Annotated in this window: 49 protein-coding genes (1 of these 49 only partly in view); 30 read left to right on the forward strand and 19 right to left on the reverse strand. The window is 65.1% G+C overall.

From position 1 onward, the window contains the following. The 4 genes from hisF to VMI09_01595 form a co-directional block, all read right to left on the reverse strand. Window positions 1-722, reverse strand: a 722-nt coding sequence (gene hisF, locus VMI09_01580) for an imidazole glycerol phosphate synthase subunit HisF (GenBank protein ID HTQ23354.1), incomplete at its 3' end; no start/stop codon positions are given. 4 nt (window positions 723-726) lie between these two features. Further along, the gene (gene hisH / locus VMI09_01585) at window positions 727-1,347 is read right to left on the reverse strand and encodes an imidazole glycerol phosphate synthase subunit HisH (protein ID HTQ23355.1); all 621 of its coding nucleotides are present in this window, start codon (window positions 1,345-1,347) and stop codon (window positions 727-729) included. 105 nt (window positions 1,348-1,452) lie between these two features. Further along, window positions 1,453-2,949, reverse strand: a complete 1,497-nt coding sequence (locus tag VMI09_01590) for a D-aminoacylase (GenBank protein HTQ23356.1) — start codon at window positions 2,947-2,949, stop codon at window positions 1,453-1,455. 2 nt (window positions 2,950-2,951) lie between these two features. After that, complete coding sequence (locus tag VMI09_01595; protein ID HTQ23357.1) at window positions 2,952-4,088, reverse strand: FAD-binding oxidoreductase; 1,137 nt, start codon at window positions 4,086-4,088, stop codon at window positions 2,952-2,954. 196 nt (window positions 4,089-4,284) lie between these two features. Here VMI09_01595 and xth point away from each other — a divergent pair, with 196 nt between their 5' ends. After that, complete coding sequence (gene xth / locus VMI09_01600; GenBank protein ID HTQ23358.1) at window positions 4,285-5,070, forward strand: exodeoxyribonuclease III; 786 nt, start codon at window positions 4,285-4,287, stop codon at window positions 5,068-5,070. Window positions 5,071-5,115: 45 nt separating this feature from the next. Beyond that, complete coding sequence (locus VMI09_01605; protein HTQ23359.1) at window positions 5,116-6,060, forward strand: LLM class flavin-dependent oxidoreductase; 945 nt, start codon at window positions 5,116-5,118, stop codon at window positions 6,058-6,060. Window positions 6,061-6,125: 65 nt separating this feature from the next. Here the strand turns inward: VMI09_01605 and VMI09_01610 are convergent, their stop codons facing one another. Beyond that, the gene (locus tag VMI09_01610) at window positions 6,126-6,881 is read right to left on the reverse strand and encodes a DUF1499 domain-containing protein (protein ID HTQ23360.1); all 756 of its coding nucleotides are present in this window, start codon (window positions 6,879-6,881) and stop codon (window positions 6,126-6,128) included. A 177-nt stretch (window positions 6,882-7,058) separates the two neighbouring features. Between VMI09_01610 and metH the strand changes: the two genes are divergently transcribed. From metH to VMI09_01690, 16 genes are all read left to right on the forward strand, one after another. Next, complete coding sequence (metH, locus tag VMI09_01615) at window positions 7,059-10,598, forward strand: methionine synthase (protein ID HTQ23361.1); 3,540 nt, start codon at window positions 7,059-7,061, stop codon at window positions 10,596-10,598. Between the two features lie 294 nt (window positions 10,599-10,892). Further along, window positions 10,893-11,309, forward strand: a complete 417-nt coding sequence (locus tag VMI09_01620) for a rubrerythrin family protein (GenBank protein HTQ23362.1) — start codon at window positions 10,893-10,895, stop codon at window positions 11,307-11,309. Window positions 11,310-11,510: 201 nt separating this feature from the next. Beyond that, window positions 11,511-12,857, forward strand: coding sequence for a heterodisulfide reductase-related iron-sulfur binding cluster (locus VMI09_01625; GenBank protein ID HTQ23363.1), 1,347 nt, complete (start codon window positions 11,511-11,513; stop codon window positions 12,855-12,857). Between the two features lie 15 nt (window positions 12,858-12,872). Further along, window positions 12,873-13,457, forward strand: a complete 585-nt coding sequence (locus tag VMI09_01630; protein HTQ23364.1) for a DUF3501 family protein — start codon at window positions 12,873-12,875, stop codon at window positions 13,455-13,457. Window positions 13,458-13,759: 302 nt separating this feature from the next. Continuing rightward, window positions 13,760-14,494, forward strand: coding sequence for a hypothetical protein (locus VMI09_01635; GenBank protein HTQ23365.1), 735 nt, complete (start codon window positions 13,760-13,762; stop codon window positions 14,492-14,494). Next, window positions 14,488-14,694: a hypothetical protein gene (locus VMI09_01640; protein HTQ23366.1), complete on the forward strand. Its 207-nt coding sequence runs from the start codon at window positions 14,488-14,490 to the stop codon at window positions 14,692-14,694. The genes VMI09_01635 and VMI09_01640 overlap by 7 nt, the downstream gene beginning before the upstream one ends. Window positions 14,695-14,900: 206 nt before the next feature. Further along, window positions 14,901-15,242 (forward strand): cupin domain-containing protein, encoded by a 342-nt coding sequence (locus tag VMI09_01645; GenBank protein ID HTQ23367.1) that lies wholly within the window; start codon window positions 14,901-14,903, stop codon window positions 15,240-15,242. A gap of 29 nt (window positions 15,243-15,271) precedes the next feature. After that, window positions 15,272-16,288, forward strand: coding sequence for a GDP-mannose 4,6-dehydratase (gene gmd, locus VMI09_01650; protein HTQ23368.1), 1,017 nt, complete (start codon window positions 15,272-15,274; stop codon window positions 16,286-16,288). Window positions 16,289-16,416: 128 nt separating this feature from the next. Continuing rightward, window positions 16,417-16,995 (forward strand): NADH-quinone oxidoreductase subunit NuoB, encoded by a 579-nt coding sequence (gene nuoB / locus VMI09_01655; protein ID HTQ23369.1) that lies wholly within the window; start codon window positions 16,417-16,419, stop codon window positions 16,993-16,995. Beyond that, window positions 16,970-18,637 carry a 2Fe-2S iron-sulfur cluster-binding protein gene (locus VMI09_01660; GenBank protein ID HTQ23370.1) on the forward strand — a complete coding sequence of 556 codons (1,668 nt, stop codon included), beginning with the start codon at window positions 16,970-16,972 and terminating at the stop codon, window positions 18,635-18,637. The genes nuoB and VMI09_01660 overlap by 26 nt, the downstream gene beginning before the upstream one ends. An 89-nt stretch (window positions 18,638-18,726) precedes the next feature. Continuing rightward, window positions 18,727-20,124 (forward strand): MFS transporter, encoded by a 1,398-nt coding sequence (locus VMI09_01665; GenBank protein HTQ23371.1) that lies wholly within the window; start codon window positions 18,727-18,729, stop codon window positions 20,122-20,124. An 86-nt stretch (window positions 20,125-20,210) separates the two neighbouring features. Then, entirely contained in the window at window positions 20,211-20,744 is a 534-nt protein-coding gene (locus VMI09_01670) for an NADH-quinone oxidoreductase subunit I (protein HTQ23372.1), read from the forward strand. A 6-nt stretch (window positions 20,745-20,750) separates the two neighbouring features. Next, complete coding sequence (locus tag VMI09_01675) at window positions 20,751-21,407, forward strand: NADH-quinone oxidoreductase subunit C (protein HTQ23373.1); 657 nt, start codon at window positions 20,751-20,753, stop codon at window positions 21,405-21,407. Further along, on the forward strand, window positions 21,367-22,605 hold the full coding sequence (locus tag VMI09_01680) for an NADH-quinone oxidoreductase subunit D (protein HTQ23374.1): 1,239 nt from the start codon (window positions 21,367-21,369) through the stop codon (window positions 22,603-22,605). The genes VMI09_01675 and VMI09_01680 overlap by 41 nt, the downstream gene beginning before the upstream one ends. Before the next feature lie 37 nt (window positions 22,606-22,642). After that, entirely contained in the window at window positions 22,643-24,433 is a 1,791-nt protein-coding gene (gene nuoF, locus VMI09_01685) for an NADH-quinone oxidoreductase subunit NuoF (protein HTQ23375.1), read from the forward strand. Next, entirely contained in the window at window positions 24,430-24,846 is a 417-nt protein-coding gene (locus tag VMI09_01690; GenBank protein ID HTQ23376.1) for a hypothetical protein, read from the forward strand. The genes nuoF and VMI09_01690 overlap by 4 nt, the downstream gene beginning before the upstream one ends. A 56-nt stretch (window positions 24,847-24,902) precedes the next feature. Here VMI09_01690 and VMI09_01695 read toward each other — a convergent pair whose 3' ends face one another. From VMI09_01695 to VMI09_01720, 6 genes are all read right to left on the reverse strand, one after another. Further along, window positions 24,903-25,811: a hypothetical protein gene (locus tag VMI09_01695; protein HTQ23377.1), complete on the reverse strand. Its 909-nt coding sequence runs from the start codon at window positions 25,809-25,811 to the stop codon at window positions 24,903-24,905. A 38-nt stretch (window positions 25,812-25,849) separates the two neighbouring features. Beyond that, window positions 25,850-26,785, reverse strand: coding sequence for an alpha/beta hydrolase (locus VMI09_01700; protein HTQ23378.1), 936 nt, complete (start codon window positions 26,783-26,785; stop codon window positions 25,850-25,852). A 25-nt stretch (window positions 26,786-26,810) separates the two neighbouring features. Beyond that, entirely contained in the window at window positions 26,811-27,749 is a 939-nt protein-coding gene (locus VMI09_01705) for an alpha/beta hydrolase (GenBank protein HTQ23379.1), read from the reverse strand. 139 nt (window positions 27,750-27,888) lie between these two features. Further along, complete coding sequence (locus VMI09_01710) at window positions 27,889-29,409, reverse strand: mercuric reductase (GenBank protein ID HTQ23380.1); 1,521 nt, start codon at window positions 29,407-29,409, stop codon at window positions 27,889-27,891. A 6-nt stretch (window positions 29,410-29,415) separates the two neighbouring features. Beyond that, on the reverse strand, window positions 29,416-29,754 hold the full coding sequence (locus VMI09_01715; GenBank protein ID HTQ23381.1) for an antibiotic biosynthesis monooxygenase: 339 nt from the start codon (window positions 29,752-29,754) through the stop codon (window positions 29,416-29,418). Between the two features lie 39 nt (window positions 29,755-29,793). After that, window positions 29,794-30,951 (reverse strand): acyl-CoA dehydrogenase family protein, encoded by a 1,158-nt coding sequence (locus tag VMI09_01720; GenBank protein ID HTQ23382.1) that lies wholly within the window; start codon window positions 30,949-30,951, stop codon window positions 29,794-29,796. Window positions 30,952-31,115: 164 nt separating this feature from the next. On the opposite strand from VMI09_01720, the gene VMI09_01725 reads away from it, so the two are divergent. The 4 genes from VMI09_01725 to VMI09_01740 all read left to right on the forward strand — a co-directional run bounded on the left by VMI09_01725 (window position 31,116) and on the right by VMI09_01740 (window position 36,036). Continuing rightward, a complete protein-coding gene (locus VMI09_01725; protein HTQ23383.1) occupies window positions 31,116-31,721 on the forward strand; it encodes a glutathione S-transferase family protein in 606 nt (201 codons plus the stop codon). Window positions 31,722-31,743: 22 nt separating this feature from the next. Next, complete coding sequence (locus tag VMI09_01730) at window positions 31,744-32,124, forward strand: nuclear transport factor 2 family protein (GenBank protein HTQ23384.1); 381 nt, start codon at window positions 31,744-31,746, stop codon at window positions 32,122-32,124. Between the two features lie 79 nt (window positions 32,125-32,203). Further along, window positions 32,204-34,744: a magnesium-translocating P-type ATPase gene (mgtA, locus tag VMI09_01735; protein ID HTQ23385.1), complete on the forward strand. Its 2,541-nt coding sequence runs from the start codon at window positions 32,204-32,206 to the stop codon at window positions 34,742-34,744. Between the two features lie 113 nt (window positions 34,745-34,857). Next, complete coding sequence (locus VMI09_01740) at window positions 34,858-36,036, forward strand: CaiB/BaiF CoA-transferase family protein (protein ID HTQ23386.1); 1,179 nt, start codon at window positions 34,858-34,860, stop codon at window positions 36,034-36,036. A gap of 31 nt (window positions 36,037-36,067) precedes the next feature. On the opposite strand, the gene VMI09_01745 is transcribed toward VMI09_01740, so the two are convergent. Beyond that, complete coding sequence (locus tag VMI09_01745) at window positions 36,068-36,754, reverse strand: HAD family hydrolase (protein HTQ23387.1); 687 nt, start codon at window positions 36,752-36,754, stop codon at window positions 36,068-36,070. 170 nt (window positions 36,755-36,924) lie between these two features. Here VMI09_01745 and VMI09_01750 point away from each other — a divergent pair, with 170 nt between their 5' ends. After that, window positions 36,925-38,502 (forward strand): 4-hydroxyphenylacetate 3-hydroxylase N-terminal domain-containing protein, encoded by a 1,578-nt coding sequence (locus tag VMI09_01750; GenBank protein ID HTQ23388.1) that lies wholly within the window; start codon window positions 36,925-36,927, stop codon window positions 38,500-38,502. Window positions 38,503-38,529: 27 nt separating this feature from the next. Then, window positions 38,530-39,444, forward strand: a complete 915-nt coding sequence (locus VMI09_01755; GenBank protein HTQ23389.1) for a pyridoxamine 5'-phosphate oxidase family protein — start codon at window positions 38,530-38,532, stop codon at window positions 39,442-39,444. A gap of 85 nt (window positions 39,445-39,529) precedes the next feature. Here VMI09_01755 and VMI09_01760 read toward each other — a convergent pair whose 3' ends face one another. Further along, window positions 39,530-40,381 (reverse strand): MBL fold metallo-hydrolase, encoded by an 852-nt coding sequence (locus VMI09_01760; protein HTQ23390.1) that lies wholly within the window; start codon window positions 40,379-40,381, stop codon window positions 39,530-39,532. 104 nt (window positions 40,382-40,485) lie between these two features. Beyond that, the gene (locus tag VMI09_01765; protein HTQ23391.1) at window positions 40,486-43,944 is read right to left on the reverse strand and encodes a carboxyl transferase domain-containing protein; all 3,459 of its coding nucleotides are present in this window, start codon (window positions 43,942-43,944) and stop codon (window positions 40,486-40,488) included. A gap of 149 nt (window positions 43,945-44,093) precedes the next feature. Between VMI09_01765 and VMI09_01770 the strand changes: the two genes are divergently transcribed. Both VMI09_01770 and VMI09_01775 read left to right on the forward strand, forming a co-directional pair. Further along, entirely contained in the window at window positions 44,094-44,609 is a 516-nt protein-coding gene (locus VMI09_01770) for a VOC family protein (protein ID HTQ23392.1), read from the forward strand. 25 nt (window positions 44,610-44,634) lie between these two features. Next, on the forward strand, window positions 44,635-45,984 hold the full coding sequence (locus VMI09_01775; GenBank protein HTQ23393.1) for an amidase: 1,350 nt from the start codon (window positions 44,635-44,637) through the stop codon (window positions 45,982-45,984). Between the two features lie 82 nt (window positions 45,985-46,066). Here the strand turns inward: VMI09_01775 and VMI09_01780 are convergent, their stop codons facing one another. Both VMI09_01780 and VMI09_01785 read right to left on the reverse strand, forming a co-directional pair. Beyond that, the gene (locus tag VMI09_01780) at window positions 46,067-47,833 is read right to left on the reverse strand and encodes a hypothetical protein (GenBank protein ID HTQ23394.1); all 1,767 of its coding nucleotides are present in this window, start codon (window positions 47,831-47,833) and stop codon (window positions 46,067-46,069) included. A 270-nt stretch (window positions 47,834-48,103) separates the two neighbouring features. Continuing rightward, on the reverse strand, window positions 48,104-49,786 hold the full coding sequence (locus VMI09_01785) for a L,D-transpeptidase family protein (protein HTQ23395.1): 1,683 nt from the start codon (window positions 49,784-49,786) through the stop codon (window positions 48,104-48,106). A 571-nt stretch (window positions 49,787-50,357) separates the two neighbouring features. Here VMI09_01785 and VMI09_01790 point away from each other — a divergent pair. Continuing rightward, window positions 50,358-51,887, forward strand: coding sequence for a sigma-54 dependent transcriptional regulator (locus tag VMI09_01790; GenBank protein HTQ23396.1), 1,530 nt, complete (start codon window positions 50,358-50,360; stop codon window positions 51,885-51,887). Between the two features lie 146 nt (window positions 51,888-52,033). On the opposite strand, the gene VMI09_01795 is transcribed toward VMI09_01790, so the two are convergent. Both VMI09_01795 and VMI09_01800 read right to left on the reverse strand, forming a co-directional pair. Then, on the reverse strand, window positions 52,034-52,945 hold the full coding sequence (locus tag VMI09_01795) for a pilus assembly protein TadG-related protein (protein HTQ23397.1): 912 nt from the start codon (window positions 52,943-52,945) through the stop codon (window positions 52,034-52,036). Window positions 52,946-53,006: 61 nt separating this feature from the next. Continuing rightward, entirely contained in the window at window positions 53,007-53,507 is a 501-nt protein-coding gene (locus VMI09_01800; protein HTQ23398.1) for a hypothetical protein, read from the reverse strand. Window positions 53,508-53,521: 14 nt separating this feature from the next. Here VMI09_01800 and VMI09_01805 point away from each other — a divergent pair, with 14 nt between their 5' ends. After that, the gene (locus VMI09_01805) at window positions 53,522-53,656 is read left to right on the forward strand and encodes a hypothetical protein (protein ID HTQ23399.1); all 135 of its coding nucleotides are present in this window, start codon (window positions 53,522-53,524) and stop codon (window positions 53,654-53,656) included. Between the two features lie 812 nt (window positions 53,657-54,468). Here the strand turns inward: VMI09_01805 and VMI09_01810 are convergent. After that, entirely contained in the window at window positions 54,469-55,656 is a 1,188-nt protein-coding gene (locus VMI09_01810) for an acyl-CoA dehydrogenase family protein (GenBank protein HTQ23400.1), read from the reverse strand. Between the two features lie 167 nt (window positions 55,657-55,823). On the opposite strand from VMI09_01810, the gene VMI09_01815 reads away from it, so the two are divergent. Further along, the gene (locus tag VMI09_01815; protein ID HTQ23401.1) at window positions 55,824-56,639 is read left to right on the forward strand and encodes an SDR family NAD(P)-dependent oxidoreductase; all 816 of its coding nucleotides are present in this window, start codon (window positions 55,824-55,826) and stop codon (window positions 56,637-56,639) included. A 3-nt stretch (window positions 56,640-56,642) separates the two neighbouring features. Further along, window positions 56,643-57,393 carry the 5' portion of an enoyl-CoA hydratase-related protein gene (locus VMI09_01820; GenBank protein ID HTQ23402.1) on the forward strand. 2 nt of this gene lie beyond the right edge of the window, so 751 of the gene's 753 nt are visible here — the first part of the coding sequence; its start codon is at window positions 56,643-56,645; only part of the stop codon is in view: it crosses the right edge, with 1 base visible at window position 57,393.

Raw genomic sequence — 57,393 nt, forward strand, 5'->3', positions numbered from 1 at the left:
GGAATCGTACACTCGCCGTAATGGACGATCGAGGCGACGATGGCGGCGTCGGCGCCGCCATCGGTAAAGGCCTCGAGCAGATGGCGCGGCTCGCCCGCGCCGCCCGAGGCAATCACCGGAATTCCCACCCCGTCCGCGATCATCCGGGTTATTTCCAGATCGTAGCCGGCCTTGGTGCCGTCGGCGTCGATCGAGTTGATGCAAAGCTCTCCGGCCCCCAGGCGTTCGCCCTCGCGCGCCCACGCGAAGGCGTCGCGCCCGGTCGGCGTGCGGCCGCCGTCGATTATGACCTCGTGGCCCGAAGGCAATCCGGCCTTGCCGGTGCGTTTGACCTGCATCGAGAGCACGATGCACTGGCTGCCGAACGCGCGCGCACCCTGGGCGATCAGGTTCGGATCGCGGACCGCGCCCGAATCGATCGATACCTTCTCCGCGCCCGCCAGCAGCACCGCGCGCATGTCGTCGAGCGTGCGGAGGCCGCCGCCGACGCTGAACGGGATGAAGATTTCACGCGCGACCGCGCGCACCACGTCAATCATGATCCCGCGCTGTTCGTTGGAAGCCGTTATGTCATAGAAGACCAGCTCGTCGGCGCCCTGCTCGTAGTAGTAGCGCGCCATCGCGACCGGATCGCCGACGTCGGCGTTTTCGAGGAAGCGGATGCCCTTGGTGACCTTGCCCGCGCGCACGTCGAGGCAGGGGATGATGCGTTTGGCGATCACGGCGTCAGATCTTCAGGCGGCAGAAGTTGTCGAGCAGACGCAACCCGGCGGCGCCGCTCTTTTCGAGGTGGAACTGGGTGGCGATGACGTTGTCGCGCGCGATCGCCGCGCAAAACGGGACCCCGTGATCGCTGGTCGCGATCACCACTGCCGGATCGCCGGGAACCGGGTAGTAGGAGTTGACGAAATAGAAGTGGGTGTTGTCGGGGACGCCGCCGAAAACCGGATGCGGGCGCGTCTGGCGCACGCGGTTCCATCCGATCTGCGGCACCTTGAGCGGACGGCCGTCCACCGCCGCGGGAAATCGCACCACGCGGCCCGCAACGATGCCGAGACAGTGCGCGTCGTCCTCCTCGGAGCGGTCGAGCAGCACCTGGATTCCGATGCAGATGCCGAGGAACGGCTTGCCCGCGCGAACGATATCGTCGCGGAGCACCTGATCGAGTCCGAGCGCGCGCAGGTTGTCCATCGTGGCGCCCGCGGCGCCGACGCCGGGCAGGATCGCGCGGTCGGCAGCGCGCACGCGCTCGGGGCGGTCGGTAACCTCGCACGGATGGCCGAGATGCTCGAGCGCCCGCGCGACGCTGGTGAGGTTTCCGGCCTTGTAGTCAACTATCGCGATCATCGCGGCTCTATCGGCGATGGGCTGCGGCGCCCGAACCAGCATCTTAGCCGGAGCGGCCGGCCCGCGCGACACCGTTTTTTCGCGATTGGCGCTCTCCGATCCGCGCTAGGAGCGGCGCAGCGCGCGGCCGGGGCGGGCACCGGTATGGCGGCCGTTTGCGACCACCGCGACGCCGTTGACGAAGACCTGCGCGATGCCGTCCGGATAGCGCTTGGGATCGCTGAAACTCCCGGTGTCGATTACCGTCGCCGGATCGAAGATCACAAGATCGGCAAAGGCGCCGGCGCGCAGCACGCCACGGCCGGCGAGGCCGAATTTCCGCGCCGGCATCCCGGTCATCCGGTACACCGCATCTTCCACCGTGAGCAATCCCAGCTCGCGCGCGTAACGGCCGAGCACGCGCGCAAACGTCCCGTACAGGCGCGGATGAGGCTTGCCGCCCAGCGGAATCCCGTCGGATCCGATCATGGTCGTCGGATGTCGCATCACGGTCCGCACGTCGCCCTCGTCCATCATGTCGAGGATCGCGATCGCGTTATGCCGCTCGTCGGCATCGACCTTGCGCGCGGCATCTTCGGGCGCGAGACCGAGCTGCGCAGCGATTTCCGCGATCGTGCGGCCCTCGTATTCCGGATGCAGCGGCGCGGAGGCGATCAGCACGCATTCCGGCTCAATCCGCGGGATTCCCCCGCCATCGCCCTGCGCGCTGAAGACGTTGTTGTGCAGCACCGCCGCGAGCAGCGTGCTGCCCGAAGTGTAAGGATACTGGTCCGCGGTCACGTCGAGGCCTTCGGCGCGCGCGTGCTCGATAAGTTCGATCGACTCGCGCACGCGGCCCCAGTTTCTTTTTCCCGCGGCCTTGTGATGCGAGATCTGGACGCGCGCGCCGGATTCGCGGCCGATCCGAATCGCTTCGCGCACAGCGTCGGGGAGGCCCGAGGCCTCGTTGCGCATGTGCGTCGCGTAAACTCCGCCAGCCGCGGCGACCTCGCGCGCGAGCTCGATAACTTCTTCCGTCGCCGAGTGCCGACCCGGCTCATAGATGAGCCCGGTGGAAAAGCCGACGGCGCCCGCTTCGAGTCCTTCGCGCACCATTTCGCGCATCGCGCGCCGCTCGTCGCGCGTCGGCGCGCGCCGCGCCATCCCCATCGCAGCGGCGCGGATCGTGTTGTGCCCGACGAGCACCGCGACGTTGAGGCTTGGCGGCGCGTCTTCGACCATTTTGAGATAGCCGCGATAGCCCTCCCATCCGGATATCGTCGCGGCGCCAAAAAAGATACCAAAGTGCTCGCGCACTGCCGGGTACGGAGCCGCACCCATCCCGCAGTTGCCGACCACTTCCGTGGTGACGCCCTGCATCAGCTTGAAGTCCATCGCGGGCGTGGCCAGCACCGCGAAGTCGTCGTGGCTGTGAACGTCGATGAAGCCTGGCGCGAGCGCAAGGCCGCGCGCGTCGATCTCGAGCGCCGCCGCGCTCTCGATTTCACCTACCGCCGCGATTCGATCGCCGCACACCGCGAGACTGCCATGAAACGGCGGGGCGCCCGTGCCCTCGAAGATCCGCGCGCCGCGGATGACGATGTCCCAGCGATCGGTGCTCATATCTAAAGCTGCTCGCGCGTGATTCGCGTCGGCGATAGAACGGCTTCGGTCACACCCTGCGCGGCAAGATCGGAGGGAACGCCGTGGCCAAGCGCGAGGCTCGCGCAAAGCCGCCCCATCGACGGCGAGGTCTCGATTCCATACCCGCCCTGGCCGGCCAGCCAGAAGAATCCCGCGACCCGCGGGTCATAACCGACGACCGGGCATCCGTCGGCGACGAACGAGCGCAGGCCTGCCCATTTGCGGTTGATATGTGTTACCGGAATTCGCGCCGCGCGCTGAATCCGGTCCACCGCGACCGCGACGTCGAAGTCGTCGGGCTGCGCATCGCACGGTTCCATCGGCGTCTGATCGGCCGGCGAGCCGAGGAATTTGCCCGCGTCGGGCTTGAAATAGAATTCTTCGCCGACGTCGATCACCGAGGGCCATTTGGCGATCTGCGCGCCGGGCGGCGGATCGAAAATAAATGCCGTGCGCCGCTTGGGCACGAGACCGATCGGCGCCGCGCCGGCCATCGCGCCGACCACGTCGCACCATGCACCGGCCGCATTGACCACGACCGGCGCGGCGAAATCGCCGGCTGCGGTCCGCACGCTCCACTTGTCGCCCTCGCGTGAGAGACCAGTCAGCTCGGCGCCGGTTATGAGTCGGCCGCCGCGCGCCCGCATCCCCCCGATGAATCCCCAGTGGATCGCGTGCACGTCCATGTCCATCGCTTCGGGATCGAGCACGGCGCCGGCGAGGTAGTCTTCTCTCAGCAGCGGCACGAGGCTGCAGGCGCCCTTCGCGTCGAGTCGGCGCACGCCGGCGATGTGCCGCGAGGACTGCGCAAAACTCTTTTCGAGCAAATCGGACTGGTCGCCGCGCCCGATCAGCAGCATCCCGCGCTCGGTCAGCAATGGATGTTCCGTGAATCCGGCGGGCGGGTTGAGAAAGAAGTTTTTCGCGCCGCGGCTCAGCGCGCGAATCACCGCGGGACCGTGGGTCTGGACGAAGAGCGCCGCGGAGCGGCCGGTCGTATGGTAGCCGGGCTGGCTTTCGCGCTCGAGCACCAGGACTCGCGCATGCGCCGCCAGTTCATATCCGGCCGATGCGCCCGCGATACCGCAGCCCACGACTATGAAATCGAAACTCTCCATCTTAAAAGCTCAAGCGGACCAATCGGCCGGCTTATCGGCAATCGTCCGTTCTCTTATCGCGCCGGGCGGCGAGAGCGGTCAAGCCGGTTGCGCAGCCACCGGCGTTCCGGCTAACGATCGCGGGCGGCGAGCGGCGGGGAGCTTTGCGATCGTAGCTGTCGCAGACGAGGATAATTGTAGAAGGAAAGACGGACTATTGAAGATCGCCTCTTTCAACGTGAACGGCATTACCGCGCGCCTGCCGAACCTTCTGCGCTGGCTCGCCGAAGCCAGGCCCGACGTCGCGTGCCTTCAGGAACTCAAGATCCCGCACGACCGGTTTCCCGAGGCCGCGATTCGCGAGGCGGGCTACGGCGTCATCTGGCACGGCCAGAAGAGCTTCAATGGCGTCGCGATCCTTGCGCGCGGCGCCGATCCGGTGGAGGTTCGCCGCGTCTTGCCGGGCGATCCGGATGATCTGCATAGCCGCTATATCGAGGGAAGAATCCAGGGACAGACCGGGGGCGTGCTCGTCGGATGCCTTTATCTCCCCAATGGCAATCCCGCGCCCGGGCCGAAGTTCGATTACAAGCTCGGATGGCTCCGCCGGCTCGAGGACCACGCCGAGACGCTCCTCGCCCAGAATTCCCCGGTTGTTCTGGCCGGCGACTACAATGTGATTCCCACCGAGCTCGACGTCTTCGCGCCGGAACGCTGGGTCGATGACGCTTTGTTCCGGCCCGAGTCGCGTGAGGCCTTCGCCCGGCTGCTCGCGCGCGGCTGGACCGACGCGCTGCGCAAGATGCATCCCGAGGAGCGCATATATACCTTCTGGGATTACTTTCGAAATCATTTCGGGAACGATCGCGGGCTGCGCATCGATCATCTTCTGCTCAGTCCCTCCCTTGCGCCGCGGCTCGTCGCTGCAGGTGTCGATCGCGAGGTTCGCGGCTGGGAGAAAGCGAGCGATCACGCCCCGACCTGGGCGCAACTCGCCGACTGACTTTAGCTTTGAGTATGTTGAATCATCTGAATTGAGGCCGACAAGATGCAGAAAACCAGGGTCGCTCTTGCCTTTTCAATAATGCCCGACAGTCCGCTCGAGAAGGTCATCGAGTGGACGCGCGAGGCCGAAGATATGGGCTATACCGCGGTCTTCATGACCGAGGCGAATAACGACTCGCTCGCCTGTTCGCTCGCGCTGGGAATGCAGACGCGGCGCATCGGGCTCGGCACCGCGATCACCAACATCTACCTGCGCCATCCGGCGCTGCTCGCCAACGAGGCCGCAACCGTCCATCAGCTTACCGGCGGACGCTTCATCCTGGGCCTCGGCACCGGCCACGGCGAGGGCAACTCGCGCCTCGGGATCGAAATGGGGCAGCCGATGGCGAAGATGCGCGAGACGGTGGTGACGCTGCGCAAGATGCTCGAGGGCGGCGGCACCGGGCCGAAGATCAGCGGCAAGCTGCCTCTCTATCTTGCCGGCGTTTCGCGCCCGATGGTGCGGATGGCGGGCGAGATCGCCGACGGCGTGATTTTCAATTTCTTTCCGCCCGCGCGGGTGCGCGAGGCGCTCGGCGAAGTCGCGGAAGGGGCGCGCGCGGCCGGCCGCGAGCCGGCCGCGGTCGAGCCGGTGCTGTTCGCGACCGCGTTCATCGCCGACGACCTCGAAGCGGCGCGCCGACCGGCGCGCACGCTGCTGTCGCGCTACGGAGCTCTGCGGTTTTACGGCAACATGATGGCGAAGGCCGGTTTCGAGCGCGAGATTGCGGTGATACGCGCGGCGCGCGGCGACGCCGCCGCCGCACTCGCCGCGGTGAGCGACCCGATGATCGACGCGACGCTGCTGGTCGGATCGGAGGGGCGGGTGCGCGAGCGGCTGGCCGAGCTGAGCGCGCCGGGCATCGGCACGGCGATCGTGTTCGTCAACCCGGTCAACGAGGCGCGCGAGGCCGCGGTGCGCCGCCTGATGCGGGCGCTACGTCCGTAGGAGCGCAGCACCCGCATCGGGCAGGTCGGCGGCCGCACGACGGCCACGCGGCAGCGGCGATCGCACTACGACGGCGACGCCGGCGCGGCCTCGCCGCCGCCCGGCTTCAGCATCGCGAAGAACCCGCGGATCCGGTTGTAGTTGACGCCGAAGTCGCCCTTCCCGTCGCGCGAGCGCGAGCGCATCTCAACCAAGCTGCTGTCGGGATTGGAGCCCGGGCGCACCTGGATCACGAAATCGTCGCGAAAGCGGAAGAGATACGAGGTCTCGACGCCTTCGATCGTATGCGTAGCCGGATCGACGAAGACGATTACCCATCCCGGATACGTGTTGGCCGCGGCTTTCACCTTGGCGAACGCGTCTTCGGGCTTCTCGTCGAGCCGCAGCGGATCGAGCTTCGGGTATTCGTTGCTCTGCACGGGCTGGAACTTGGCGCGGTCGTACTTCATCGAGTCCGCCGCCATATCCGGCGGTTTAACGAACTCCGGCGGGTTGTCGTAGTCGGTGGTGATGTCGTTGATCTCGGGATACGGCATCGACATCCAGCGCCACATCGTCAAGCCAACCGGGACGGCGACCAGCAGACCGAGCACGAAACCGCCTACGGCCTTGGGCCGCCCGGGCCTGCGCGCGGGCGCGGCGGTGCGCGCGATACCGATGAGGCCGAAGAGCATCGCCAGCACCCCGACGGCAAAGCTCAGCAGAAAAGCGAGAAAGCCGGTCATCGGCGGAACCAGCCCTAGATGGGCGGCTACGACGCCGATTCCCAGGAGCAGTACGGCAAGTATCGCGTCCAAGATCGAAAGCCAGGCCGTGATCATCGTCGTCTCTCCTTGTCTCAGTGCGGCATCGTCCGAACAAACGGGGCAGCAAACCGATCCGTTACAGCAGTCAAGGGCTAAATACAAAACGATCGCGCATCGTTCCGGTCGAAATTGCCCGTCACGCTTCGCTCGGATAGGCTGACGACAGAGGCCATCGAGCCTCTTCCCCCATCCATGAGAAGCACCGCAAACCGAATCAGGCTTTTGCGCGACTTGATGGCCGCGCAGATCGTCATTATCGACGGCGCCGCCGGCACCTCCATCCAGAACATGCATCTGTCGGCCGCCGACTTCGGCGGCCCGCAGCTCGAGGGCTGCAACGAAAACCTCGTACGCACGGTTCCCGACAAGATCCGCGAACTGCACGAGAGTTTCCTCGACGCCGGCGCCGACATTATCGAGACCAACACCTTCGGCGCGACCTCGGTCGTGCTGGCCGAGTACGGACTCGCCGGGCAAGCGCGCGAAATCAATCGCCTGGCCGCTTCGGTCGCGCGCGCCGCGGCCGACGCCGCCAGCACGCCCAGGCGGCCGCGCTTCGTAGCGGGCTCGATGGGACCGACGACCAAGGCGATCTCGGTCACGGGCGGAATCACTTTCGAGCAGCTGGCGGACACCTACCAGGAACAGGCCGAGGGTCTGATCGAAGGCGGCGTCGATCTGCTGCTGCTCGAGACGGTGCAGGACACGCTCAACTGCAAGGCCGGGCTTATCGGAATCGAGCGCGCGTTGGCAAATGCCGGTGTCGAGGTTGCGCTTGCGGTCTCGGGCACGATCGAGACGATGGGCACGCTGCTGGCGGGGCAGGACATCGAGGCCTTTTACACCTCGCTCGCCAATCGCGCGCTCATCTGGATGGGCCTCAACTGCGCAACCGGCCCCGATTTCATGACCGACCATCTGCGCACCCTCTCGGAAATCTGCCGCTTCGACGTCGCCTGCGTACCCAATGCGGGCCTGCCCGACGAGGAGGGCCGCTACAACGAGTCGCCCGACTCCCTCGCGCACAAGCTCGAGCGCTTCGTCGAGGCCGGATGGGTCAATCTGATCGGTGGATGCTGCGGGACCACGCCCGAGCATATCCGCGCGCTCGCGCGGATGGCCGAGGGCAAGCGGCCGCGCAAGCCGTCGAGCCTCCGCCGTTCCGCAGTCTCGGGAATCGAGGCGCTTGTGATCGACGAGAACACGCGCCCGGTGATCGTGGGCGAGCGCACGAACGTGCTGGGGAGCCGCAAGTTCAAGCGGCTGATCGCGGGGGGCAAGTTCGAGGAGGCGGCCGAGGTCGGCCGCCTGCAGGTGCGCCGCGGCGCCCACGTGCTCGACGTCTGCTTGCAGGACCCGGACCGCAACGAGATCGCGGACTTGACCGGGTTTCTCGAAATTGAAGTCAAGAAAGTCAAAGTTCCGCTGATGATCGATACGACCGACCCGGCCGCGCTCGAAGAGGCGCTCAAGCGCGCCCCGGGCAAGTCGATCATCAATTCGGTCAACCTCGAGGACGGCGAGGACCGGTTTCAGCGCGTGGTGCCGATCGCGCGACGCTACGGCGCGGCGCTGGTCGTCGGCTGCATCGACGAGGACAAGCAGCAGGCGCAGGCGATCACGCGCGCACGCAAACTCGCGATCGCCGAACGCTCGTTCCGGCTCCTGACCGAACGCTACGGCGTCGAACCCGAGGATATCATTTTCGATCCGCTGGTGTTCCCCGTCGGCACCGGCGACCGGAACTATATCGGCTCCGCCGTCGAGACCATCGAGGGCATCGCGCTCATCAAGGCTGCGCTCCCGCGCTGCAAGACCGTGCTCGGCATCTCCAACGTCTCCTTCGGCTTGCCCGAGGCGGGACGCGAGGTGCTTAACTCGGTGATGCTCTATCACTGCGTGCAGGCCGGGCTGGACCTCGCGATCGTCAACTCCGAGAAGCTCGAGCGTTACCATGCGGTGCCCGAAGAGGAGCGGCGCCTCGCCGAGGACTTGATCTGGTGGCGCGGCGAAGACCCGATCGCGGCCTTCGCGGGCTACTTCCGCGCGCGCAAGGCCAAGGCCAACGTCGAGCAGAGGCGCGCGCTGCCACTGGATGAGCGGCTCGGACTCTACATCCTCGAAGGCTCCAAGGAAGGGCTCTTCGAGGACCTCGACGAGGCGCTCGGCTCGCGCTCGGCGCTCGAGATCATCAACGGCCCGCTGATGCAGGGGATGGACGAGGTCGGGCGGCTGTTCAACGCCAACCAGATGATCGTGGCCGAGGTGCTGCAGTCGGCCGAGGCGATGAAGGCCGCGGTGGCCCATCTCGAGCCGCACATGGAGAAGGCCGAAAGCGCGAGGCGCGGGACGATCGTGCTGGCAACCGTCAAGGGCGACGTCCATGACATCGGCAAGAACCTCGTCGACATCATTCTCAGCAACAACGGCTACCGGGTCGTCAATCTCGGCATCAAGGTGCCGCCCGAGGAGCTGATCAAAGCCTGTAACGAGCATCGCCCCGACGTCATCGGGCTCTCCGGGCTTCTGGTGAAGTCGGCGCAGATGATGGTGGCGACGGCGCAGGACTTGAAGAGCGCGGGCATCCGGTGCCCGATGCTGGTCGGCGGGGCCGCGCTATCGGCGCGCTTCACGCGGATGAAGATCGCGCCCGAGTACGAAGGACTGGTCGCCTACGCCAACGACGCGATGGAAGGGCTCGACCTGGCCAATCAACTGATGGATGAAGAACGGTGCGCCGCGCTGCGCAAAAGCCTGGAGGCCGAAACGCAAAGGCTGCTCGCGAGCGCGGGCAAACCCGCGGCGCCTGCGCCGCGCGCCGGCCCCCGCGCCTCGAGCGTGCGCCAGGACGTCGAAATTCCGCTGCCGCCCGATTTGAAGCCCCACGTTCTCCGCGGCTACGACCTCGCCGAGATCTTCCGCTACATCAACCCGGTGATGCTCTATACACGCCACCTGGGGCTGCGCAACTACGAAGCCGCGCTCGCCGCGGGCGAGGCGCGGGCGCAGGAATTGAGCGCGGCGGTCGCCGCGGTCGAAGAGGTGATGCTCGCGCGCGCGGACATCGGGGCCAGCGCGATCTATCGATTCTTCCCCGCACGCTCGGACGGCGACCGCACCGTGATGGTATATTCGTCCGACGGCAAGACGGTGCTCGAGAGCCTGACCTTCGGCCGCCAGAGCGACGAGCCGGGACTCTCCCTTGCCGACTACATCTCTCCGCGCTCATCGGGCAAGACCGACTACGTCTGCATGTTCGTAACCACGATCGGCACGGGCGTGCGCGCTCTCGCCGAGGAATGGAAGGAGCGCGGTGAATACCTGCGCTCGCACATCCTGCAAATCCTCGCTCTCGAAGGGGCGGAGGCTTTCGCCGAGCTGCTGCATCAGAAGATCCGGCAGATGTGGGGATTCGGCGATCCGCCGGGAATCACGATGAAGGAGCTGCATCAGGCGCACTATCACGGCAAGCGCTTCTCATTCGGATACCCGGCCTGCCCGCGCCTTGAAGATCAGGAAAAGCTCTTCCGCCTGCTCGAAGTCGACAAACACGCGATCGGCCTCAAGCTCACCGAGGGCTTCATGATGGACCCCGAGAGCTCGGTGAGCGCGATGGTGTTTCATCATCCGGAAGCGCGCTACTTCAGTCTGTCCGCCGCCGATAGCGAGGCGCTCGAGCGCGAGTTGAGTCCCGCGCCGGCGGGCCCGCCGCGTGCGATAGCGTCGCGATAGAGACTGGCCCTCGCCACAATTTTGGCGACTGCCGCGCAGGCCGCTGCGGCGGATCTCGCGTTCGCGCGCGCTACGCGATCGGATACGCGGTAATGTCGGGCGCGCCCGCGCCACTTTTGCTTCTTGCCGCCATGGCGCCGGTCCGGTTCGCGGCTTGACGCTCGCTCGAACCGGATGATAATAATTATCATCCGGTAGGGCGGACAAATTCGTGTCGATTCAAGCCGCGGCGGCGACGCGCGCGCCAATCGCGCCGCCCGCCATTAACAACACACGCGTTCAGGAGATATCAGCATGAAGAATCTTAAGGGCACCAAGACGCACACCAACCTTAAGGAAGCCTTTGCCGGCGAAAGTCAGGCCAATCGGCGCTACCTGTACTTCGCCAAGGTTGCCGACGTCGAAGGCCAGCCGGAAATCGCGGGGCTCTTCCGTGACACTGCCGAGGGCGAGACCGGGCACGCTCATGGACACCTCGACTATCTCAAGCAGGTGGGCGATCCCGCCACCGACCAGCCGATCGGCGACACCATGGCCAATCTGAAGTCGGCCGTTCACGGCGAGACCTACGAATACACCAACATGTATCCGGGAATGGCGAAGACCGCTCGCGAAGAGGGCTTTGAAGAGGTCGCGGACTGGTTCGAGACCCTCGCCAAGGCCGAGAAATCTCACGCCGGCCGCTTCCAGAAGGCCACGAGCACGCTGTAGCAGCGCCGGAGCCATGCGAGGGTGCGGCGCGTACGGGCACGCCGGCGACCCGCCGCATGCTATCGTGATTGCCGTGATCCCGGCCCGCCGGACGCCGACCAGCATCCGGCGGGCCGCTGTTCGTCGGGTGCAAACCGCCGCGGGTCTGAAAGACGTTGACGCCGCGACCTCGATCTACCGTCTGGGAAGCGTTTAATCCAAATGCAACGGATCAAGTCCCAACCGACCGACGCACTTTCATATAATCCGAACGAGGCCAGGTACTGGGAGCGCGCGAAACTCGACCAGGAAATCGAGCGCGTCTTCGACATCTGCGCGGGTTGCAGGCTGTGTTTCAATCTGTGTCCCTCGTTCCCGCAGTTGTTTGACGCGCTCGACGCCACGGACGGCGACGTGCGGAGCCTGGGCGTGGCGCAAACGCGCCGGGTCGTCGATCTGTGCTACGGCTGCAAGCTGTGCGAGGTGCGATGCCCCTACACGCCGCATGACGGCCACGAGTTCCAGCTCGACTTTCCGCGCCTGATGCTGCGCGCGCGCGCGGTCGAGGGCCGGGAGAAGGGCGTCGGCAGGCGCGAGAAGATGCTGGGTAATCCGGATCGGCTGGGCAAGCTCGGCAGCATCGTTCCGAAGCTCGCCAACTGGGCCTGCCGCAGTCCCTTTCAGCGTGCGATGATGGAGAAGCTGCTTGGCATCTCGCGCGCCAAGCAATTGCCCGAGTTCGCCGAGGAGACCTTCGAGGCGTGGCTCAAGCGCACAGGCCTTCCGCCTGCGCCGCCCGAGCCCGCGGCCAAGGTCGCGATCTTCCACACTTGCTTCGTCAACTATTACAATCCCGCGCCCGGACGGGCGCTGGTCTCGGTGCTTGGGCGCAATCGATGCGCGATCGCGTCGCCCGGGCAGAACTGCTGCGGGATGCCGGCGCTCGACGGCGGCGAGGTCGCCTTTGCGCAGAAGCTCGCGCGCGCCAACGTGGACTCGATGCTGCCGCTGGTGCGCCAGGGCTACCGCGTCGCCGCGATCAATCCGACCTGCTCGCTGATGATGCGCAGTGAATACCCGCACTTGCTCGACAGCGCCGAAGCGCGTGAATTCGCCGCCGCCGTCGCCGATCCGCACGAACTGCTCTATGCGCTACGGCGCGAGGGAAAATTCGATCGCGATTTTCGCACCACGCCGGGCAAGGTCGCGTATCACGTGCCCTGTCATCTCAAAGCCCAGAACATCGGCCTGCGCTCGCGCGATCTCGTGCGCTCGATCCCGGGCGCCGAGGTCGTGACCGTTGACGCGTGCACGGCGCACGACGGCACCTGGGCGATGAAGAAGGAGTACTTCGAGCTCTCGATGAAGTGGGGCACAAAGGCGTTCGACGGAATGAAGAACGCCGAGGCCGAAGTGCTGGCCACGGACTGTCCGCTCGCCGCGATCCAGATCGAACAGGCGATCGGCGTGCGCCCGCTCAATCCGGTCGAAATCCTCGCGCGCGCTTACGAGGCCGACGGCTTCACGAGGCTCGTGCCGCCGCCGGAGCCGCCCGCCGCCCAAGAGTGAAGCAGGAGTCAAGCCGTGAAGCCGATAACTCCGCACGAAATTCTGCCGCTTACGACGTATGACCGTGTGCGCGCCCTACTCCGCCCGCTCTGTATCGCCGAGAAGGCGCGACGGCGCCTCGCGGTCGGCCCGCATCTCACGCTACTGTTCGAAAACCGCCAGACGATCTGGTATCAAATCCAGGAGATTTTGCGCACCGAGCGCATCTTCGAGGACGCCGCGATTAACGCCGAGGTCGAAAACTACAACGAACTCCTCCCGCGTCCCGGCGAACTCTCCGCCACCCTGCTCATCGAGTATGCCGACCCGGCCGAACGCGACGTCGAGCTTCCGCGCCTGCTCGGACTCGAACGCCATATTTGGATCGTTCTTGACGGACAGCGCATCGGCGCGCGCTTCGATGAACGACAAATGTCGCCGGATCAGATAAGCGCGGTCCAGTTCATCGCCTTCCCGCTCGGCGCGGATGCGACTCGGTTTGGCGATCTGGCGGCCGCGGGCAAGGTCGCGGTCGAAGCGGACCATCCGCATCTCGCTGTGCGCGCCCTCGTCCAAGCCCCACTGGCAGAAGCGCTGACTGACGATCTGCGCCCGGATTAGGGCATCCCTTCCCGTTCTCCCAGGACGCCTCTCGCGCGGCCTCTTGCCGGCCGAAGAGCGCTCGATGAAAGAGCGGCGGTTCGGCTCGCCTACGGGCTGCATTGCATCATATAATAGTTTGAGTTATATTGAAGCCTCTTATATGCGCCTAAAATGCGCAGCAACACATCGATGCGAAGTCCTCTTCTTGCGATAGAGCGCACGTTTATGCGGAGTATGGGTGCGTTGAGCGACTTTGTCCATTCTGCAAAACTGCTCTTTTTCTCGCTGAATCGAGCATCGTGATCGGCTGAATTGGACCGATGACCGCCACCGAGAAGCTCGCCATTTGTGCCGCGTCGGCGTTCGCGCTGGTCGTTGCGTTGACGCCTGCGGCTAAGGCGCTTGCGCTGCGCTTCAACCTCATAGCTTCGCCCTGCGAGGAATCCGGCCAACCGGAGCCGACGCCGGTGCTGGGCGGTGTGGCTATTGTGCTCGCGGTGATTGCAGCGCTCGGCCTTGTGGGCGAGTTGCCGTACTGGCTGACGGCCGGGATGGTGGCGTTACTGACGGTCGGCGTCCTGGACGATGCGGTCGCGCTCACACCCTCGCGCAAACTGCTCGCGCAGCTGATGGTGGTCGCGTTTTTCCTCTGGGCCGCGCCGGCTGCGCCCGAGGTCACGCGATGGCCGTTGGTTAACCTTGCCCTCGCGGGCTTTTTCATGGTCGCGGTGATCAACGCCTTCAACCTGATTGACGGGCTCGACGGATTGGCCGCCGGGGTCGGAATTGCCGCGACGGGTGCAATAGGGGTTGTCGCATGGTGGTCCCGTGACCTCGGGCTGGCTTGTGCGGCGCTCGCGGCGGGGGGGGACGCTCGGCGGCTTCCTGTTCTTCAACTTCTACATCTTCAGCGGCAAGGATCGCAGGATGCGGTTGGTCGGCTTCGTCGACGACGACGCGTTCAAGGAAGGCAAGCTGGTCCATGGCCACCAGGTGCTCGGCGCTTGACGATCTGTCGCGAATCTACCTGGCGACCGGGTTTCACTGGATGCTGATCGCCGCCGACGGCATTAGCGAAGACCGGCTGGCGATAGTCAAGGCCTTTGCCGATGCCCATCATTTGCCGCTCCAGCGCTTCTCTATCGGGGTCAATGAATTCGTTCCTGGCCTGGCCAATGCCAGCGACAACGGCGCCGGAAAGGGAGTGGTCGCAGAGTCTGCGGCGCCCGCCGTCGCGCGGCCCTCGGCCGCATAAGAGAATTGTCCGGTACTGAAACATCACCTTGCCGACAGGCTGTGGTTCGGCCCAAGCAGACCCGGGGACGGTAGTGCGTCTTGTCATCTTCTGGCATTGTAGAAGGGGCGGGGCTGCCCGCTACCGTGTTTAGGCGTATGGCAGGGGCGCGCGGGATCAGCGCTGAAAAGGGATTGGGAAAGGTTATGAACCGTGCGCGGAAACCAGTGAAGATCGTGCCCAAGGGCTGGGGACGCGAAGTCTGGATCGTGAACGGCGATCTTTACTGCGGCAAGATCCTCGAAATTCAAAAGGGCAAGCGCTGCTCGCTGCACTTTCACAAGATTAAAAACGAGTCCTTCTACCTGCGCACGGGCCGGCTGAAAATCCGGGTCAAGGAATCGCCCGAGGCCGAGACCCTCGAAGAGTTCGAGCTCGTCGCCGGCGAGTGCATGGACGTTCCGCAGGGACTGGTGCATCAGATGGAAGCGCTGGAGGACGCCGAATTGTTCGAATTTTCCACCCAGCACTTCGACAGCGATTCTCATCGCCTCGTTCGCGGCGACTGAACGGAATCGGACCGGAACACAGGGAAGCCATGGCCAAAGTTGCACTGATAACCGGGGTTACCGGGCAGGACGGCTCTTACCTCGCGGAATTTCTGGTCAAGCAGGGTTACGAAGTGCACGGCGTCGTGCGCCGGACCTCGAGCTTCGCCACCGGGCGTATCGACCACATGCGCAAGGGTTTCGGCCACGGCCCTTCGCCCCTCCAGCTGCACTACGGCGATCTGGGCGACGGCACGGGGCTGCGCGCGATCATCGAGCAGGTCCGGCCCGACGAAGTTTACAATCTGGCCGCCCAATCTCACGTGCGCATCTCTTTCGACCAGCCTGAATACACCGCCGACGTGGTCGGCTTGGGCGCGCTCCGGCTGCTGGAGGCGCTGCGCGATCACAACAAGCGCCACGGGCGCGCGGCGCGCTACTACCAGGCGGGTTCGTCGGAGATGTTCGGGCGGGTGGCCGAAGTACCGCAGCGCGAGACGACGCCATTTCATCCGCGGAGCCCATACGCCTGCGCCAAGGTTTACGCGCACTGGCAGACGATCAATTACCGCGAGGCGTACGGGCTGTTCGCCGCCAATGGTATCCTGTTCAACCACGAATCGCCCCGGCGCGGCGAGAATTTCGTCACCCGCAAGATCACCCGCAGCGCCACCCGCATCAAGCTGGGCCTGCAGGACAGCCTCGCGCTCGGCAACCTCGACGCGCGCCGCGACTGGGGCTTTGCCGGCGACTACGTCGAGGCGATGTGGATGATGCTGCAGCGGGAACAGCCCGACGACTACGTGGTCGCCACCGGCGAAACCCATTCGGTGCAGGAGTTCCTCGAGCGCGTGTTCGATCGGCTGAAGCTCGATTGGCACAAGTACGTACAGACCGACCCCCGGTATCTGCGGCCGGCCGAGGTTGACCTGCTGCAGGGCGACGCGTCCAAGGCGCGGCGCGTGCTGGGATGGAAGCCGCGGGTGAATTTCCAGCAACTGGTCGAGATGATGGTCGACTTCGACCTCGAGTTGGCCGAGCGCGAAAAACGCAGCCGCGGCCAGTAGCGCGCGGCGCCGTCCGATCGGCGCGCCGGCCGTTTTCGATTCATTCTCCGATCGCAACCGGTCCGGCCTTGCCCTCGACCGCCGTTTCGCGAAAGTATGGTTTGAGGCGGGGGGCAAGAATCTTCGACATGGCTGACCGGCGACGCAGATTTTCGGCCTTCATGGTGCGCGGCGCGATCGCGCGGCACTCGCTCAACGACGAGAGCGCGGCCTTCCCCGAAAGCTTCGCGCTGACGCGCCTGCACGACGCCGTGCAGTGGGCCCGCAAATATTCCTTTTTCACCTACCCTTTCGTCACTGCGTGCTGCGGAATGGAATATTTTTCGGTCGCGGGTCCGCGCTACGACATCGACCGCTTCGGCGCCGCGCTGCCGCGCTTCACTCCGCGTCAGGCCGATCTGCTGTTCGTCGTCGGCACCATCACCCAGCGCCAGGCTCCGATTCTGCGCCGCGTGTGGGAGCAGATGGCGGAGCCGAAATGGGTGGTTTCGTTCGGCGCCTGCACCAGTTCGGGCGGCCCCTACGACAACTATGCCGTGCTCCAGGGTATCGACCGCATAATCCCCGTGGACCTCTACATTCCCGGATGCCCGCCGCGTCCCGAGGCCGTGCTCGACGGACTGATCAAACTGCAGTACCGCGTCCAGAACGAACGCCAGCCGCAACTCTGGTCCACGCTCCATGGCAGCGGACGCAAGCTCGATTAACCCGGCGAAGGCCGCCGCCGCCGCCCCCAAAACCGTGAAGCTCACGGTCGACGGCCGCCCGCTCGAGGCGCCCGAGGGCACGCCGCTTTTGCAGGCGATGCTCGATGCGGGAATGGATCTTCCGCACTATTGCTACCATCCCAAGCTCAGCATCGACGGCAGTTGCCGGCTATGTCAGGTCAAGATCGAGGGGATGCCGAAGCTGCAGATCTCGTGCAACTCCCAGGTGCGCGACGGGATGGTGGTGAACACCGCGGATCCGGAAGTCGCGCTGGCGCGCCGCGGTGTGCTCGAACTCCTGCTCGTAAACCATCCGCTGGACTGCCCGATCTGCGACAAGGCCGGCGAGTGCTGGCTGCAGAATTACGCGATGCGCTTTGGGAGCCGTCATGCGCGGACGCTCGATCCGCGCCGCAAGCATCAGAAACGCATCGATATCGGCGAGCGCATGCTGCTCGACCAGGAGCGATGCATCCTGTGCCGGCGTTGCGTGCGCTTTTGCCGCGAGATCAGCAAGACCGGCGAGCTCGCGGTCTTCAACCTCGGCGACCGCTCGGTCCTCGACATCCACGATCGCCGCCTCGACAACAACTACTCGATCTGCACCGCCGACATCTGCCCGGTCGGCGCGCTCGAAAGCAAGGACTTCCATCATCGCATCCGCGTCTGGTTTCTCCAGGAAACCGCCAGCATATGTCCCGGCTGCTCCAACGGCTGCAACATCATGATCTCGGAGCATCGCAACCGCATCTGGCGGCTGACTCCGCGGCGCAACGACGCGGTCAACGACACCTGGATGTGCGACCCCGGGCGCCTGGAATACAAGCCGGTCGATGCCCCTGAGCGCCTGCGCTCGCCGATGGTCGCCGAGAACGGAGCGCTGGCGCAAGCCACCTGGCAGGGCGCGATCGCAACCGCAGCGGCCGCGATCGCCGCGCTCAAGGCACGCCATGGAGATGGCGCGCTCGGGGCGGTCGTGTCGCCCCATTTGACGCTCGAGGAGAATTTCCGCTTCGGGGAGCTGCTGCGCGCCGCCGGTGCGGGCAAGGCCGCGATGGCCGTGCGCAAGCGCGCGGCCGACGATTTTTTGATCAAGACCGAAAAAGCGCCCAACGCGCGCGGCGTGCGCGAGCTGGGCCTGGTGAGCGGCGAGGACGACGGGCTCGGCGAGCTCACGCGAGCTCTGGAAGCCGGCGAGATCAAAGGGCTGTATCTTTGCGGCGAGGATTTGCTCGACACGCTTGCGCCCGAACGTCTCGCGGCGACCGTAGCGATCCTGGGGCGGCTCGAACTGCTGATCGTGCAAAGCTTGAGGCTCGACCCCCGCCTTGCGGCGGCGGCGGCGGTGGTATTACCCGCCACCACCTTCGCCGAGAAGGACGGCTCGTTCATCAATCACGCCGGGCGCGTGCAGCGCATCTACCAGGCGATCGAGACGGCGCCGGGATGGCTCGGCGACGGCGAGATTTTTACCCGTCTGCTCAACGCGATCGACGGCGGCGAGCGCCGTTTCGATCCCGACGCGATGTGGGCGCCAATGCGACGGGCGGATCCGCGGTTCGCCGGGTTTTCGCTGGAGACCTTGGGGGCCAGCGGCGCGCTCTTGAATGGCGCCGGTGCGCAGAGTTCCAGCGTGCGCTGAAGCGCTTGCCGTCGGACGATCAATTGACGCACTCTGTGCTTGCCGACCGGCGCCGCGCGCCGGCGCAAGCCGCAGGGGGAGCAAAGGCTATGGCGAGCGCAGCCGTTTCCGAAGCGGGAAGCCTCAAGGGCTACGTCGCGACCCATCGCACGCTCGAGACCTATCCGGTCGGCGCGCATCGCTGGGCGATGCTGCTGCTTACCGTGCTCGCGACGATCGTCTCGTTTTACGAATTCCAGTTCGCGCCGCTGCTGCCGCTGTGGATTCCGACGCTGCACTTCAGCCTGGAAGACTTTACCGGCTTTTTATTTTTCGCGGTGCTGCTGTCGGGCGCGTCGGCGATGATCGGCGGACCGCTCGCGGATCGTCACGGCCGCATTATCGTCATCGACGTGTGCCTCGCGATCATCATCGTACTGACCTTTGCCAACCTGCTGATGACCGGGTTCTGGTCGTTCGTGATAGTCCGCGGCGCGATGAATCTTACCGCCGGGCTGATGTGGGGCGCCCTCGGAGGCCTTACCCGCGACATGTCGCCGCGCGTCAGCCGCGGCGCCGCCTTCGGCCTGCTTACGGTGGGCGCCGTAGGATGCATCTTCCTGTGGAATTTCATCAGCGGCGTGACGCTGCCGATCTTCGGCACCTGGCAATCGCAGATCTGGATCATGGGGCTGTTGTCGATCCTGATGTACGTCCCGGTCCTGCTGTGGCTCAAGGATCTGCACCCGAACCTGCGCCTGACGATCGTCGAGAGCGAAGCGGCGGTCGCGGCCGATCCCGCCGAGCACCTGCGCGAAGTGAGGATGGAGGTTCCGGCCAGCGGAAGCGCCGCTTTCAGACAGCTGCTGAGCCATTGGGAAGTGTGGGTCCTGGTCGTCGGCTCGGTGGCCTTTCTGACCCTGTCGATCACCAGCCAGACATTCTTCCCGGTGATGTTCAACCGGGCGTTCCATTACACTCCGGCCGCAGCGGCCAAGATGGCGTCCTACTTCTGGCTGCTCAACCTGTTCATGCTGGTGCCGGCCGGATGGCTCTCGGACAAGCTGCGGATGCGCAAGCCCCTGGTGCTCGTCGGCACGGTCGCCTCGATGGTGGTGCTGATCTGGTGGATTGAAACGTTCGCCAATCCGCTGCCGCCGTTCCAGTTGGGCGCGGTCATGTTTCTGCTCGGCGGGCTGGTCGCCTTCGCCTTCATCCCGTGGTGCGCGCAATATTCGGAGCTGCTCGAGGATATCGCGCCTGCTCTGCAGGCGAGCGGATGGTCGTTCTTCCAGTTGATCTATCGCGGCTGGATCGCGATCTCGGGCCCGCTGGTCGCATATGTTTCAAGCCATTACGGATGGGCCGCGTGGATGTGGGTGGCCGTCGCCGGCATGGCGACGCTGATTCCCGCGATGCTTGCGATCCGCGGCGGATGGGCGCCGACCAGAGCTGGACAGGGAGCGGGCGAGCACGCGGCGAGCGCAACGCGCCCATCGCCCGCCTGAGCCGATTCTGTAAGACTGATAGTGCGGTTGAAACTCCGGCGGTTTAAACTTCCGGGTTGACATCTGGGATAATTGACGCGAGCGAAATGGCGGTTCGAGTCGTAAAGGTCGCACGTCCGGCGTCAGGCCTGGTCGGGGCGCTGTCGCTGAGGGCGGTGCTGGTGGGGCTGTGGGTCGCGATGGCCCATCTGTTGCGCAATCTCTTCGGCTTCATGCGCGGCCGCCAGGACTTCACCGTATTTTTTCCCGAGCAGCGCTTCGTGCACGCGCCCGCGATGCGCGGGATGCCGGTGCTGGTGCAGATGGAGAACGGCAAGGAACGATGCGTCGCGTGCGGGCTCTGCGAGTGGGCCTGTCCCACTACCTGCATCACGATCTTCCCCGCCGAGACCGCCGACGAAGTCGAGCGTTATCCGGAAGTCTTCGACATCGACATGTCGCGCTGCATGTTCTGCGGACTGTGCGAAGAAGCCTGTCCGGAGGAGGCGATCGTGATGAGCCGCGAGGTCGAGATCGCAACCTACTCGCGCCGTGGCTCGCTCTGGCACAAGGCCGACCTGCTCGTGCCGCAGGAGCGGCTTAAGACCCGAACCGATTTTCTGCGCCGCCACTATGAATAAAAACCCATGAGCGCCGCCGAAGAACCGAAAACGCCTGCGCCGCCCCCGCAGCCGTCGCCGCTGCTGCTGAAGGTTGCCGAGCGGCTCGGCCCGCTGGTCGAGGACCATCAGAGTTTTCGCGGCGACGACTGTATCCATGTCGCGCGCGCGAACCTTCTCAAGGCGGCGCGCGCGCTGCGCAACTCGCCGGACCTCGACTTCGACATGCTTCTCGACGTCACTTGCGTCGATTATTTCGGCCAGCCCGACGGCTTTTATAACTCCCCGGAAACCTGGGATCGCAATCACAACCTGGTACGCAAGCGCGCCCCGTGGCGCCATCGAGTGAACCTGCCCGCGCGCGGCGACGCTCCGCGCTTTGCGATGGTCTATCACCTGGTCTCCACCCGCCTGCTCCATCGCCTGCGCGTCAAGTGCCGCGTGCCCGAGGACGATCCGACGATCGCGAGCCTGACCGAGCTGTGGGCGGGCGCCAACTGGCTGGAACGCGAGACCTTCGACCTCTACGGCATCCGCTTCGACGGCCATCCCGACCTTCGCCGCATCTATCTCTACGACGAATTCGTGGGCCATCCGCTGCGCAAGGACTACGCCAAGCACGACGAACAACCGATAGAGCCCTATGCCGGACCAGGAGCCAAAGAACCCCGCCGTCCCCGTTGACGCGCCGCCCGCCGTTGCCGCGGACGAACTGCATACGCCGACGATGCGGATGCAGATGGGCCCGTCGCATCCGGCGACCCATGGCACGGTCAAGATGGTGCTCGACCTCGACGGCGAGCGAGTGGTCAAGGCCGACATCCAGGTCGGCTATCTCCATCGCGGCTTCGAGAAGGAGTGCGAAACCGGCTACTACTATCAGAACATCCCGTACACCGACCGCCTGAACTACAGTTCGCCGATGCTCAACAACGTCGGCTACTGTCTCGCGGTCGAGAAGCTGATGGATCTGCGCACGCCGCCGCGCTGCGATTTTATCCGGGTGATCGCGGGCGAGATCTCGCGCATGAGCGATCACTACCTGTGCCTGGGCGCGATGGCGCTCGAGCTGGCGGCGATGACGCCGTTTCTCTACCTGATCGAAGCGCGCGAATTGATGTGCGACCTGCTCGACGCGCTCTGCGGCGCGCGCGTCACCACCAACTACATCCGGATCGGTGGCGTATCGGCCGACCTTCCCGACGGCTTCGATCGCTTCGCCACCGCGCGGCTGGATCGTTCGCTCGCCCTGCTCGACGACGCCGACAAGCTGCTTACGCAAAATCCGGTTTTTCGCGAACGCGTCGAAGGCACCGGCCATATGGCGCCCGAGGCGCTGATCGCCCACGGCGTGACCGGCCCGCTTCTCCGCGCCGGCGGCGTACCTTACGACGTTCGCCGCGTGCAGCCGTACCTGGTGTATGGGGAGCTGGACTTCGACATCCCGGTCGGCGAGCACAGCGACAATTTCGATCGCTACCTGGTGCGGCTCGAGGAATTACGCCAGAGCCGCCGCATCATCGCGCAATGCTTTGAAAAGATCCCGGCCGGGCCCGTCAACTCCGACGACCCGCGCGTGCGCTGGCCGCGCAAAGGAAAGGTCTTCGGCCGCATGGAGGAGCTGATCGATCACTTCAAGCTGGTCACCGAGGGCGGGCTGATACCGCCGGGCGAGGTTTACCACGCGGTCGAGGGCGCCAACGGCGAACTCGGCTTCTATATCGTGAGCGACGGCACCGGCAAGCCTTACAAATGCCGCTGCCGCGCGCCCAGCTTCTCCAACATGTCGGCGCTGGAGAAGATGATCACCGGCGGGATGCTCGCCGACGTGGTGCCGACCTTCGACCTGATCAACATGATCGGCGGCGAGTGCGACCGCTAGGGCGCTGCCGCGGAGAACCACGCAGGCGTGAGACACGATGGGCTTGTCGGCTGAGACCCGGGAAAAGATCCGCGCCGAGCAGGCGCGCTTTCCGAATCCGCGCGCCGCGCTGCTCGCGGCGATCTACCTCGCCCGCGACGATTTGGGCGCGCTCGGCTCCGAGGCGTTCGCGGAGCTGGCGCCGCTCTTCGGGATGCGCCCCGCTGAAGTCGCCGAGGTCGCATCGTTCTATTCGCTCTTCAACCTGCCCCGCGCCGAGGCGGTTATTCAGGTCTGCACCAACCTGCCGTGCTGTCTCCGCGGCGCGCGCGGCGTGGTGCGCGACCTCGAGCATCGGCTCGGAATCAAGGCGGGCACTGCGACGCCCGACGGCCGCTTCGCGATCGCCGAAGTCGAATGTCTGGGGTCGTGCGCGACCGCGCCGGTGCTCCAGGTGAACCGCAATCCGTACCTGGAGAACGTGACCAGGGATTTCGCCGCGAGCCTGCTCGAATCGCCCGCGACGGCGCGGGCCGCGCGGCGGCCGGCGCCGATCATCTCGCGCGTTCCGGCGGGCGTCGACGCCTACCTGCTGCCGCCCGGCGCCGAGAAGCGGCTCACGCTGGACGAATACCGCGCGCACGGCGGCTTCGAGGCGGCGCCCAAGGCGGGCACGATGGCGCCCAAGGACCTCGCCGCGCTGGTCAAGGATTCCAACCTGCGCGGCCGCGGCGGCGCGGGCTTCGGCACCGGCCTCAAGTGGACGTTCATGCCGCCGCGTGACGCACGCCCGCGCTATCTCGCGGTCAACGCCGACGAAAGCGAGCCCGGCACCTTCAAGGACCGCCAGATCATGTCGCGCAATCCCTTCCTGCCGCTGGAGGGAATCATGATCGCGGGGATGGCGATGGAGTCCACGGCGGCCTTTGTCTACATCCGCGGCGAATACGTCGAGGAATTCGCCGCGATGAGCGCCGCGATCCGCGCGCTCTATGACGCAAAAATTCTCGGCGACAACGCGCTCGGCTTCAATCGCCGCTTCGACATCACGATCCAGCAGGGTGCGGGCGCCTATATCTGCGGCGAGGAGAGCGGGATGCTCGAGTCGATGGAGGGGCGCAAGGGCCAGCCGCGCAAACGCCCGCCCTTCCCCGCGCAGGCCGGACTCTGGGGCCAGCCGACCACCGTCGACAACGTCGAAACGCTCTCGCACGTGCCGGTGATCGTAACGCGCGGCGCACAGTGGTTCCTCGATGAAGGCGTGAAGAACGCCGCCGGACATACGCTGTTCGGCGTAAGCGGCCACGTCAACAATCCGGGAATTTTCGAGCTCCGGCTCGGCGTGAAGCTGCGCGACCTCATCTATCAATACGCCGGCGGCGTGATTGGCGACCGCCCGATCAAGGCGGTGATTCCCGGCGGCGTCTCGATGCCGGTGCTGCGTGGAGATCAGATCGACGTCGCGATGGATCACGAATCGCTGCGCGCGGCCGGCACGCTTATCGGCACCGGCGGCGCGATCGTGATGGACGATCGCACCTGCATGGTGCGCGTGGCGCTGGTAGTCGCGCGCTTTTTCGAGCACGAGTCGTGCGGCCAGTGCACCCAGTGCCGCGAGGGCACCGGATGGACCTACCGGACGCTGCGCCGGATCGAAAGCGGCGGCGGCGAACCGCAGGACCTGCAAACCCTCGCCGACACCTTCGACTACATGGACGGCAAATGTATCTGTGCGCTCGCCGACGGCGCGTCGTGGGCCGCGCGCGCGTTCCTCAAACAGTTCCGCGCCGACTTCGAGGCCCATATCGCGGAGCATCGATGCCCCTTCCCGGAGAGCTTCGAGGTATGAGCGAGCACCGGCCGGCCCGCAACGCGATCGTCGCTATCCTGGGCACCCCCGACCGCACCGAGGGCAGCCTCGACGATCCGCGCGAGCGCGAGGAGAACGGCGTGCGCTTTAACGAGAAGTGGATCTACACGCACCTTCGCCGCGACCCGGCGGGCGCCGCGATGCGCGCGGTTTACTGGATGCGCTACGACTTTAGCGGGACCGTCGTGCGCAACAACGACGCCGAACCGTGGCGAGCCGACACCTCGCTGGTCGAGGCTGCGGCGAAACGCGACTCCCGCCTGCCGCCGCTCGATCCGGCGCATAATCCGCCGCTTGAGCCGAGCGCTAACTATCGCCCGGCGTCAGATTTTACCGGCGCGTCCCCGCTCGGGGGCGAACTCCAGGAAGAAAATCCCCGGAAAAAATCCTGACGAAGGCGGCCGCCCTCGACGCGGGGCCCCTCGCGCCTCCGACCCCGGGTGTCGGCCTATTCATGGCTCTGCGGTGGATTGCCCTTCAGCCGATAGACGATGCCGGTCTTGGTCGTGCCCAATGAAATCCAGTCGGCCGCGACCTCCTGCAGCCGGATGAAGAGGCGCCGCACGCGCTCCAGCGCCTTTTCGTGAAGATCGTCGCGGCGTTTGAACTTGCACTCGAACGAAAACTCGCCGACCAGCATTTTGTGGTCGCCGCGCTCGCGCCACAGTGCGGCATTGGACTTGGCTACGACGCCCTTGCCAAAGTCGAGCACGCCGAGATCCTGCAGCACCTCCTCGACGATCGTATGGTTCACCAGGTCGACCTTCTTGTTCGACTTTCTGAAACCAGCGAGCGCGGGAAAGAATTCCGCCAGCTCGCGGATGGACGTGCGGCCTACATCGCCGATCAGCTCAAATTCGGTGTTGTGCGAGTAGAGCAGGCGGTAGCCGCCCAGTTTCTCCTGAAGCGGCAGCGCTTCAGCCTTGAACTTGATCCGATAGTCACTCTGAATATTCGGACGCACGTCCATCTCGGCCGCCGTTTGAAGATCGGGATGGCGGAACTTGAAAACGATTTCCGGATTACCGACCGCAAAGCCGTCTTCATAGGAAATTCGGCGGCGCAGGATGAAGGAATTGTTGTAGAGGCTGAAATCCTTCGTGTCGAGGAAGACTACCTCACGGATGCGCGGCCGGGCGCCCTTGTAGTCCCGGGTTGAAAAACCGACCTCCAGTTCCTCGGCCGCGCGCCCGACGAGCTTGCCGAATTCATGGAAGGTCGGCGGAGAAGTGAAGCGCTCCGGTTTCAGGATCAGCTTGCTCTCGAGATAGTGCACGGTGTCGAGCGGATGCCCGTCACTGTACGCGCCCGGCTTGAGGGTCGGGGGTTCCTGCTGCTGTACGCCTTTGCCAGCCATAGATGCTTTTTGCGCCGGCTATCCGCGCGCCGCGGAGCTCAGATGCCGAACGCCTCGCGCATCGCCGCGGCCGCCTCGAGGATCGACTGGCGGCCCTTGTCCACGACCGGCGCCATCCCGGTAAACGCGTGCGTCACCCCCTCATAGCGCGTGCATCGCGCCGCGACGCCTGCGCGCTTCAGACGAGCGGCGTACTCCTCGGCTTCGTCGCGGAGCGGATCGTATTCGGCGGTGACGATCAGCGCCGACGGGAGACCGTTTAAGTCCTTGGCCGCACCGGGGCAGCAATAAGGATTGGCGCGATCGCGCTCGGAGGAGAGGTAGCAGTTCCAGAACCATTCCATGTCGGCGCGCGACAGCAGATAGTAGCTGCCGCTCGAGTACTCGCGATGCGACGCCGTTTCCAGCTCGGCGTCGGTCGCCGGATACCATAGCACCTGGAATCCGATACGCGGGCCGCGCCGGTCGCGCGCCATCAGTGCGACCGCGGCGGCCAGCGTGCCGCCTGCGCTGGTGCCGGCGACGGCGAGACGCGAGGGATCCGTCCCGAGCGCCACCGCGTTGTCGGCGACCCATACCGTAGCCGCGTAGCAATCGTCGGGGCCGGCGGGGAACCGATGCTCCGGCGCGAGCCGGTAATCGACCGACACCACAACGCATCGCGCCGCATTGGTCAGTATCCGGCATATGACGTCGTGCGTGTCGAGATCGCCGGCGACCCATCCGCCGCCATGGAAAAAAACCACCGCCGGAAAGCCCCCGTTGCCGCCCGGACGATAGATGCGGACGGGAATCTCGCCTGCGGGACCGGGGATGCGCCGATCCTCGACGCGCGCGACGGTCTCTCGCGCACCGGAACTTGCGCCGGCGCGGATCGCCTCGCGCACTTTCTCGATGCCCAGGGTGTGAAACGCCGGGCCGCCCACGGCCGCGGCCTTATCGAGTATCGTCTTCATCTGCGGGTCGAGTGGCATTGCCAGCAACCTCCGCGGGCCGCGCTTACTTCGCGAGTGCAGCCTTGAGCGCCGCGCCCATGTCCGCGATCGACTTGCGTCCTTCGTCCAGCATCGCCCCCATCAGCACGAACCCGTGCGTGACGCCTTCGTAGCGGATGCACTCGGCCTTGACGCCCGCCTCCTGCAAGCGCGCCGCGTAGGTCTCGCCCTCGTCGCGCAGCGGATCGAAGCCGGCGGTCACCACCAGCGCGGGCGGCAATCCGCGCAGACTGCCCGCCTCGGCCGGGCTCGCGTATGGGTTCTCCTCGTCCTTGTCGCTATTGAGATAATGGCCCCAGAACCAGACCATGTCTTTCTTGGACAGAATGTAGCCGTCTTCCAGGAACTGCTGTTGCGACGGGGTATCGAGGCGGGCGTCCGTGGCGGGATAGATAAGGAGCTGGAACGCGAGCTTCGGCCCGCTACGGTCCCGCGCCATCAGCGCGACCACCGCGGCGAGATTTCCGCCCGCGCTGTCGCCGCCGACCGCCACCCGCACCGGGTCGCCGCCGATCGACGCGGCGTTCTCCGCGGCCCACTTGGTCGCCGCGTAGCAGTCTTCCGGCCCGGCGGGGAATTTATGCTCCGGCGCAAGCCGATAGTCGACCGACATCACCACGCATCCCGAGGCTTTGCAGAGCGAGCGGCAGAACGAATCCCACGATTCGAGCGCGCCGACCACCCATCCGCCGCCGTGAAAATAAACCAGGATCGGAAACGGCGCTTTGCCTTCGGGAGTATAAAGCTGCACCGGAATTTGCCCGCCGGGCCCGGGGATGCTGCGTCGTTCGGACTTGGCGACTTTCTCCGGATTTACGTTGAAGGGCTCGAGCATCGCCGCGATCGCTTCTCGCGCCGCGGCCGGCGTCATCGTATGAAAGGGCTGGGCGCCGGAGGCGGCGGCTTGATCGAGAATGGCCTTCATCTGGGGATGCAGTTGCATGGGATTGGCTCCTTGACGTTGAGTTTAATCGCGCCTGGAACTACTGCGAAGGCGACAATAGCGCAAGTCGCGCGCGCGGCCCAAGCGAGGCATTCGCGAGGCCCGCTTACGAGGCCTGCGCGCGCGGCCCGGATCGGCGTCAGCGCCGCCACGCGAGCAGGCGGGTGAGCAGGCGCTTTCGCGAAGGCGTTAGGCGCGTGCGATTGTATGCGTCGGCGATCTTTTTGATCACCTCGGCCTGCGTGGGATACGGATGAATCACGCCGGCTATCCGCCTAAGACCGATTCCTGAAGCGATCGCGAGCGTCAACTCGGAGATCGTCTCGCCCGCGTGCGCCGCGACGATCGTTGCGCCGACGATTAGGTCGGTGCCCTCGCGCACATGGACCTTGGCCATCCCCGCGGTCTCGCCGTCGAGCACCGCGCGGTCCACAGCGCCCATCTCCTGCGCGAACGTCCGTATGGCGGCGCCGCGCGCGGCCGCTTCTGCTTCGGTGAGCCCGACGTGGGCAATCTCCGGATCGGTGTAGATGCACCAGGGGACGGTGAGGCGGCTTGCGCGGTCGCGTCCGAAGAAGAGCGCATTGCGAATCACGATGCGGGCGTGCGCGTCGCTCAGATGCGTGAACTGAAGCGATGAGCACACGTCGCCGGCGGCAAAGATCCGCGGGTTGCTGGTTTGCAAATAGTCGTTGACGTGCACGCCGGTCTTGCGATCGTACTCGACGCCGGCGGCCTCGAGGTCCAGTCCTTCGACATTGGGCGCGCGCCCCGCGGTCACCAGGATTTCATCGACTTCGATCTCGCGGTTGGCGCCCTGATGCTCGAGGCGCACGATCCGGCCCGCCGCGCCCTGCCCGACGCTCGTTACCTTGCATCCGGCAAGCAATTCGACGCCGTCACCAATGATCGCGCGCTCGACGATCGCGGCCGCATCGCGGTCCTCGCGCGGCAGAATCCGCTCCAGCGCTTCGAGCAGCCATACTTCCGAACCGAAGCGGCGGAACGTCTGTGCGAGTTCGCATCCGATCGGACCCGCGCCGATTACCGCTAGCCGCCGCGGCAGCTCGGTCAGCGAAAAGACCGTCTCGTTGGTGAGAAACCCGCTCTCGGCGAGTCCCGGAATCGGCGGGGCGGCCGGACGCGCGCCCGTCGCGACAAGGGCGCGGCTGAAGTTGAGCCGCTTGCCGCCGACTTCCGCCGCATCGCGTCCGACGAATCCGCCATCACCAAAGAAAACGTCAACGCCGAGACTCTTGAAGCGCGCGGCCGAGTCATTCGCGCTCAATTCCGCGCGCAATCGGCGCATCCGCTCCATCACGGCGCCGAACTCCACCGCGGGCGGCGCCTTCGGTGCGATCCCGTATTCCAGCGCGCGGCCTATTGTGGCGCGCCCGCGCGCCGCGCGTATCAGAGCCTTCGACGGGACGCATCCGTAGTTCAGACAGTCGCCGCCCATCAGGCGGCGCTCGACCAGCGCGACCCGCGCGCCGAGTCCGGCGGCGCCGGCCGCGGCCACCAGCCCCGCCGTGCCCGCGCCGAGCACGACCAGATTGTAGCGCGCCGCGGGCTCGGGATTTATCCATCCCGCCGGATGGACGTTGGCGAGCAGCCGCGCGTCGTGCTCGTCGGGCGGTGCGAGGCGCGACGGGTCAGCCATCGCGGCTCACTCTTTGTGCTTGAAACTGTATGCGTGGAGCGGCCTGCAGACAGTTATTTCGAACTCGTCGTAAAAGGCCTGCCGTCCGCGCTCCTGGGCTTTACGATGCTCGGGATTCTCCCGCCACTCCGCGAGCGCCTCGGCCGACGCCCATTCGGTGACGCCGAGCATGTCGCCGTCATGACTTTTGTATTCGCGAAACGAGATGAAGCCGGGCATCGCATTCACGATCTTCAGCATCCGCTCGGCGGTCGTTTTGTACTCCTCGCGTTCGGCGGCGCTCAGGTCCCGCATCCGGAAGCGAAAGATGCTGATCACGCGGTTTGGATTCTTCTGCTCGGGCATCGCTGTTTCCTTTCATCGCGAACGTCGCCGCTTGTCCGGTCACTCGCGCGCATCCAGGCCCATCCGCCGCGCGATGATCACCTTCATGATCTCGTTGGTGCCCGCGTAGATCGATTGCACCGCCGCGTCGGCATAGTCCGTCGCCACCGGAAACTCCATCATGAAGCCATAGCCGCCGTGGAGTTGCAGGCACTGGCTGGATACGCGCTTGAGCAGTTCCGTGACCCACCATTTCGCCATGCTAACTTCGGTCACGATTTCATCTCCCCGTACGTGCGCCGCGAGCAGGCGGTCGACGAAGGCCTGCCCGACTTCGATCTCGGTCATCATCTCGGCGAGCTTGAATTGCGTGTTCTGAAACGACGCGATCGGCTGGCCGAAGGCCTTGCGCCCGCGGGTGTACTCGATCGTGTCCTCGAGACATCGCCGCGCGCTGGTAATCGCGCCGATCGCGGTGACCAGGCGCTCCTGCTGCAGCTTGTCCATCAGCATCTTGAACCCGGTGCCCTCGCTGCCGAGCAGGTTGGTCACGGGCACGCGGCAATCCTCGAAGAACAGCTCGCTCGTGTCCTGTCCGCGAAAGCCCAGCTTGTCGAGCTTGCGCCCGCGCACGAATCCCGGCGCGTCGCCTTCGACCAGGACCAGGCTGACGCCGCGATGGGGCGGATCGGCCTTGGGGTCGGTCTTCACTACCACGATAAACAGGTCGGCAATCTGGCCGTTGGAAATGAAAATCTTGGAGCCGTTGATGACGTAGCTGTCGCCGTCGCGACGCGCGGTGGTCTGGACCGCGGCGAGGTCGGAGCCGGTGCCCGGCTCGGTCATCGCGATTCCCAGGATCACGTCGCCGCTGATCGCCCCGGGAACCCATCGCCGCTTCTGCTCCTCGCTGCCGAAGCTCACCAGGTAGGGCAGGCAGATGTCCGAGTGCAGCCCCATCATCAGGCCGTGCGCGCGCACCCGCGCCAGCTCCTCGATCACGATCGCATCGTAGATAAAGTCGACGCCACCGCCGCCGTACTCGGCCGGCGCGTTGGGCGCGAGAAATCCGGCGGCGCCCAGTTTACGCCAGCTCTCGCGGTCGCTCATCCCGGCGCGGTTCCATCCGTCGATCTTCGGCACCAGCTCGGCCTCGACGAAGCGGCGCACCTGCGCCCGGAACATCTCGTGCTCTTCAGTGAAAACGTCGCGTCGCATATGGGGGTTGGCCTCGGGGCAAATCCTTGCACGGACGCGCCGGTGTTCCAACCGGAGGCGCCATCCGCCCCCGGCGCCCCTGAAGCCCGCGGCGATCGTTTGTGCGCGAGGAAGCCGGCGCGCTAGATAAGATGAAACCGCTGCTCGCGTATCGGAGGATGGAGATGCTTAAGCTTTACGGCACTGCCAAATCGCGTTCGGCCCGTTGCTTGTGGGCGCTGGAGGAGCTGGGGCTCAAGTATGAGCACGTTCCGGTCGAGACCACCAAGGCTAAATCGCCCGAGCACCTGAGGATCAACCCCAATGGGCACGTCCCGACGCTCGAGGATAACGGACAGATTTTCTGGGAGTCGATGGCGATCAATCTTTATCTCGCCGCCAAATACGGCCAGGCGCCATTCTGGCCCGAATCGCATGAAGATCGCGGCCACGCGGCCCAGTGGAGTTTCTGGGCCATGACCGAGGCGGAGCCGCACCTGATAACGATCCTGCGCAACCGCTTGCTGTTGCCTGCCGAGCAGCGCAACGAACAGGCGGCAGCGGCGGCGATCGCGGCGATGGAAGCGCCGCTTAAGGTCCTCGACGGCGCGCTCAAGGGGCGCGACTATCTGCTCGGCAAGGATTTTACGATCGCCGACCTCAACCTGTCGTCGGTTTTGAGCTTCGCGATGTTCGTGAAGCTGGATATGTCGGCAACGCCGGTGGCGCAGGCCTGGCTCGGCAAGTGCCTGGGACGCGACGGGTACAAGAAGGCGCGCAGCCTGCCGTGATCTGCGCGAAGGGAGGGCCGTTATGGATCGCGTTCATCTGCTCGATCTGAGTGCCCGCTTCGTCGAAGCGTTCAATCGCAACGACCTCGACGCGGTGATGGCGTTTTTCACCGAAGACGGCGTGTACGACGAGTTCAATGGCCGGCGCAACGTGGGCAAGGCCGCGATTCGCGCGGCCTTCGAACCGCAATTCTCCGGCGCCTTCGGCGAGATGAAGTTCATCGACGAGGATATGTTCGTCGACCCCGAGGCGGGCAAGGTGATGGCGAGTTGGCGCTGCACGCTGACCGTCAAGGGCGAGCCGACCTCGTGGCGCGGGCTCGACCTGATGCACTTCAAGGGCGACAAGCTGGCGCAGAAGCTCACTTACGCCAAGACCAAGGTCCCGCTATTCCAGAGTTGAGGCGCGAGCGCACGCGCTCCCGCGGGCTGTTATTTCGCGCCGCAAACCACCGGACAGGGGAGCGGACGCCAACCCGGCAATGAGCGGGACCGCCTTCTGGCAGCGATCGACCGCGGCCCTGTTCGCGGAACTTGCGACCTCGGAAGACGGTCTGACTTCCGACGAGGCGGCGGCGCGGCTTGCGCGTTACGGCAACAACGACGCGGCTGCGCCGCGGCGCGGGCCTGCATGGCTCCGCTTCATCCAGCGCTTCGTCAACCCGCTGGTCGCCATTCTGCTGGTGGCGAGCGCGCTTTCCGCGCTGACGGGAGACGTCGCAAGCTTCATCATCATCGTCTGCATCGTGATGCTCTCGGTGCTGCTCGATTTCGTGCAGGAGCGCCGAGCTGAGAGCGCGGTGGATGAGTTGCGGGCGCAGGTGGCGCTGCGCACCGACGTGCGCCGCGACGGCAAGGAACAGGCACTGCCGGTCAGCGAAGTGGTCCCGGGCGACGTCGTCCGCCTTTCCGCCGGCGACCTGGTGCCGGCCGATGGGGTGCTGCTTGCGAGCCGCGATTTTTTCGTCAATCAGGCGCTGCTGACGGGAGAATCCCATCCGGTCGAGAAGCGCGCCGCGGCGGGCGGCGTCCCGGCGGCGGAAATCAGCGAAGCGCAAACCGTGGCGCTGGCCGGCACTTCCGTCATATCCGGAAGCGCGATGCTGCTCGTCTGCCGCACCGGAAGGCAGACAATGATCGGCCAGCTCGCCGACGCCCTGATCGCACGGCGTCCCCCCACCGCTTTCGAGATCGGGCTCCGCCAGTTCAGCATGCTGCTCCTGCGCATAACCGTGGTGCTCGTGGTGGTCGTTATGGCGGAGAACATGGCGTTCCACCGCCCCTGGATCGAGTCGCTGGTGTTTGCGCTGGCGCTCGCGGTCGGGCTCACGCCGGAGCTGTTGCCGATGATCATGACGATCAGCCTGGCACGCGGCGCGGTCCGCCTCTCGCGCGAGCGAGTGATCGTCAAGCGTCTGCCGGCCATTTACAACCTCGGCGCGATGGACGTGCTGTGCACGGACAAGACCGGCACGCTGACCCAGGCGCGCATCGCGCTGACCAGGCACGTTGACGCCGCCGGCCGCGACAGCGAGCGCGTGCTTACGCTCGCCTGGCTGAACAGCCATTTCGAAAGCGGCCTGAAAAGCGCCCTGGACGACGCCATCCTTGCGCGCGGCGCGATCGACCCTTCGCCGTGGCGCAAAATAGACGAAGTACCGTTCGACTTCGAGCGCCGGCGCGTCTCGGTGCTGGTCGAATGCGGCGGTGAACGCACGCTGATCGTCAAAGGCGCTCCGGAGGATGTCATCCGCATTTCCACCCGCGTCGAGACCGCGGACGGCGCGAGCCAGGAACTGACGGATGCTCTGCGCGCTGCATTGCACGCCAGCTTCGAGGAACTCAGCGCACAGGGTTTCCGCCTGCTCGGTATTGCGAGCCGCACGGGGCCGTCGAGTCAGACGACCTGCGTGCTCGGCGACGAAGCCGACCTGACGTTTGCCGGGTTCGCGGTCTTTCTCGATCCGCCCAAGGCGTCTGCGCGCACGGCGCTGTCGGCGCTCGCGGCGGCGGGCGTGGCGGTAAAGGTTCTCACCGGAGACAACGAGCAGGTCGCACGGCATCTGTGCGCCGAGCTCGGCTTCGATCCCGGGCGGGTGCTCACCGGGGCGGATCTGACAGCGCTCAGCGACGAGGCGCTGCTCGGATGCCTCGGCAACACGCGGCTCTTCTGCCGGGTGACGCCGCAACAGAAGCTCCGCGTGATCATGGCGCTCAAGCGCATGGGCCAGACGGTGGGTTTTCTGGGCGACGGCATCAATGACGCTCCCGCACTGCACGCGGCCGATGTGGGCATCTCCGTCGACGCCGCCGCGGACGTGGCCAAGGCGGCGGCCGAGCTTATCCTGCTGGAGCAGGATCTGGGCGTGGTGCACGAAGGCGTGATGGAAGGGCGGCGCACGGTCGTGAACACCGCCAAGTACCTGCTGATGGCGAGCAGCGCCAATTTCGGGAATATCTTCAGCATGGTGCTGGCCGGACTGATCCTGCCATTTCTGCCGCTTCTGCCGATCCAGGTGCTGCTGACCAATCTCATCTACGACCTCGCGCAGTCCGGATTGCCGCTCGACAATGTCGATCCCGAAGCTGTCGAGCGGCCGCTACATTGGGAGAGCAAGCTCATCGAACGTTTCATGATCGTGATGGGACCGATCAGCACGGTGTTCGACCTGATGACCTTTGCCGTGCTGGTCCTGTTCTTTAGGGCTGACGTGGCTTTGTTTCGCACCGGATGGTTCATCGAATCGCTGGTGACGCAGATCGTGATGATTTTCGCGGTGCGTACCCGCCGCCACATGTTTGCGAGCCATCCGCATCCGGCCGTAGCCGGTCTCGCGTTCGGTACCGCAGTGCTTACCTTGGCTTTGCCGTTCCTTCCGCGGATCGGCCAGTGGTTCGAGTTCGTGCATCCGTCCGCCGCCTATTTTGCGTATCTAGTGGCCGTCGTCGCGGGTTTTCTCCTGGCGGTCGAGGTCGTCAAGCGGATGTTTTTCGCGCGCATGTGGTATAAAGCGGCACCCTGACGCGCATCGCGCCGCCGACCGCCGCCACCGCGCAAGGAACCTTCGCGCGAGCCTTTGACAGCCGCGCGCGATCAGGCTTGAGTACCAGTTAGCCACGCAGGGAGGCATCCGTCATGGGAGTTTTGTCCGGCTACAAAATCGTTGAGTTCGCGGGCATCGGCCCCGCACCGATGTGCGCGATGCTGCTCTCGGACATGGGCGCCGAAGTCCTGCGCCTGGACCGCGCCGAGGATGCCAACCTCGGAATCAATACCGAGTCGAAGTACAACCTTCTCGGCCGCGGGCGCCGCTCGGTCGCGGTCGATCTCAAGCGGCGCGAAGGCACCGAAGTCGCGCTCAAGTTGATCGAGCGCGCCGACGCGCTGATCGAGGGATTCCGGCCAGGCGTGATGGAACGCCTGGGACTCGGCCCCGACGTCTGCCTGGCGCGCAATCCAAAGCTGGTTTACGGCCGGATGACCGGATGGGGGCAGGACGGCCCGCTCGCGTTCGCTGCCGGGCATGACATCAACTACATCGCGCTCACCGGCGCGCTTCATTCGATCGGGCGGCGCGGCGAGGCGCCCGTGCCGCCGCTCAACCTGGTCGGCGACTTCGGTGGCGGCGGCGTGTACCTCGCGCTGGGCGTGGTCGCGGGAATGCTCGAGGCGCAGAGATCGAGCAAGGGCCAGGTGATCGACGTCGCGATGATCGACGGCGCGTCATCGCTGATGGCCGGGATTTACGGCCTGCGCGGCGCCGGCGTTTGGAACGACAATCGCGGCGAAAACATCCTCGACACCGGCGCACACTACTACAACGTTTACGAAACCAGCGACGGCAAGTATATCTCGATCGGTTCGATCGAGGCCAAGTTTTACGCCGAACTGCTGCGGCTCACGGGGCTGGAGGGCGAGAAGCTGCCGCGCCAGAACGATCGCGCGCAATGGCCCGCGTTCCAGGAACGGCTCAAGGCGCTGTTCAAGACCAAGACTCGCGACCAATGGTGCGCGATCATGGAAGGCAGCGAAATCTGCTTCGCGCCCGTGCTGACGATGACCGAGGCGCCGCAGCATCCGCACAACCGCCATCGCGGCACCTTCGTCGAGATCGACGGCGTGGTGCAGCCGGCGCCCGCGCCGCGCTTCAGCCGCACGCCGAGCAAGATCCAGCGTCCGCCGGCGCGTCCCGGCGAGCATACCGAGGAAGGCCTGCAGGCGTGGGGTTTCAGCGCGGCCGAGCTCGAACAGCTGCGCGCAAGCGGCGCGATCGGCGTGCGCGACGCGCAGCCGAAGGCGGCCGCCGGAAGTTAAGGTCGCGGCGCCGCGCGCGGCGGCCGATAGCTCATCGCGCCGCGAGCAGCGCCGCCAGGTCACAGCCGACGAGATCGCCGATCCGCTCAACGGTGATGTCGGCCGGCGGGTAGCTCGCGACGTCGGCGGCGTGCGCATAGTGGCCCTGACGCGGAAAGACCGTGGTCACCCGCTCGCCCCACACTTTTTTGACCGACGCCAGGATTCGCACCTTGTCGTCGACGAGCACGTAGTGTTCCGCCGGATAGAGCGTCTCGACTTCCGCAAGTTCCTGCTCCTTGTGGATGTAAATCAGCACGCGTCCCTCGACCGCCTCGAAGAGCCCCGAGCGCCTGACCTTGCGCGGCTGAAACACCACGTCGCCGTCGGACAGGATGACGGTCGGTCCGAAGGCGGAGAGATGCGCGACCGCGTCAAGCGAACCGGGATAGAGCCGGTTGGCGAACGGATAATCGACCAGGTACGCGGAAACCTCGTAAAGATGCGTATCGTGGGGATGCTCGACGCGGTAGCGCTGCAGCGCGCCCAGGTAGTCGGCGTAGCCGAGTTCTTGTCGCAGTTCTTCAAAGATGGCCCAGTAGCGTTCCTGCGGATCCTTGCCGACCTCGCGCGTCAGATGGCGGCGCAAGTCGTCGGCCACGCGATCGTTGTCGAGCAGGGTGTTGTCGACATCGAGCAGGAACACGACCGGGACTGGAGCATTCGATGACGCCGGCATAACTCCTCGCGGGGCGAAATCGCGCCCGCCAATAAGATCGCAGGCGGCGGCGGTTGCAACAAGATCGCACGCGCTTCTCGCGCCTGCGATTTTGCGCTATCTGGCGTCATGGCCGGCGGCGTGCGCATCGTCGGCCCGTCCTAAGCAGTCGAGCGCAACGGAGGTTCCGGATGAAACGCGAGGTCCCCGAGAAGGAAAGTGAACGCCGCACAGCGCGGCCGTTTACCGGCAAGCAATTCCTGGAAAGCATCCGGGATTCGCGCGAGGTCTGGATCTACGGCGAACGGGTCAAGGACGTGACCACTCATCCTGCGTTCCGCAACTCGGCGCGGATGCTGGCGCGGATGTACGACGCGCTGCACGATCCGCAAAAGAGTCCCGTGCTCACCGCGCCCACCGATACCGGCAACGGCGGCTTCACGCACAAGTTCTACAAGGTCCCGCGCAGCGCCGAGGACCTGGTGGGCGCGCGCGACGCGATCGCCGAGTGGGCGCGAGTTTCATACGGATGGCTCGGGCGATCGCCGGATTACAAGGCGAGCCTCACCGGCACGCTGGGCGCCAACGCCGAGTTTTACGCCCCATACCAGGCGAACGCCTTGCGATGGTACCGGGAGGCGCAGGAGAAGTGCCTCTTCCTCAACCATGCGCTGGTCAATCCGCCCACCGACCGCAGCAAATCGCCCGACGAGGTGACTGACGTCCTGGCGCACGTCGAGAAGGAAACCGACGCCGGCGTGGTCGTCAGCGGGGCCAAGGTCGTCGCGACCGGCTCGGCGCTGACGCATTACAACTTCATCGGCTTTTACGGCCCGACCCCGCTCGGCAAGCCCGAACTCGCAATTTTCGCGATGATCCCGATGGACGCGCGCGGAGTCAAACTCGTCTGCCGTCCGTCGTACGAATTGATGGCGGCGACGATGGGGAGTCCTTTCGACTATCCGCTCTCCTCGCGGCTGGACGAGAACGACGCCGTGCTCATCCTCGACAAGGTGCTGGTGCCGTGGGAGAACCTGTTCGTTTACCGCGACGTGGAAAAGGCCAACACTTTTTTTCCGCGCTCAGGTTTTATCCCGCGGTTCACGCTTCATGGATGCACGCGGCTTGCGGTGAAGCTCGATTTTCTCGCGGGGCTGATTCTAAAGGCGATCGATGCGATCGGATCGAGGGAATTGCGCTCGGCGCAGGTGCAAGCCGGCGAAGTGCTGGCGTGGCGCAACGTGTTCTGGGGGTTGACCGACGCGATGGCGCGCACGCCCGACCCGTGGATGAGCGGTACGGTGCTGCCCAAGGCGGAGTACGGGATGGCGTACCGCTTCCTTGCGACCACCGCGTATCCGCGGATCAAGGAAATCGCCGAGCAGACGATCTCGAGCGGCCTCATCTATCTCAATTCTCACGCCGCCGATTTCAAGAATCCGGAGTTGCGTCCGTTCCTCGACAAATACCTGCGCGGCTCCAACGGCTACGACGCGCTCGAGCGGGTCAAGTTGCTGAAGGTGCTGTGGGACGCGATCGGAAGCGAGTTCGGCGGACGCCACGAACTTTACGAGCGTAACTATGCGGGCAACTACGAGAATATAAGGCTCGAGAACCTGCCGATGGCGCTCGCGACCGGCCGCGCGGACGAATTGACGAGCTTCGTGGATCGATGCATGGCCGAGTATGATCTGGACGGATGGAAAGCGCCGGACCTGATTAATCCTACCGACGTGAACGTGATCATGAAGAAGGCGAAGGGTGGTTGAAATCGGCGAGCGAGTCGAGGCCGCGAAATGGCGATGAAATATCACGCCGGTGAAATCGCGGTGCAGAGGAAAGCCGGCGTGCGCCGTCAGGCCGACAGGCTGGCTGCCGGGATCCGCGGCGTCATGTCGCCCGATCGTGCGGAATATGTCGTCGAGCAACGCTTCGCCGTGCTTGGAACTGTCGATCGGCGCGGCTATGTGTGGGCCTCGGTCGTCACCGGCAAGGCGGGATTCATACAGGCGCTCGACGAACGGACAATCCGGATCGCGGCCGCTCCGGCCGCCGGCGATCCCTTGGCGGAAAACCTCGCGCGGGCGGGGCACGCCGCGGTAATCGTTCCCGACCTGGCCTTGCGGCGAAGACTCAGGCTTAACGGGACAGGCCGGATCGCGGGCGGCATCATCGAGATTCGGGCCGAACAGATTTTTGGCAACTGCTCGCATTACATCCAGTCCCGCGCGCCGGTCGGCGAGCGTCAATGGAAGACGGGCGACGCAGGCGCCGTGCGCGCATCCGAGCTTTCATCCGAGCATCAGCGGCTGATCGCGTCCGCCGACACGCTTTTCATCGCTACCGATGATCCTGATACCGGCGCGCCGGAGTCGGGCGCCGACGTGTCGCATCGCGGCGGCAATCCCGGCTTCGTGCGCGCCGTGTCGAGCCGCCGCCTCGCGATTCCCGACTACGCGGGCAACAACATGTTCAACACGCTCGGCAATATCGCGGTAAATCCGCGCGTCGGGTTGCTGTTCATCAGCTTCGAGAGCGGGCGCACGCTTCAGCTAAGCGGACGCGCGGCGATCGATTGGGACAAGGCACGCGCGGCGACGCTGGCTGGCGCGGCCCGGATCATCGATTTCGAGCTCGACGAGACCGTCGATAATACGCACGGGTTCCCGCTGCTCTACGAATTCCACGAATATTCGCATTTTAATCCGTAGTAGCGAGTCGCGCCGAAGCCTCTGTAAAGAAAAAAAGCGGCGGAACTTTCGTCCCGCCGCCTTAGCAGTCGCAGTTGCCGAGCGGCTAAGCCACGAAGCGGAAACCGCCGTTGCGGCGCACGATATGCCCCGAAGTCGGGCCGGCGAAATGCGTGCCGATGACGTGCACGGGCTGGTCGCAATAGCGCTCGACGAACTTCTTGCGCGTGTCGGACGCCATCGTGGGGTCGGTGTCGAACTCGCAAACCCATTCCGGATGGGCGACCTGAATCGGATGGTGGATCATGTCGCCGGTGATGACCGCGTTCTCGCCGCGCGACGAAATCCGCACGCTGGTATGACCCGGGGTATGGCCGGGCGTGGATTCGAGCCAGACCTCGCCGGTCAGCTTGCGCTCCGGCTCGACCAGTTCGGCCAATCCGGCCTCGATCACCGGTCGCACCGAGTCTTCTATCGGCTTCTGGAAGTCGGCGCTGCCTTCGTATTTCTTCCAGTGATCCCACTCGCGATCGCGCATCATGTACTTGGCCTTGGGGAAGGTCGGCACCCAGTTCCCGTTGACCAGCATCGTGTTCCATCCGACGTGATCGAGATGAAGATGCGTGCAGACGACGGTATCGATCGATTCGCGCGCGACGCCCGCCTTCTGCATGTCGGAAAGGAACGGCGTGTGCAGGTTGTTGAAGTCGGCAAAGCCCGGACGCGGCTTGTCGTTGCCGACGCAGGTGTCGACCAGGATGCGGCGCCCTTCGGACTCGACCAACAGGGCGTGGATGCTAAGCAGGATTTTGTTGCTGTCGTCGAGGAAGGGGCTCAGCCACTCGCGCTCGTTCTTGAGCGCATCGACTGTCGCATTAGCCGTGATCATCGTGCCGGGCCAGTGCGGTTCCTGCTCGCGCAGCAGGGTGATTTTGACGTCTCCGATATTCCAATGCATGGCGCAAACCTCCACGGTTGTTAGGGCGCTACCTTAACCCGACTCGCCCGACGGCGGCAATCGAAAACTCGCAGCCGGGCCCGCGGCCCCCAAAACGCCCGCGCCTACCAGGAATCGATGTGCGGCCGCTTCTTGCCGGTGCGCGACCGCGGCGGGGGCGCGGAGCGCAGCCCGGTCAAAATCCAGCGCCGCGACTCGACCGGATCGATCACGTCGTCGAGCTCGAAATGCGAGGCGCTGTTGAGCGCCTTACCCTGCTGATACATCCGCGCCACCATCTCCTCGAAGAGCTTCTTGCGCGCGGCCGGGTCGGCCACCGCCTCGAGTTCCTTGCGATAGCCGAGCTTGGCCGCGCCCTCGAGGCCCATCCCGCCGAACTCGCCTGTCGGCCAGGCGACCGTGAAGATCGGCGTCTTGAAACTCCCGCCCGCCATCGCCTGCGCGCCCAACCCATAGCCTTTGCGCAGCACGATGGTGAAGAAGGGCACGGTGATGTTCGCCCCGACGATGAACATCCGCGCGGCGTGGCGCACCAGCGCGGTCTTTTCGATCTCCGGTCCCACCATGATGCCGGGCGTGTCGCAGAGAAAGAGCAGCGGCAGATCGAAGGCGTCGCACAGCTGCATAAAGCGGGCTGCCTTGTCGGCGCCGTCGCTGTCGATCGCGCCCGCCAGATGCGTGGGGTTGTTGGCGATCACGCCGAGCGGGCGGCCCTCGATCCGGATGAGCGCCGTCACCATCCCGAGCCCGAAGTGGCGGCGCAATTCGAGCACCGAGCCGGTGTCGGCGAGCGTCTCGATCACCGCGCGCACGTCGTAGATCCGGAGCCGGTTCTCCGGGATGATTCCGCGCAGCAGGCGCTGGTCGGCGCATTCCCACCGGCCGAGCGGGCCCTGGAAATAGGAAAGATACTTCTTCGCGACACGCACCGCCTCGGCCTCGTCCGCGACCGGCACATCGACCACGCCGTTGGGCACCTGCACGCTCATCGGCCCGATATCTTCGGGACGGAAGATACCCAGACCGCCGCCCTCGACCATCGCCGGACCGCCCATCCCGATGTTCGAGTTGGCGGCCGCGATCACCACGTCGCAGCATCCGAGCAGCGCCGCGTTGCCCGCGAAGCATCGCCCCGAATTGATCCCGACCATCGGCACGAGGCCGCTCAGCTTGCCCCAGTAATGAAACGCCGGAACGTCGAGGCCCGAGAGCCAAAGGCCGTCGGTGTCGCCGGGACGCCCGCCGCCGCCTTCGGTGAACAGCACCACCGGCAGGCGCATCTCGGCGGCGATCTCGAACATGCGGTCCTTCTTGCGATGATTCTGCTGGCCCTGAGTGCCGGCGAGTACGGTGTAGTCGTAGGACATCGCGATGCACCGGGCGCGCGAGTCGTCGAAGAGGTCGCCGTTGACGCGGCCGATTCCGGCGACCAGGCCGTCGGCGGGCGTGTTTTTGATCAGGTCGTCGAGCGCGCGCCGCCGCCGCTGCGCGGCGAGCACCAGCGCGCCGTACTCGACGAAGGTCCCGGGGTCGCAAAGATCCGCTATGTTCTCGCGCGCGGTGCGCTGACCGGTTTTGCGCCGGCGCGCGACCGCCTCGGGCCGCCCGGCGTCGAATCCCGTCGCGTGGCGCTCGTACACCTCGGCCAGGTCGGGCCGGATACGGTCGAGATCGACTTTTTCGGCCTCGGCGGCCGCCGCCGGATCGACCTCGGCCTCTTCGATGAAGGCGAGCGGATGGCCCTCGAAGATTGCGTCGCGCGCGCCGACCGCGATCTGCCGCACCACTCCGCTTACGTGCGCGTGGACCACGTGCTCCATCTTCATCGCTTCCATCACGAAGAGCTGCTGGCCCTTGCGCACCAATTCGCCCTCGCGCACGTCGATCGAGACGATCGTCCCCTGCATCGGCGCGGCGACCGCGACCGTGTTTTCCGGCCCGGTGATCTCGTGATGAACCGCGGCGTCGCTCTCGGCGATAGCGATGCTCGGCGCCGGCGCCGAGTTGACCGCGCTCTTGCCGTGACTCAGCACGGCCAGTGGATCGATCGAATCGATCCTGGCGCCGGCGAGCGTCCTCGCACCCGGCGCGCGTTTGCCTCCGGCGCGATGCGCCCTGGTCCCGGCGCTCGCGGCGGCGATGAAGAGCTGGCGATGGGTCGAACTCGCGGCGGCAACGAGCTCGGCGATATGCTCCTCGACGAAGCGGGTGTAGAGCCGGTTGGCCGCGAAATCGGGATGCTCGAGCAGGGCCTGAAGAAATCCGACGTTGGTCGCGACGCCCTCGATCCGGAATTCGCTTAGCGCGCGGCGCGCGCGCGTCACGGCGGAGGCGAAATCGGCTGACGCCGAGGAGGCGATCAGCTTCGCCAGCAGCGAGTCGAAGTTCGGATTGCTCGTGTAACCCGCGTAGGCGAATGAATCTACGCGCACTCCCGGCCCCGACGGCGGCTCGAACGCGATCAGCGTGCCGCCCGACGGTTTGGCATTGCCGTCGGCGCCCATCGATTCCATGTTGATGCGCATCTGGATCGCAAAGCCGCGCGGCTTCGGAATCTCGGCCTGGAGCGCGCCAAGCTCGGCGAGCGTGCTCCCGCCCGCCAACTGCAGCTGCAACTTGACCAGATCGATGCCGGTGACCTCCTCGGTCACCGTATGCTCGACCTGGAGGCGCGGGTTGGCCTCGATGAACGCGAACCCGGCGTCATCGTGCTGTGCGTCGGCCTCGAGCAGAAACTCGAACGTGCCGAGATTGTCGTAGCGCACCGCTTCGGCCATCCGCACCGCCGCTGCAGTCAACCGGGCGCGCATGCGCTCCGGCAGACCGGGGCTGGGCGCGATCTCGATCAGCTTCTGATTGCGCCGCTGGATGGTACATTCGCGCTCCCATAGATGGCTGACGCTGCCGGAACCATCGCCCGCTATCTGGACCTCGAGATGGCGCGCGCGGGGCATCAGCCTTTCGACATAAACGTCCGGGTTGCCGAAGGCCGCGCGCGCTTCCGACTGACAACGCCGATACGCCTCGTCCAGTTCGTCGATCCGGCCGACCGCGCGCATCCCGCGCCCGCCGCCGCCGGCGACCGCCTTGACCATCACCGCGCCACCATCGCCGAGCGCGGCGAGAAATTCCCGCGCCTCGCTGAGACTGGTCGCGCCCGCAGTGCCCGCCAGCACCGGCACTCCGACCCGCTCCGCCAGCGCCCGCGCGCTGAGCTTGTCGCCGAACAACTCGAGCACTTCAGGCCGCGGTCCGACAAACCTGATTCCTTCTTCTGCGGCGCGGCGGGCAAATTGTGCATTCTCGCTGAGGAAGCCGTAGCCGGGATGTACCGCGTCGCATCCGGCCGCCTTGGCGACCGCGACTATTTGTTCGACGTCGAGATAAGCGGCGGCGCCTTTGCCCGCAAGCGCGCGGACCTCGTCGGCCTTGCGGGTGTGAAGCGAGTGAGCGTCGTCCTCGGAAAAGACGGCCGTCGTGCGGATACCCATCTCGGCGGCGGCGCGCATGATGCGGATAGCTATTTCTCCGCGATTGGCGACGAGAAGACTTCGGGGAAGCATTGAGCGATGCTGCGACTCCTGTTGCGCTTGTCTTTCGGTTAAATCATCGAATTCTCGCACGATCCAGCGGAAGGGCGGGAACGCTCCTTGTTGTCGAAAAGCCATTCGATAGGCCGATATGGTAGGGTCAGCCGCGGGAGGAAAGTCAGATGGACGCTCGTTCACCCCTGCACTTGCTCGGCGGCAGCCTTCAGCAAGTCGCGTTCGTGGTCAACGATCTGGCCGCCGGGATGGAATTTTTCAATCGCACGATGGGGATCCCGCGTTTTTACGTGATCGAGGACTTCGGACTGCACGCCCGCGACAAGACCTTCCGCGGGCGCCCGGCGGAACAGAATTTCAGACTCGCGCTCGCCTATTCCGGCGACACCCAAATCGAACTCATCCAGCATATCTCCGGCGACACCTGCTACAAGGAGCACCTGGAGCGCCGCGGCGAGGGCCTCCATCATCTCGGCTTCTTTCTCTACGATTCCGAGGAGTACCAGAGCGCTCTGGATTCGCTCGGCGCGGCCGGCTATGCGCCCCTGATGAGCGGGCGCTTCGGCACCACGCGCTACACCTACTTCGACACCGAAGCGGCGATCGGCTCGATAATGGAAATCGTGTTTCTTGATTCCGGCGGCAGGGATTTCATGGCGAAGATAAAGCGCGGCGACTTCTAGCAAGAACCGCGGCATATCATATCCGATGATAAAGGGACGCATCCTCGACACCGCCCAGGCGCTCGCGCAGGGAACGACTACTAGCGCTCGGCTGGTGGACGAGGCGCTCGAGCGCGGCGGCGACCCGGCCGGCGAGGGGGCGCGCGTCTTCACCCGGCTCTTCCGCGAGTCGGCGCGCGTCCAGGCCGCGGCGAGCGATAATCTGCGCGCGGCCGGAATCGTCGCCTCGCCGCTCCACGGCATCCCCATTTCGATCAAGGACTTGTTCGACGTCGCCGGCCAAACCACCACCGCCGGCTCGATAGTGCTGAAGGCGCGCCCGCCCGCCGCGCGTGACGCCGCCATCGTGCGCCGCCTGCGCGCGGCCGGCGCGGCCATCGTAGGCAAGACCAACATGACCGAGTTCGCCTTCTCTGGCGTCGGACTCAACCCGCACTATGGAACGCCGCGCAATTGCTGGGACCGCCCGGGCGCCAGGATTCCCGGTGGTTCCTCGTCGGGCGCGGCGATCTCGGTCACGGACGCGATGGCGGTCGCGGCGATCGGTACCGACACCGGCGGCTCCGTGCGCATCCCGGCCGCTCTGAACGGTCTGACAGGTTTCAAACCAACTCAGCGGCGCGTGCCGCTCGATGGCGCGTTTCCGCTATCCAGCACGCTGGACTCGATCGGGCCCCTCGCCAATTCGCTCGCCTGCTGCGCGATCGTCGACGCGGTGATCGCCGGCGAGGAGCCGGTGGTGCCGGCGCCGATTGCCTTGCGCGGCCTGCGCCTGGCGGTGCCGCAGCACTACGTCATTGACGGCCTCGAGCCTGCGGTCGCGCGATGCTTCGAGGACGCGCTAAGGCGCCTCTCCGACGCCGGCGCGCTGATCGTCGATCTTCCGTTCGCGGAACTCGAGGAATTGCCGTCGATCAATGCGAAGGGCGGGTTCTCTGCCGCCGAATGTTACGCCAAACTTCGGGAGGTTGTCGCGACTGACAGCGAAAGGATCGATGCGCGCGTACTCGCGCGGATCGTGCGCGGCGCCGGGATGAGCGGCCCCGACTACGTCGACCTGATCGCCGCTCGCGCCTCCCTGATCGCGCGCGCCGCGGCGCTTACCGCACCGTTCGACGCGCTCGCGATGCCCACGGTGGCGCTGACCGCTCCTCCGATCGCCGCTCTAGCCGACGACCGCGAATATGGCCGGGTCAACCTGGCGATCCTGCGCAATCCTTCGGTGGTCAACTTCCTCGACCGCTGCGCGCTCACGCTTCCGTGCCATCGGCCCGGCGAAGCACCAGTGGGATTCAGCCTGATGGGTGAGCATCTGGGCGACCGGCGACTCATCGGGATCGGCCTTGCCTGCGAAGCGGTTCTGCGCCGCGAATAGTGCGGGGCGATCCGCGGCAGCGCTTCGTGTCGTCAGTCCGGTGCGGTCAGCCCGGTGCAATCGGTCCGATGCGATCCGTCAACTAGCCGCCGGGACGGGCGGCCAGCACGGCCGGCCGCCAACTCTTGAGATCTTTCATCGCCTGGGCGGGCGGAGCGCCGCCGAGCGACATCCATCGCGAACGGTAAGATGCGGTCGCCGCGAGTTGTACTCGCAGACGGCTGCCGGCGTGACTTCCGGACACGCCGAGAGTTGCCCATGGCAGAGTGACCTGTGCGGTTATCCGGGGCCGATCGCTGACCTCATACAGCGCCGTAGCCGAGGGCACCGGCATGCAGGTCTCGTGATCCATGCGACAGACCTCCACGCGCATCTCCTTCCCCTCCCGCCGCCCGCCCCCGGCGCGCAAGGGCATCGTGGGCGGGACTACAAAAAACGCGAAGCGCCGCGCTCCCGCACCCGCATCGACGCCGAAATCGATTCTGAACGCTTCGCTTCGCGGAAAGTCCCCCTTGTACGCGAGCAGGCTCTCATCGAAGTGCTCCATGCTGATCGTGGCCACGTGCAAACCCGCTTCGCTCCATGCGAGAAGGAAATCGCCGAAGACCGCCTCGGGCGCGGGCGTGGAAAACCCCTTCACCAGGGCCTCATCCTTCGGCCACCGCGCGAGCGAGAATGCGGCCGGGTCGAGAGGAGCCTCGGGAATCTCCATCGGCGAATTTTCCGCCGCCGGCGCGCGCTGCGATGCGTTCGCATGTATTTCGGCGAGACTCCGATTTGCCGCGGTCAACGCCGAGACCAGCTCCTGGTAAGGCCGTCCGTCGATGTCGAGCAGGCCGAAATCGTAATCCTCGCGGTCAAATCCGCGCCCGCCTCTCGGTTCGTCGTAGTACTGAAACCAGTGAAGTCCGACGACCGCGGGTTGGCGCGCGAAGTTGCGCGCCGCATTCGCCGCGCCGCGCGCCCGCTCGGCCTGCGTTTTCACGGTCATCAGGTAACCATTGTTGGTATTTCCGGATCGGTTCTCATCGGCCGCGAAATACCATTCGGAAACCAGCACCGGCTTGTTCCCGGTCAACTGGCCGAGCGCGTCGAAATAGTAATGGGCGATCCATCCGTCCGGACTGTCCACGTTGTAGTTGGTCGCGACGGCATCGACGAACGGCGTCATGGCGCGCACCGCGTCCGGATCGTAATAGCTGGGAAGGCGGTCGCCGAAAATTATCGCGTTGGGATCCGCCGCGCGCAACGCCCGACAAGTCAATTGGTAGTAGCGGCGCGTCACCGCCGCCGTCCACTCGCGAATCATCCGAATCCCATTTCCTCCGGGGCGCATTTGGGCGCGCGCGTCTGCGCTCTGGAGCAATCCGTCAAAAGAGGAAATTCCTCCCGAAACAACGAAGTCGGCGGTAAAGCGACGCCAGTCGCCATAATGGCGGCGTATCAAGTCAACCAAGGCCTGCTTGGTGTAATTCGACGGGGACCGGGCGAGGTAGTAAGTGAACAGCGCGCCGTACCACCATCCAACCTCATTATCCAGAAAATACCCCATTCGATAGACGCTGGATTTATACGGACCAACGGCCTTCCGCGTCTGGGCGAATATGAGCGCTTCGACCGATGGATCGAAAGGATCGTCCCACAGCAGCCGCGCCCTCCAACCGAGGTCGAGATCGGGAATGCTTGGAAGCGCAACATTGGGAGAGCTGAAGGCGCCGGCCGTATTGAAGCCCCAGGCGCCGACCTGCGCGCCCGCACGGCGCGCCCATGCATCCGGTTCCCGGGATGGAGGGAGCCAGGTCTTACGCTCGGGACCCCAGTTCAGCGACCGCGTTGCGCTCCTCGTCATGGTGTTTACGCCGATAGAAAAGAAGCGCTTGCCGCACGGATTCGCGAGCCACGACACTCCATCGCCTGTCTGAAACGTCCAGCGGTCGGTGGAACCAGGCCGCGGCGAGCAGGCCGCGCCCGCCAGTGGCGGAAGTGAACAAATAGCAAGGGCGGCAAGTGCGAGCCAGCCGACGAGGCCGCTGCAGATCGCCGGAGCACGATCGATGGCGGAAGTCGCACGCAATATCAATTACTCGGGACTCGGCTCGTGAACGGCATCGATGAGATGCTACGGCTCGCGTGGATTCGGCCGGATCGGGTACGGATATCCGTTAGCCAGCGCCCTTTCCAGATCGGCATTCTGTCCGTAGATATCCTTGAAGAAACGGACCGAGCCATCGGGTTCGACCACCGCGGTCGAATAGAGAATGAGTACCGGGATGGGCTTGTCGAGATTCACCTGGATTGTCTCATCCCCATTCATCGCCGCGACAATCTTGTCCTCGGTCCATTCCGGCTTGTTCCGCAGGACCCAAACCGCCAGTCCCACCGGATTCTGCACCCGGATGCATCCGTGGCTGAAGTCGCGCCGCGCTTTCAGAAACAACTCCGGCTGCGGGGTGCTGTGCAAATAGACATTGAAGTGGTTGGGGAAGATGAACTTGACCAGCCCCAGCGCATTCTTGGGTCCCGGCTTCTGCCGGATATACAGCGAACCCGACCGGAGCTTGCCGAGCGTCTCGTCGTCCACCGTGCCGTCGGTGATTACCGCGCCGCTGCTGGTAGTTACTTCGAATCCATGATCCGCCAGATAGTCGCGATCCCGCCGGATTTTTGGCACCAGCTCGGCGAACTGAATCGACAGCGGGACTTCCCAATATGGGCGGAAAATCACGTAGCGCATGTAATCCGCGAAGATGGGCGTCTGATGCCCGTACGCCTTGCCCACGATGACGCGCATCGTCAGAAACGGCGCGGGCTGCCGGCGCATCGTCCGCAGCCTGAACTCGGGGAGATTGACGATGATCGGCGGCTGCGGAAAACTCACCGGAATCCATCGATAGCGCTCAAGCGTGTACTGAAGCTCCTTGACCCGTTGGCTTAGCGGCACGTTCAGTTGCGCCAAGGTATCCTTGCCGAGCACGCCGTCGGGCTGAAGGCCGTGGCGATCCTGGAAGTGCTTGACGCCGTCAATCACGGCGCCCTGATAGACCGTGGCGTCGGCAGGCACGGCGGCGTCAGGCGGAAGATCGCCAAGCAGGCGCAGCCGCGCGGCGAGAGGTGCGACGCCCGAGTATTTGTCGCCCGGATGGACGGACTTGACCGGAAATGGTATCGGCGCACCGTCGCCCTGGGCCGCCAGCTTCGTATACGCCGCGAGCGCGGTTTTCGCGCGGCCATAGCCGTCGTAGTGCGGCTCGAGGCTTGCGAGCGCGGCGTTGACGTCCGCGGACCGGATAATCTGGTTGCGCAACTCGCCGGCGAGATCGTACCTGCTGGACGCAACTTCGACTCCGAAATCGATGTGTTGAGGATTGACCCTTCCGTCGCGGAGCGCCGAGAGATAGCGCGCGGCGCAAACCGTGAGCGCGAGATCGAAACGCACCGGATCGGGAGATGGCGCCGAGAGCGCGGCCACGCGGCCGTCCCATCGCGAGGCGTCGTAGTCCTCCGGATCGAGGCCGCTTTGCGCGGCCTGTTTGAACTGTTGGATCATTGCCAGCGCCTGCGCCGTCGGCTTGCCGCCGTTGACCCACGCGAGCGTGTTCCCCCCTGCAGCGTAGAAGCTGGCCACCTCGGGCCGGACGTCGCTGAAATTGGGCCAGCGCAAGTCTGCGAGTTTGCCCGCGGCGATAAGCGCGCTCATTTCGTCCGTAGCCATCGGTACAGCGGTGGCCTGCGCCGCGGGCGAAGCGTCGGCGGCCAGGATCGAACTCGGAGCCAGGAACGCGCAGAGCGCCAGGAACGCCAAATTCGGAATCGCCAAAATCGCGAGACGGCGGATCGCGCCCGGACCGCGCCGAAGCTTACGGCCTTTCGTCTGTTCCGCACGATATAGAATCGACACGGCTCCCCCCCTCCCGCACGTTCGACTGGCCACGAGATGTTCGGATCGATGCGCGAAGCAGACCGCACTTATAGGGAAATGCCGGCCTCTGGGAAAGCCCTCTGCGGCAAAGCGACCCAGAGCTGGCCTTAAGTCGACCGCAGAGCGTCTATAAGAAGATTTGAGCGTAAATTGACGTCTCTAAAGCGGAATGGTGCAACAAGATTCCGTTGCAGAAGCGCTACCGTTCAAGGGGTTTTCGATACCTGTCTATTATATGCTTCTTTAGTCATTTTTCTCTTATTTTATTTCTCTAATCTTAATTAGAAGAAAATCTACTCTGGCATGGGTTATGCTGCGCCCTGTCATAGCTAGAGAAGGCCGCCGGTGACCTTGGGCGAGTGCACGGCATCTGTCCCGACGGCCTCGCACTCGTCCAGCCTCGGTACCGCACAGATCGGAGGCAAGATCACCAACAAGGAGCCGGTTGGACAAAATGGCGCATTATTATCCCGTGGAGGAGCTGCAGCCCTTGCATCCGCTGCTCAGGAATCTTGGAGACCAATCCGAACAGGTGGTGGAGAGGTGGTACCGACTCTACGCCGGCCGATGCGGTGAGAATCGCACTTTCGAAAGTGAGGAATTCTCCGGCATCCTGTCGCCGCTCCTTCGCAGCAGTATGACGGCACTGGTTGACGGCGACTTCCAGCAATTTGCCGCGCTCGGCAGGCTCCTGGGCGAGCGGCTGGCACGGCGTGGCGTTCCGTTCTTCGAGGTCATCCTCACCCTGCATCTCTTTCAGGAAAGCGTCGAAGCACTCTGCCTTGAGAAAATACCGTCGCATCTGGAGACTTCCTTTTCGCAACTCTGCCATGTCCACGCGACCCTCGTAGCTGAGGGCTATATCCGGACCGAGCCGGCGAGCTTACCGCTTCGGATCGAAACCGCCGCGGGGGACAGCGCCGAGCAGGATGTCCGCAGAGATTTCCACGGGCTGCTGGGTGCGAGCCTCGCCATGCGGCGGATTTACGATCGTATCGAGGCCGCCGGCCGGGCCCGCGGTACGATCCTGATCGTCGGCGAGAGCGGAACGGGCAAAGAGCTGGTGGCGCGCGCCATCCATCAGGCCGGGCCGAATCCCGATGCGCCGTTCGTGGCGGTGAATTGTCCGGCGATACCGAGCGACCTGATCGAGAGCGAGCTCTTCGGCCACAAACGCGGCTCCTTCAGCGGCGCGAGCGTCGATTACCTCGGGTTGTTCCGCGCCGCCAAGGGCGGCACCCTGCTTCTGGACGAAGTCACGGAGACGAATCTCGAGACGCAGAGCAAACTGCTGCGGGCGCTCCAGGAGCGTGCCGTGCGCCCGGTGGGCTCGGTTGCCGAAATCACGGTCAATGTGCGCGTGATCGCTTCGACTAATCGCGCGCCCGCACAGGCAGTGCGGCAGGGGCTCTTGCGCGAGGATTTGTACTATCGGCTGCAGGCCAACGTCATCGAGATTCCGCCGCTGCACCAGCGTCCCGGAGACATCCCGCTGCTCGTCAGCCACTTCATCCGGATCTTCAACCCGCTCTCCGGGCGCTCGGTGCCGGTGACCAGCATCGCACAAGACGCAATGGCCGCGCTGCTCAGATATTCGTGGCCGGGCAACGTGCGCGAACTCTCCAACGCCATCGAGAGCGCGGTTACCTTCGGCCGCAATTCCCGGATTGGTCTGAAGGATCTGCCGCAAGCCGTGCGCCAGAATCAGCCGGACGCGGCGCCGCGGGCGCCGGGTGACGCGGCGGGCATCGAGCCGCAAGCCACCCCCGCGCGCGAGCCCGCCGCTTTCTCGCCCAAGACTTTCGACGAGACCGAGCGTGAGCTCATCGAGCGCGCTTTGCAGACGGCCGGCCACAACAAGACTTATGCAGCCGAGTTGCTCAAGATCTCGCGCAAGAAGCTCTATGCCCGGCTGGCGAAGTACGGGCTTTTGAGCCAGCGCCGGCGCGGCGCTTCCGCCCGCTCGGTGGTCTGCGCGCCCTAGCTTGACAGGCGTCCCGCCGCGTCCTGGCGCGCCCGCCTTCCGGTCTCCGCTCATATTGACCGGCTTTTCCGATTCGCCGCTCATGGTATCCTCACCGTCGCTTAAACGTCGCCCGCCTGTGATATCCACTATCCGGCTTAGCCAGTTCATTTGAGTATCGGGGTGGTCGCACCGGTGCTGGCCGAACCGGTTGGGCCCGGCTGCGCGTTGGGTACCGACTGCTGGATGAAATAGCAGTTGATAGTTCCCTGGTTGTCGATTGAAACTATCCACATCATGGCGAATCCCTTCATCGGGACCTGCGATTTGCCGTTGATGTTGCTGAAGTCCACGATCGGAATCAGCATCACGCGCGGGTCGTTCAGGTCGTGATTCTGGAAGGTGCCGGTCGAGAACTGATTCTGGCCCATGCTCAGGCGGTACTGAAAGGCGCTGGTGGTGGGCCCGACGACATTGCCCGGCTCGGTATCGAGCATGTTGCCGACGCTGACCTTGCCGGGATAGCCGCTCTGGATATTGGTTGAATAGTTGCTTGCGCCGTTTCCGCCGAGCGCCAGCGGAGCCCAGTTGCCGGCCCCCACCTGTCCCTGCTTAAGCTGCACCGGGCCGAAGTTCAGGTCGGTTCTATAGTCAATTCCGATCGGCACCAGGCCGGTGGCCGCTCTTATCGGCACGATAAACGCGCTTGCGCTCGTCCTGACGCCGGTTCCGGCGCTCGTGTTTTCCCCTGGTGCGGACTGTGCATGCGCGGTTCCTTCGCCCAGCACCGCGCAAAACAAGCACGGAAGATTGCGGCTGCTAGTCATCAGGACGGTCTTGTTGTCCGGGCTCACCGTGCATGAAACGATCTCGCTGGCCTTGATGCCGTTGCGCTCCGCGTAGTTCTCGGCGACGGATACCGCCTGGGAAGGATATGATGGAAGATAGAGCGCGCCTGACAGCACGCCGCTGTCGATCGCGACCTGCATACTCACCTGGTTGAAGTAGAGATTGCCGACATCCATCACCAGCGTGAGAACGCCGACGAGTGCGGGCAGCGCCAGGATTACTATGAACATGGCCTGGCCTCTTGAAGCTCGCAGCTTGAGTAATGATTTCATGGTCTATACCTCGATATAGTTAGAACGTTCGGACGTTTTGAATGTGCTCAAGGCCCAAAGCCTTTAAATGTTGACCCAGGATCCCGGCGTTGGCGAACGTGAACGGCGGACGGGTGTCCTCCCACGGCTCGGGCGAACTGGATTCGAGTAGGGCGAGCGCTCTTTCGTGTCGGGCTATTTTCTGCTGCAGAACGATGCTTCGCCTGAACGTCGGACGGCGGGTTCCGTCTTCATACGTATCTGCGGCGGTCGCGGCCGCCTGCGCTTCGCGCGCTCTCGGATCGAAGGGCTTGGGCAGGATCGTTGAGGGCTGCCGGATCGGAATGTCCCACGCATCGCCGACGGCCGCCATCGCTACCGCATCGAAGTGAGCAACCGCGCTCGGCACCGCCCCCCAACGCTTGCGATACTTCCAGCGGCGGAGCCGGTCGGAAAAGAACACGGCGCTCATGCAAAACGAGGCGACCTCGGCGGAAACGATAACGGTTGCCACTGTGTTGAGATGGTTGATCCAGTTCATGGCTTGGTACCTCCTTGCGACGGCTCGCGCACGGCTACTGGCTCATCGCGATGTCCGTCGAACTGATGGTCGCGGGAAAACTGATCACCGACGGCACCGCGATCGTCGGTCCGGTGAAGCTCACTGACACGGATACCGGGCTACCGTGACTTCGCGGCATGGTCGTCGGTGACATCGAGACTTGAATCGTGCCCTGCTTGAGTGCGAGCGGCTCGGACTGTGAAACGAAAGCGAGGACGGTGTCGCTACTGTATCCGGGATTGGCAGCGGCGTAGCGGGCGCCCTGCTAGGCGAGCTGTTTCACCGCGATCCCGCGATTGAGCACGATGGAACCTTCGATCGCGGTGATGATCACCACCGCGACTCCCAGCACCGTGAACACCATCTCGACGTAGGACTGCCCGCCCTGGGTGCCCTGCAGACTGGTCTTCGCCGCCCTCAGAGCGCGCTACCATTTGCGAATCGGCGCAGGTAAAGGGCGGTTAAAAATCTGTAGTGTCTGGACATTCTTCTTCCTCCTGAAAACAACTGAGTATTCGGTTCATTGCGCATTACGATGCATACTTGGATTAGACTTTCGCCCGCTCCAATTCTCGCCAGATAGAGGAGCATAGGCCGTGCCAGCCAAGAATTGACTGTATATAGGCTGAAGAATGGGAAATAAGCGTTAAAAGGAGCGTGCTACTTTAAGTAGCATAGCGTAGCCGAGAGTAGCGAATCGTGCCCGCCGGATACGCCGCACGCGTCGAGAACCACACAGGCTGATCAAAATGTATCCGCCGAGCGTGTCTGTACACGCCTGGTACCTGCGCATAGGTAGCGATTCGTCCGTTCAGGACACGCTTCGTTTCCTGTCGGGCCTGCGAACGACCGAACTAGGCGAGCGCGTCCGCTGTCGACCTCGGGTCTCGTCTTTGTTTTGCCTCCGGCCGGGCCGGAAGCGGCGAAGCTGTAAGGAGGGTCAGCCCTTGGGGAGACCGAGGACGCGCTCGCCGATGATGTTGTGCTGGATCTCGTTGGTGCCGGCGGCGATCGTGCCTCGGCGCGCGGCGAGCAGCCGATGCGACCATTTGCCGTGGTCGATAGCGCCGGCGGCGCGGTACTCGAACTGGCCATAAGCGCCCAGCAGTTCCATCGCGAACGACTGGATTCGCAGGTTCAGGTCGGTGGTCCCCAGTTTCATGATCGAGCCTTCGGGGCCGGGCGGCAGTCCCTTGAGCTGGCGCGTCAACTGCCGATAGCTGGTGTACTTGAGCGCCTCCGCCTCGCACGCGAAGCGCGCGACTCGCTGGCGCACGTAGCTGTCGTTCCAGGCCGGGCGGCCGTTGCGCTCGACCTTCTTCGCCAGCGCGGCGAGCTGGCGCACCTCGACCATCATGTCCGTGCGGCCGCCATGAATCGTCCGCTCGAACATCATGTTGGTCATCGCGACCATCCAGCCCTGGTTCTTCTGTCCCACCAGGTTCGCCCTGGGCACGATGACGTCCTCGAAAAAAACCTGGTTGAAGCCGCTCTCGCCCGTCATCTGCACCAGCGGGCGCACGGTCACGCCGGGGCTCTTCATATCGATCAGCAGGTAGCTGAGGCCCTTGTGCTTGGGCAGCGTGGGATCGGTCCGGCAGAGCAGCGTGCTGAAGTCAGCGTGATGGGCGTTGGACGTCCACACCTTCGAGCCGTTGACGACGAAGTGATCGCCCTCGTCGACGGCGCGGGTTTCGACCGCGGCGAGGTCGGAGCCGTGGTTGGGCTCCGACAATCCCTGGCACCAGATTTCCTCGGCCGACGGAATTTTAGGAATGAAGCGCCGCTTCTGTTCGGGCGTGCCCCACTGCATCAGGGTCGGACCGACGCGCGCGATGCCCTGGAAGTTGACCGTGGGCGGCGCCTTGGCGCGGTCGAGTTCCTGCGAATAGACGATCTGCTGGAGGAGGGTCGCGCCGCGCCCACCGTACTCCTTCGGCCAGTGGATACACATCCAGCCGCCGTCGTAGAGCTTACGATGCCATCGGCGGCGGCGCTCGAACTCGTCCCTGGTTTCGGGATCGTGCAGTTCGCCCTCGTCGTGCCAGTCGCGCGGCAGGTTTTCTTCCAGCCAGGCTCTGAACTCGCGGCGAAGCGCCTCGTCCTCGTCGCTGAACTTGAAATCCATCGCTACGCCTCCGCAACGCTCTCCGCGCAATCCGCTGCCGCGGCGACTGTAGCACAGCGGCGCCGTCGCAGATTACGGCCGCGCGGAGCCGCGTCGCTTGTCGGATCGCTTTGCGGTTGGCTAGTGTCAGAACCCGAAACTCAAGTCCGGCGCGAGGGTTCAGGGCGATGGAACAGGAACTGGCAGGCAAGGTCGCGATCGTCACCGGCGCGGGACGGATGCGCAGCATCGGCCGCCCGATCGCGAAGCGGCTCGCGCAGGCGGGCGCGGCGATCGTGATCAGCGGAACCGGGCGTCCGCCCGAGCGCTATCCCGACGACGAGAAGGCGGCCGGATGGCGCGATATCGACAGCGTCGCCGAAGAGATCCGGCAGGCGGGCGGACGCTGCCTGGCGCTGGTCTCGGACATCGCCGACCCGCGCGCGGTTGACGCGCTGGTCGAGCGCACCGTCGCCGAGTTCGGCCGCGTCGACATCCTGATCAACAACGCGAGTGCCGCCCGCGGCGAGGACCGCGTCGCCGCGATCGAGGTCAAGTACGACGTGTGGAAGAAGGTGATGGTGACCAACGTGGACGGGACGTTCCTGATGTCGTGTGCGGCGGCGCGCGGGATGATCGCACAGGGCCACGGCGGCAGCATCGTCAACATCTCCTCGATCGCAAGCAAGATCGCGGCGGCCAGGTCGGCCGCCTACGCCGCCTCCAAGGCCGCGGTCAACGCGCTCAGCCGCTCGATGGCGCTCGACCTGGCGCCCAACGGCATCCGCGTCAACGCGATCTGTCCCGGCCTAATCGACACTTTCCGCCTCGACGACCTCGGCCGCGGCGAGAGCTGGGAGAAACTGGTCAAGAGTTTCATTCCGCTGGGTTACGCGGGCGACGGCACCGAGTGCGCGGAACTGGTGCTGTTCCTGGTGAGTGATCGCGGCAAGTGGATCACGGGCCAGGCGATGAATATCGACGGCGGATCGATTTGGGGATAGCCGATGAGCTCTGACGTCGTCCTTTACGAGTCAAAGGAAAGCATCGCGACGATCACGCTGAATCGCCCGGACAAGCTCAATGCGCTGTCCAACGCGCTGGTCGGCGAACTGCGCGACGCGCTGATCCATTTCGAAAAGAGCGATGATCGCGTCGCGGTCCTGACCGGCGCGGGCGAGCGCGCCTTTTCCGCCGGCGCCGATCTCCGCGATCCTCCGCGCGACCCGGAGCTATGGGAATGCATGCCGGGGGTCGGAGTGCCGCTCAGCAAGCCGATCATCGCGTCGGTCGCGGGCCATTGCGTCGGCGGCGGCGTATGCCTGGTCGAGTTCTGCACACTGGCGGTGGCCGCCGACAACGCGGATTTCTCCTATCCCGAGGCGCAACTGGGCTTCTGCGGCGGCCTGATCGCCGGCCTCGCCGTGCGAATTCCGTACAAGGTCGCGATGGAGCTGATGCTGACCGGCGCGCACATGAAGGCCGCGCGGGCCTACGAAGTCGGGATGGTCAACGCCGTGGTGCCGCTTGCGGAGCGGATGGAAGCCGCCTACGGCTACGCGCGCAGGCTCGCAGAGAGCGCGCCGCTGGTGCTGGGACTGCTCGAGACCTTCACCCGCGACATGCTCTTGCCGCGCGGCCCGTCGGAAATGTCCGCGATCGCGCGGCGGTATCTGCTGCGCGTCGCGCACTCCGAGGACGCGAGGGAGGGCGCGCGGTCGTTCGCCGAAAAGCGCAAACCGCGCTTTACCGGCCGCT

It is taken from the genome of Candidatus Binataceae bacterium, assembly GCA_035500095.1.
Lineage (GTDB): Bacteria > Desulfobacterota > Binatia > Binatales > Binataceae > JAKAVN01.

What these genes read in the sequence shown, in the direction of transcription:
- hisH (HTQ23355.1), bottom strand. Translation starts at nt 1,347, where the DNA reads ATGATCGCGATAGTTGACTACAAGGCCGGAAACCTCACCAGCGTCGCG.
- VMI09_01590 (HTQ23356.1), bottom strand. Translation starts at nt 2,949, where the DNA reads ATGAGCACCGATCGCTGGGACATCGTCATCCGCGGCGCGCGGATCTTC.
- VMI09_01595 (HTQ23357.1), bottom strand. Translation starts at nt 4,088, where the DNA reads ATGGAGAGTTTCGATTTCATAGTCGTGGGCTGCGGTATCGCGGGCGCA.
- VMI09_01605 (HTQ23359.1), top strand. Translation starts at nt 5,116, where the DNA reads ATGCAGAAAACCAGGGTCGCTCTTGCCTTTTCAATAATGCCCGACAGT.
- VMI09_01610 (HTQ23360.1), bottom strand. Translation starts at nt 6,881, where the DNA reads ATGATCACGGCCTGGCTTTCGATCTTGGACGCGATACTTGCCGTACTG.
- metH (HTQ23361.1), top strand. Translation starts at nt 7,059, where the DNA reads ATGAGAAGCACCGCAAACCGAATCAGGCTTTTGCGCGACTTGATGGCC.
- VMI09_01620 (HTQ23362.1), top strand. Translation starts at nt 10,893, where the DNA reads ATGAAGAATCTTAAGGGCACCAAGACGCACACCAACCTTAAGGAAGCC.
- VMI09_01625 (HTQ23363.1), top strand. Translation starts at nt 11,511, where the DNA reads ATGCAACGGATCAAGTCCCAACCGACCGACGCACTTTCATATAATCCG.
- VMI09_01635 (HTQ23365.1), top strand. Translation starts at nt 13,760, where the DNA reads ATGACCGCCACCGAGAAGCTCGCCATTTGTGCCGCGTCGGCGTTCGCG.
- VMI09_01640 (HTQ23366.1), top strand. Translation starts at nt 14,488, where the DNA reads ATGCTGATCGCCGCCGACGGCATTAGCGAAGACCGGCTGGCGATAGTC.
- gmd (HTQ23368.1), top strand. Translation starts at nt 15,272, where the DNA reads ATGGCCAAAGTTGCACTGATAACCGGGGTTACCGGGCAGGACGGCTCT.
- nuoB (HTQ23369.1), top strand. Translation starts at nt 16,417, where the DNA reads ATGGCTGACCGGCGACGCAGATTTTCGGCCTTCATGGTGCGCGGCGCG.
- VMI09_01660 (HTQ23370.1), top strand. Translation starts at nt 16,970, where the DNA reads ATGGCAGCGGACGCAAGCTCGATTAACCCGGCGAAGGCCGCCGCCGCC.
- VMI09_01665 (HTQ23371.1), top strand. Translation starts at nt 18,727, where the DNA reads ATGGCGAGCGCAGCCGTTTCCGAAGCGGGAAGCCTCAAGGGCTACGTC.
- VMI09_01670 (HTQ23372.1), top strand. Translation starts at nt 20,211, where the DNA reads ATGGCGGTTCGAGTCGTAAAGGTCGCACGTCCGGCGTCAGGCCTGGTC.
- VMI09_01675 (HTQ23373.1), top strand. Translation starts at nt 20,751, where the DNA reads ATGAGCGCCGCCGAAGAACCGAAAACGCCTGCGCCGCCCCCGCAGCCG.
- VMI09_01680 (HTQ23374.1), top strand. Translation starts at nt 21,367, where the DNA reads ATGCCGGACCAGGAGCCAAAGAACCCCGCCGTCCCCGTTGACGCGCCG.
- nuoF (HTQ23375.1), top strand. Translation starts at nt 22,643, where the DNA reads ATGGGCTTGTCGGCTGAGACCCGGGAAAAGATCCGCGCCGAGCAGGCG.
- VMI09_01690 (HTQ23376.1), top strand. Translation starts at nt 24,430, where the DNA reads ATGAGCGAGCACCGGCCGGCCCGCAACGCGATCGTCGCTATCCTGGGC.
- VMI09_01695 (HTQ23377.1), bottom strand. Translation starts at nt 25,811, where the DNA reads ATGGCTGGCAAAGGCGTACAGCAGCAGGAACCCCCGACCCTCAAGCCG.
- VMI09_01700 (HTQ23378.1), bottom strand. Translation starts at nt 26,785, where the DNA reads ATGCCACTCGACCCGCAGATGAAGACGATACTCGATAAGGCCGCGGCC.
- VMI09_01705 (HTQ23379.1), bottom strand. Translation starts at nt 27,749, where the DNA reads ATGCAACTGCATCCCCAGATGAAGGCCATTCTCGATCAAGCCGCCGCC.
- VMI09_01710 (HTQ23380.1), bottom strand. Translation starts at nt 29,409, where the DNA reads ATGGCTGACCCGTCGCGCCTCGCACCGCCCGACGAGCACGACGCGCGG.
- VMI09_01715 (HTQ23381.1), bottom strand. Translation starts at nt 29,754, where the DNA reads ATGCCCGAGCAGAAGAATCCAAACCGCGTGATCAGCATCTTTCGCTTC.
- VMI09_01720 (HTQ23382.1), bottom strand. Translation starts at nt 30,951, where the DNA reads ATGCGACGCGACGTTTTCACTGAAGAGCACGAGATGTTCCGGGCGCAG.
- VMI09_01725 (HTQ23383.1), top strand. Translation starts at nt 31,116, where the DNA reads ATGCTTAAGCTTTACGGCACTGCCAAATCGCGTTCGGCCCGTTGCTTG.
- VMI09_01730 (HTQ23384.1), top strand. Translation starts at nt 31,744, where the DNA reads ATGGATCGCGTTCATCTGCTCGATCTGAGTGCCCGCTTCGTCGAAGCG.
- mgtA (HTQ23385.1), top strand. Translation starts at nt 32,204, where the DNA reads ATGAGCGGGACCGCCTTCTGGCAGCGATCGACCGCGGCCCTGTTCGCG.
- VMI09_01740 (HTQ23386.1), top strand. Translation starts at nt 34,858, where the DNA reads ATGGGAGTTTTGTCCGGCTACAAAATCGTTGAGTTCGCGGGCATCGGC.
- VMI09_01745 (HTQ23387.1), bottom strand. Translation starts at nt 36,754, where the DNA reads ATGCCGGCGTCATCGAATGCTCCAGTCCCGGTCGTGTTCCTGCTCGAT.
- VMI09_01750 (HTQ23388.1), top strand. Translation starts at nt 36,925, where the DNA reads ATGAAACGCGAGGTCCCCGAGAAGGAAAGTGAACGCCGCACAGCGCGG.
- VMI09_01755 (HTQ23389.1), top strand. Translation starts at nt 38,530, where the DNA reads ATGGCGATGAAATATCACGCCGGTGAAATCGCGGTGCAGAGGAAAGCC.
- VMI09_01760 (HTQ23390.1), bottom strand. Translation starts at nt 40,381, where the DNA reads ATGCATTGGAATATCGGAGACGTCAAAATCACCCTGCTGCGCGAGCAG.
- VMI09_01765 (HTQ23391.1), bottom strand. Translation starts at nt 43,944, where the DNA reads ATGCTTCCCCGAAGTCTTCTCGTCGCCAATCGCGGAGAAATAGCTATC.
- VMI09_01770 (HTQ23392.1), top strand. Translation starts at nt 44,094, where the DNA reads ATGGACGCTCGTTCACCCCTGCACTTGCTCGGCGGCAGCCTTCAGCAA.
- VMI09_01775 (HTQ23393.1), top strand. Translation starts at nt 44,635, where the DNA reads ATGATAAAGGGACGCATCCTCGACACCGCCCAGGCGCTCGCGCAGGGA.
- VMI09_01780 (HTQ23394.1), bottom strand. Translation starts at nt 47,833, where the DNA reads ATGACGAGGAGCGCAACGCGGTCGCTGAACTGGGGTCCCGAGCGTAAG.
- VMI09_01790 (HTQ23396.1), top strand. Translation starts at nt 50,358, where the DNA reads ATGGCGCATTATTATCCCGTGGAGGAGCTGCAGCCCTTGCATCCGCTG.
- VMI09_01795 (HTQ23397.1), bottom strand. Translation starts at nt 52,945, where the DNA reads ATGTTCATAGTAATCCTGGCGCTGCCCGCACTCGTCGGCGTTCTCACG.
- VMI09_01800 (HTQ23398.1), bottom strand. Translation starts at nt 53,507, where the DNA reads ATGAACTGGATCAACCATCTCAACACAGTGGCAACCGTTATCGTTTCC.
- VMI09_01810 (HTQ23400.1), bottom strand. Translation starts at nt 55,656, where the DNA reads ATGGATTTCAAGTTCAGCGACGAGGACGAGGCGCTTCGCCGCGAGTTC.
- VMI09_01815 (HTQ23401.1), top strand. Translation starts at nt 55,824, where the DNA reads ATGGAACAGGAACTGGCAGGCAAGGTCGCGATCGTCACCGGCGCGGGA.